At 59.7% G+C, this 57,100-nt stretch carries 54 protein-coding genes; 32 read left to right on the top strand and 22 right to left on the bottom strand.

Annotation, left to right across the window (positions count from 1 at the left end; genetic code table 11):
* The first annotated feature begins 81 nt into the window (after window positions 1–81).
* Both J1D76_RS17050 and J1D76_RS17045 read left to right on the top strand, forming a co-directional pair.
* A complete protein-coding gene (locus J1D76_RS17050) occupies window positions 82–987 on the top strand; it encodes a LysR family transcriptional regulator (RefSeq protein ID WP_421139411.1) in 906 nt (301 codons plus the stop codon).
* Between the two features lie 209 nt (window positions 988–1,196).
* Window positions 1,197–1,373: a hypothetical protein gene (locus J1D76_RS17045; protein WP_162837843.1), complete on the top strand. Its 177-nt coding sequence runs from the start codon at window positions 1,197–1,199 to the stop codon at window positions 1,371–1,373.
* Between the two features lie 9 nt (window positions 1,374–1,382).
* Here the strand turns inward: J1D76_RS17045 and J1D76_RS17040 are convergent, their stop codons facing one another.
* Entirely contained in the window at window positions 1,383–2,279 is an 897-nt protein-coding gene (locus tag J1D76_RS17040) for a helix-turn-helix domain-containing protein (protein WP_421139410.1), read from the bottom strand.
* Between the two features lie 181 nt (window positions 2,280–2,460).
* Between J1D76_RS17040 and pobA the strand changes: the two genes are divergently transcribed.
* Both pobA and J1D76_RS17030 read left to right on the top strand, forming a co-directional pair.
* On the top strand, window positions 2,461–3,654 hold the full coding sequence (pobA, locus tag J1D76_RS17035) for a 4-hydroxybenzoate 3-monooxygenase (RefSeq protein ID WP_421139408.1): 1,194 nt from the start codon (window positions 2,461–2,463) through the stop codon (window positions 3,652–3,654).
* Between the two features lie 78 nt (window positions 3,655–3,732).
* The gene (locus J1D76_RS17030; RefSeq protein ID WP_421139407.1) at window positions 3,733–5,250 is read left to right on the top strand and encodes an MDR family MFS transporter; all 1,518 of its coding nucleotides are present in this window, start codon (window positions 3,733–3,735) and stop codon (window positions 5,248–5,250) included.
* Window positions 5,251–5,354: 104 nt separating this feature from the next.
* On the opposite strand, the gene J1D76_RS17025 is transcribed toward J1D76_RS17030, so the two are convergent.
* From J1D76_RS17025 to J1D76_RS17010, 4 genes are all read right to left on the bottom strand, one after another.
* Entirely contained in the window at window positions 5,355–6,203 is an 849-nt protein-coding gene (locus J1D76_RS17025; RefSeq protein ID WP_421139406.1) for a cache domain-containing protein, read from the bottom strand.
* A 126-nt stretch (window positions 6,204–6,329) separates the two neighbouring features.
* Complete coding sequence (locus J1D76_RS17020) at window positions 6,330–7,193, bottom strand: ATPase (RefSeq protein WP_421139405.1); 864 nt, start codon at window positions 7,191–7,193, stop codon at window positions 6,330–6,332.
* Between the two features lie 116 nt (window positions 7,194–7,309).
* The gene (locus J1D76_RS17015) at window positions 7,310–8,302 is read right to left on the bottom strand and encodes an NAD-dependent epimerase/dehydratase family protein (RefSeq protein WP_421139404.1); all 993 of its coding nucleotides are present in this window, start codon (window positions 8,300–8,302) and stop codon (window positions 7,310–7,312) included.
* A gap of 55 nt (window positions 8,303–8,357) precedes the next feature.
* Entirely contained in the window at window positions 8,358–9,251 is an 894-nt protein-coding gene (locus J1D76_RS17010; RefSeq protein WP_421139403.1) for a LysR family transcriptional regulator ArgP, read from the bottom strand.
* A gap of 95 nt (window positions 9,252–9,346) precedes the next feature.
* Between J1D76_RS17010 and J1D76_RS17005 the strand changes: the two genes are divergently transcribed.
* From J1D76_RS17005 to J1D76_RS16960, 10 genes are all read left to right on the top strand, one after another.
* Window positions 9,347–9,748 (top strand): ACT domain-containing protein, encoded by a 402-nt coding sequence (locus tag J1D76_RS17005; protein ID WP_421139402.1) that lies wholly within the window; start codon window positions 9,347–9,349, stop codon window positions 9,746–9,748.
* A 6-nt stretch (window positions 9,749–9,754) separates the two neighbouring features.
* Complete coding sequence (locus tag J1D76_RS17000) at window positions 9,755–10,357, top strand: LysE/ArgO family amino acid transporter (protein ID WP_421139401.1); 603 nt, start codon at window positions 9,755–9,757, stop codon at window positions 10,355–10,357.
* 176 nt (window positions 10,358–10,533) lie between these two features.
* Entirely contained in the window at window positions 10,534–11,130 is a 597-nt protein-coding gene (locus J1D76_RS16995; RefSeq protein WP_421139400.1) for a superoxide dismutase, read from the top strand.
* Window positions 11,131–11,462: 332 nt separating this feature from the next.
* Window positions 11,463–13,514: a putative bifunctional diguanylate cyclase/phosphodiesterase gene (locus tag J1D76_RS16990; RefSeq protein WP_421139399.1), complete on the top strand. Its 2,052-nt coding sequence runs from the start codon at window positions 11,463–11,465 to the stop codon at window positions 13,512–13,514.
* 260 nt (window positions 13,515–13,774) lie between these two features.
* Complete coding sequence (locus J1D76_RS16985; protein ID WP_421139398.1) at window positions 13,775–15,118, top strand: imelysin family protein; 1,344 nt, start codon at window positions 13,775–13,777, stop codon at window positions 15,116–15,118.
* A 277-nt stretch (window positions 15,119–15,395) separates the two neighbouring features.
* Window positions 15,396–16,823 (top strand): di-heme oxidoredictase family protein, encoded by a 1,428-nt coding sequence (locus tag J1D76_RS16980; RefSeq protein ID WP_421139397.1) that lies wholly within the window; start codon window positions 15,396–15,398, stop codon window positions 16,821–16,823.
* A gap of 29 nt (window positions 16,824–16,852) precedes the next feature.
* Window positions 16,853–17,917, top strand: a complete 1,065-nt coding sequence (locus tag J1D76_RS16975; RefSeq protein WP_421139396.1) for an imelysin family protein — start codon at window positions 16,853–16,855, stop codon at window positions 17,915–17,917.
* A 14-nt stretch (window positions 17,918–17,931) separates the two neighbouring features.
* Window positions 17,932–19,032 carry a DUF1513 domain-containing protein gene (locus J1D76_RS16970; protein ID WP_421139395.1) on the top strand — a complete coding sequence of 367 codons (1,101 nt, stop codon included), beginning with the start codon at window positions 17,932–17,934 and terminating at the stop codon, window positions 19,030–19,032.
* 201 nt (window positions 19,033–19,233) lie between these two features.
* The gene (locus tag J1D76_RS16965; RefSeq protein WP_421139394.1) at window positions 19,234–20,382 is read left to right on the top strand and encodes an efflux RND transporter periplasmic adaptor subunit; all 1,149 of its coding nucleotides are present in this window, start codon (window positions 19,234–19,236) and stop codon (window positions 20,380–20,382) included.
* A 13-nt stretch (window positions 20,383–20,395) separates the two neighbouring features.
* The gene (locus J1D76_RS16960; RefSeq protein WP_421139393.1) at window positions 20,396–23,434 is read left to right on the top strand and encodes a multidrug efflux RND transporter permease subunit; all 3,039 of its coding nucleotides are present in this window, start codon (window positions 20,396–20,398) and stop codon (window positions 23,432–23,434) included.
* A gap of 160 nt (window positions 23,435–23,594) precedes the next feature.
* Here J1D76_RS16960 and J1D76_RS16955 read toward each other — a convergent pair whose 3' ends face one another.
* The 5 genes from J1D76_RS16955 to colR all read right to left on the bottom strand — a co-directional run bounded on the left by J1D76_RS16955 (window position 23,595) and on the right by colR (window position 27,308).
* A complete protein-coding gene (locus J1D76_RS16955) occupies window positions 23,595–23,822 on the bottom strand; it encodes a hypothetical protein (protein WP_421139392.1) in 228 nt (75 codons plus the stop codon).
* 2 nt (window positions 23,823–23,824) lie between these two features.
* On the bottom strand, window positions 23,825–24,538 hold the full coding sequence (locus J1D76_RS16950) for a lipopolysaccharide kinase InaA family protein (RefSeq protein WP_421139391.1): 714 nt from the start codon (window positions 24,536–24,538) through the stop codon (window positions 23,825–23,827).
* A 4-nt stretch (window positions 24,539–24,542) separates the two neighbouring features.
* The gene (locus tag J1D76_RS16945) at window positions 24,543–25,211 is read right to left on the bottom strand and encodes a class I SAM-dependent methyltransferase (RefSeq protein WP_421139486.1); all 669 of its coding nucleotides are present in this window, start codon (window positions 25,209–25,211) and stop codon (window positions 24,543–24,545) included.
* A gap of 146 nt (window positions 25,212–25,357) precedes the next feature.
* A complete protein-coding gene (locus J1D76_RS16940; RefSeq protein WP_421139390.1) occupies window positions 25,358–26,635 on the bottom strand; it encodes a sensor histidine kinase in 1,278 nt (425 codons plus the stop codon).
* Window positions 26,625–27,308, bottom strand: coding sequence for a two-component system response regulator ColR (colR, locus tag J1D76_RS16935; protein WP_007978572.1), 684 nt, complete (start codon window positions 27,306–27,308; stop codon window positions 26,625–26,627). The genes J1D76_RS16940 and colR overlap by 11 nt, the downstream gene beginning before the upstream one ends.
* Window positions 27,309–27,509: 201 nt before the next feature.
* On the opposite strand from colR, the gene J1D76_RS16930 reads away from it, so the two are divergent.
* A complete protein-coding gene (locus J1D76_RS16930; protein ID WP_421139389.1) occupies window positions 27,510–29,459 on the top strand; it encodes an LTA synthase family protein in 1,950 nt (649 codons plus the stop codon).
* 53 nt (window positions 29,460–29,512) lie between these two features.
* Window positions 29,513–30,256 (top strand): phosphatase PAP2 family protein, encoded by a 744-nt coding sequence (locus J1D76_RS16925; RefSeq protein WP_421139388.1) that lies wholly within the window; start codon window positions 29,513–29,515, stop codon window positions 30,254–30,256.
* 191 nt (window positions 30,257–30,447) lie between these two features.
* Here the strand turns inward: J1D76_RS16925 and groL are convergent, their stop codons facing one another.
* The 4 genes from groL to J1D76_RS16905 form a co-directional block, all read right to left on the bottom strand.
* A complete protein-coding gene (gene groL, locus J1D76_RS16920; RefSeq protein ID WP_421139387.1) occupies window positions 30,448–32,094 on the bottom strand; it encodes a chaperonin GroEL in 1,647 nt (548 codons plus the stop codon).
* 49 nt (window positions 32,095–32,143) lie between these two features.
* The gene (locus J1D76_RS16915) at window positions 32,144–32,437 is read right to left on the bottom strand and encodes a co-chaperone GroES (RefSeq protein ID WP_007985847.1); all 294 of its coding nucleotides are present in this window, start codon (window positions 32,435–32,437) and stop codon (window positions 32,144–32,146) included.
* Between the two features lie 244 nt (window positions 32,438–32,681).
* A complete protein-coding gene (locus tag J1D76_RS16910) occupies window positions 32,682–33,161 on the bottom strand; it encodes an FxsA family protein (RefSeq protein ID WP_421139386.1) in 480 nt (159 codons plus the stop codon).
* Window positions 33,162–33,227: 66 nt separating this feature from the next.
* Window positions 33,228–33,959 (bottom strand): HugZ family protein, encoded by a 732-nt coding sequence (locus tag J1D76_RS16905; RefSeq protein ID WP_421139385.1) that lies wholly within the window; start codon window positions 33,957–33,959, stop codon window positions 33,228–33,230.
* A 152-nt stretch (window positions 33,960–34,111) separates the two neighbouring features.
* On the opposite strand from J1D76_RS16905, the gene J1D76_RS16900 reads away from it, so the two are divergent.
* Window positions 34,112–34,870 carry an SDR family oxidoreductase gene (locus tag J1D76_RS16900; protein ID WP_421139384.1) on the top strand — a complete coding sequence of 253 codons (759 nt, stop codon included), beginning with the start codon at window positions 34,112–34,114 and terminating at the stop codon, window positions 34,868–34,870.
* A 120-nt stretch (window positions 34,871–34,990) separates the two neighbouring features.
* Here J1D76_RS16900 and apbC read toward each other — a convergent pair whose 3' ends face one another.
* Complete coding sequence (apbC, locus tag J1D76_RS16895) at window positions 34,991–36,085, bottom strand: iron-sulfur cluster carrier protein ApbC (RefSeq protein ID WP_421139383.1); 1,095 nt, start codon at window positions 36,083–36,085, stop codon at window positions 34,991–34,993.
* 220 nt (window positions 36,086–36,305) lie between these two features.
* Between apbC and metG the strand changes: the two genes are divergently transcribed.
* From metG to J1D76_RS16855, 8 genes are all read left to right on the top strand, one after another.
* Entirely contained in the window at window positions 36,306–38,357 is a 2,052-nt protein-coding gene (gene metG / locus J1D76_RS16890) for a methionine--tRNA ligase (protein ID WP_421139382.1), read from the top strand.
* 240 nt (window positions 38,358–38,597) lie between these two features.
* Window positions 38,598–39,167: an electron transport complex protein RnfA gene (locus J1D76_RS16885; RefSeq protein WP_421139381.1), complete on the top strand. Its 570-nt coding sequence runs from the start codon at window positions 38,598–38,600 to the stop codon at window positions 39,165–39,167.
* The gene (rsxB, locus tag J1D76_RS16880) at window positions 39,164–40,156 is read left to right on the top strand and encodes an electron transport complex subunit RsxB (protein WP_421139380.1); all 993 of its coding nucleotides are present in this window, start codon (window positions 39,164–39,166) and stop codon (window positions 40,154–40,156) included. The genes J1D76_RS16885 and rsxB overlap by 4 nt, the downstream gene beginning before the upstream one ends.
* On the top strand, window positions 40,143–41,129 hold the full coding sequence (locus J1D76_RS16875; RefSeq protein ID WP_421139379.1) for an RnfABCDGE type electron transport complex subunit D: 987 nt from the start codon (window positions 40,143–40,145) through the stop codon (window positions 41,127–41,129). The genes rsxB and J1D76_RS16875 overlap by 14 nt, the downstream gene beginning before the upstream one ends.
* Window positions 41,126–41,737, top strand: a complete 612-nt coding sequence (locus J1D76_RS16870) for an RnfABCDGE type electron transport complex subunit G (RefSeq protein WP_421139378.1) — start codon at window positions 41,126–41,128, stop codon at window positions 41,735–41,737. Before J1D76_RS16875 ends, J1D76_RS16870 begins: the two co-directional genes overlap by 4 nt.
* Entirely contained in the window at window positions 41,730–42,314 is a 585-nt protein-coding gene (locus J1D76_RS16865; RefSeq protein WP_421139377.1) for an Rnf-Nqr domain containing protein, read from the top strand. Before J1D76_RS16870 ends, J1D76_RS16865 begins: the two co-directional genes overlap by 8 nt.
* A gap of 25 nt (window positions 42,315–42,339) precedes the next feature.
* Window positions 42,340–42,978, top strand: coding sequence for an endonuclease III (nth, locus tag J1D76_RS16860; RefSeq protein ID WP_421139376.1), 639 nt, complete (start codon window positions 42,340–42,342; stop codon window positions 42,976–42,978).
* 106 nt (window positions 42,979–43,084) lie between these two features.
* Complete coding sequence (locus J1D76_RS16855; protein ID WP_421139375.1) at window positions 43,085–43,264, top strand: PA3496 family putative envelope integrity protein; 180 nt, start codon at window positions 43,085–43,087, stop codon at window positions 43,262–43,264.
* 81 nt (window positions 43,265–43,345) lie between these two features.
* On the opposite strand, the gene J1D76_RS16850 is transcribed toward J1D76_RS16855, so the two are convergent.
* Window positions 43,346–43,972 carry a response regulator gene (locus tag J1D76_RS16850; RefSeq protein WP_421139374.1) on the bottom strand — a complete coding sequence of 209 codons (627 nt, stop codon included), beginning with the start codon at window positions 43,970–43,972 and terminating at the stop codon, window positions 43,346–43,348.
* A 518-nt stretch (window positions 43,973–44,490) separates the two neighbouring features.
* Between J1D76_RS16850 and J1D76_RS16845 the strand changes: the two genes are divergently transcribed.
* Window positions 44,491–45,168 (top strand): hypothetical protein, encoded by a 678-nt coding sequence (locus J1D76_RS16845; RefSeq protein ID WP_421139373.1) that lies wholly within the window; start codon window positions 44,491–44,493, stop codon window positions 45,166–45,168.
* A 137-nt stretch (window positions 45,169–45,305) separates the two neighbouring features.
* Here J1D76_RS16845 and J1D76_RS16840 read toward each other — a convergent pair whose 3' ends face one another.
* The gene (locus tag J1D76_RS16840; protein ID WP_421139372.1) at window positions 45,306–46,523 is read right to left on the bottom strand and encodes an argininosuccinate synthase; all 1,218 of its coding nucleotides are present in this window, start codon (window positions 46,521–46,523) and stop codon (window positions 45,306–45,308) included.
* Window positions 46,524–46,652: 129 nt separating this feature from the next.
* Window positions 46,653–47,558: a flagellar protein MotY gene (locus J1D76_RS16835; protein WP_421139370.1), complete on the bottom strand. Its 906-nt coding sequence runs from the start codon at window positions 47,556–47,558 to the stop codon at window positions 46,653–46,655.
* 159 nt (window positions 47,559–47,717) lie between these two features.
* On the opposite strand from J1D76_RS16835, the gene pyrC reads away from it, so the two are divergent.
* A complete protein-coding gene (pyrC, locus tag J1D76_RS16830; protein ID WP_421139369.1) occupies window positions 47,718–48,764 on the top strand; it encodes a dihydroorotase in 1,047 nt (348 codons plus the stop codon).
* Window positions 48,761–49,438 (top strand): ribonuclease T, encoded by a 678-nt coding sequence (gene rnt / locus J1D76_RS16825; protein ID WP_421139368.1) that lies wholly within the window; start codon window positions 48,761–48,763, stop codon window positions 49,436–49,438. The genes pyrC and rnt overlap by 4 nt, the downstream gene beginning before the upstream one ends.
* A 181-nt stretch (window positions 49,439–49,619) precedes the next feature.
* On the opposite strand, the gene J1D76_RS16820 is transcribed toward rnt, so the two are convergent.
* Window positions 49,620–50,222 (bottom strand): peroxiredoxin, encoded by a 603-nt coding sequence (locus J1D76_RS16820; protein ID WP_007971324.1) that lies wholly within the window; start codon window positions 50,220–50,222, stop codon window positions 49,620–49,622.
* 310 nt (window positions 50,223–50,532) lie between these two features.
* Here J1D76_RS16820 and J1D76_RS16815 point away from each other — a divergent pair, with 310 nt between their 5' ends.
* Both J1D76_RS16815 and bfr read left to right on the top strand, forming a co-directional pair.
* On the top strand, window positions 50,533–50,751 hold the full coding sequence (locus tag J1D76_RS16815) for a bacterioferritin-associated ferredoxin (RefSeq protein WP_421139367.1): 219 nt from the start codon (window positions 50,533–50,535) through the stop codon (window positions 50,749–50,751).
* 198 nt (window positions 50,752–50,949) lie between these two features.
* Window positions 50,950–51,426 carry a bacterioferritin gene (bfr, locus tag J1D76_RS16810; RefSeq protein WP_421139366.1) on the top strand — a complete coding sequence of 159 codons (477 nt, stop codon included), beginning with the start codon at window positions 50,950–50,952 and terminating at the stop codon, window positions 51,424–51,426.
* A 193-nt stretch (window positions 51,427–51,619) separates the two neighbouring features.
* Here the strand turns inward: bfr and grxD are convergent, their stop codons facing one another.
* The 3 genes from grxD to J1D76_RS16795 form a co-directional block, all read right to left on the bottom strand.
* Window positions 51,620–51,961, bottom strand: coding sequence for a Grx4 family monothiol glutaredoxin (grxD, locus tag J1D76_RS16805; protein ID WP_016773402.1), 342 nt, complete (start codon window positions 51,959–51,961; stop codon window positions 51,620–51,622).
* Window positions 51,962–52,058: 97 nt separating this feature from the next.
* Window positions 52,059–54,167 (bottom strand): molybdopterin oxidoreductase family protein, encoded by a 2,109-nt coding sequence (locus tag J1D76_RS16800; RefSeq protein WP_421139365.1) that lies wholly within the window; start codon window positions 54,165–54,167, stop codon window positions 52,059–52,061.
* 134 nt (window positions 54,168–54,301) lie between these two features.
* Window positions 54,302–54,592, bottom strand: coding sequence for a hypothetical protein (locus J1D76_RS16795; protein WP_421139364.1), 291 nt, complete (start codon window positions 54,590–54,592; stop codon window positions 54,302–54,304).
* Window positions 54,593–54,998: 406 nt separating this feature from the next.
* Here J1D76_RS16795 and argF point away from each other — a divergent pair, with 406 nt between their 5' ends.
* Together argF and J1D76_RS16785 are read left to right on the top strand one after the other, a co-directional pair.
* Window positions 54,999–55,919: an ornithine carbamoyltransferase gene (gene argF / locus J1D76_RS16790; RefSeq protein ID WP_421139363.1), complete on the top strand. Its 921-nt coding sequence runs from the start codon at window positions 54,999–55,001 to the stop codon at window positions 55,917–55,919.
* Window positions 55,916–57,025 (top strand): ABC transporter ATP-binding protein, encoded by a 1,110-nt coding sequence (locus tag J1D76_RS16785; protein ID WP_421139362.1) that lies wholly within the window; start codon window positions 55,916–55,918, stop codon window positions 57,023–57,025. The genes argF and J1D76_RS16785 overlap by 4 nt, the downstream gene beginning before the upstream one ends.
* The last annotated feature ends 75 nt before the right edge of the window (window positions 57,026–57,100 follow it).

Genomic DNA, 57,100 nt, shown 5'->3' with positions numbered 1-57,100 from the left:
AGTGGGACAGAGCTTAGTTGCCTGACTCAGTACAAAAAATGCGATGCTGGGACATAGTTTGTTTCTGAAAGCGGGCAAATCATGGATCGTCTTCAAGCAATGCGTGTGTTCGTCACCGTGGTCGACCTCGGCAGCCAGTCGGCTGCCGCCGATCATCTGGAGCTGTCACGGCCGGTGGTGTCGCGCTATCTGGCAGAACTGGAAGACTGGATCGGCGCACGCCTGATGCACCGCACCACGCGCAAATTGAGCTTGACCGCCGCCGGCAACGAAATCCTGCCGCGCTGCCGGCAGATGCTCGACCTGTCCAGCGACATGCAAGCCGCCGTCAGCGAACCGCAGGACGCACCGCGCGGCCTGCTGCGGATCAGCGTCAGCACCTCGTTCGGCCAGGCGCAACTGGCCGATGCCATGGCCGCGTACGTCAAGCGCTACCCCGGTGTCAGCATCGATATGCAGATGCTCGACCGCACCGTGAACCTGGTGGACGAACGCATCGATTTGGCGATCCGCACCAGCAACGACCTGGACCCGAACCTGATCGCCCGGCGCCTGACGGTTTGCCGCTCGGTGATCTGCGCGTCCCCCGCTTACTTGCGCCAATACCCCGCGCCGCAGCGGGTCGAGGACCTGAGCCGGCACAATTGCCTGACCCATTCCTACTTTGGCAAGAGCCTCTGGCATTTCGAGCAGGACGGCGAGCAGGTTTCGGTGCCGGTGCAGGGCAACATCAGCGCTAACGAGGCCAGCACACTGTTGCGCGTAACGATGGCCGGCGCTGGCGTGGCGATGCTGCCCACGTACCAGGCAGGCGTACACATTCACAGCGGCGAATTGATCCGCCTGCTGCCCGCGGCCGAACCCCGGCAGATGAACGTGTATGCGGTGTATGCCTCACGCAAGCACATGCCGGCTGCGTTGCGCAGCCTGCTGGATTTCCTGGTGGAGAGGTTCGCGCACGAACCGGCGTGGGACGCCGGCCTGTAAACACCGACCGTGTAGGAGCTGGCTTGCCAGCGAAGGCGTCATCACATCCAACAACGATGTTGATGGGTCTACCGTATTCGCTGGCAAGCCAGCTCCTACAGGTATTCCGGGGTATTCGTGTTCTGAATGGGGCGTTATGGCTGGTATCTCACCGGCGCTGACCTATGCTCAAAGTAATACCCGAGGGTATTCGTTCAGAGGTCAACGCCATGAACATCAAAACAAGAAGATACCTCGCGATTTTCATCACCTGTGCGGTCACGCTCGGGCTTTACGGCGCGGCTGCCTGGCGCGTCGAGCAATTGCGTAACCTGCCCCGTGAATACGCGAGCTGCAACTTCGAACGCTGCATTCCCCACAACGCCACCCTGAACGCCCTCCGGTAAAAAAGGGGGTCAGGCCTCGTTGCCCTGATCGGCCTTCAAGCGGTCGCGAAAAGCCTTGGGCGAAATCCCCACGCGACGCCGGAACAGGCGCGTGAAGTTGGTTGGATCGGAAAACCCCAACACGTCGGACATTTCATAAATGGTCATGCTGGTGTAGGTCAGCAAGCGCTTGGCCTCCAGCAATTGCCGCTCGTGCATGATTTGCAATGCCGGCTGCCCTGCCAGCTCACGACACGTACCGTTGAGGTGCGACACGGAGATCCCCAGCCGATGCGCCAGGTCTTCGACCTTGACGTGCTGGCGATAGGTTTCTTCCACCAGTTGAATGAAGCCGTTGAGGTATTCCCGGGCCCGCTGCGGTCGCGCCAGGGCAGTGCGCCGCTGGAGCACCTGGCGGCTGACCCATACCACAATCACGCTGACCAGCGAATGCATGAGCATTTCCCGCGCCGGTTGATGGCCGGTGTATTCGCTCTGCAAGGCGCTGAACAGGCTATTGAGATATTGCGCGTCTTTGCCTGCCGGGTAACTTTCGGCCTGGGCCAGGGCATTGACCGATTGTCCTAACTGCATTTGCAGGTGGGCGACCAGCGGCGCGGCCAGGGTCACGACGAAGCCTTGCACGTCTTCGCTGAAGCGAAACCCGTGCACCGACAGCGGTGGCAAAATCTGGATCGCCGGTTCAACCAGTTGCGTACGTTTGCCTTCGATTTCCAGCTCTGCCTGACCTGTGAAAACGAAAAGCAACTGGCACAAATCAGCGTGGCGGTGGGGTTTGATTTCCCAATGATGTTCGCGGCTGCGTTTGGAAATGGTTTCACAGTGCAGCAAGTCCGGGGTCGGCCAATCCAGGCTTTCACCGTAGAGCTTGAACACCGGAATAGAAGGCAGGGCAGGCTTGTTCATCACTTCAATCCAGGCCTCGGAGTGGATGACGGGCGATAATCGCACCGATTGGCAGAATGTCCAGCTATCGGCTCAGTTTTCACCTTCAATTGACAGACTCGCAAGTGAAAAATGCAAGCACTCGATCCATAAAAATCATTCACCGGCCCTGGTCGCGTGAAGCTTGCGAGTCATAAAAACAATGAAAACGCTAAAAACCCAAGTCGCCATCATTGGTGCTGGCCCTTCCGGCCTGCTGCTCGGTCAACTGCTGCACAACGCCGGCATCGACACCCTCATTCTCGAACGCCAGGACCCGGATTATGTGCTCGGCCGAATCCGCGCCGGTGTGCTCGAACAAGGCATGGTAGAGCTGTTGCGCCAGGCCGGTGTGAGCCAGCGCATGGACGCCGAAGGACTGGTCCACGACGGCTTCGAACTGGCCCTCGACGGGCGCCGGGTGCACATCGATCTCAAGGCCCTGACCGGTGGCAAAACGGTGATGATCTACGGGCAAACCGAAGTCACCCGCGACCTGATGGCCGCTCGTCGGGAGGCCGGCGCGCAGACGATTTATCAAGCCAGCAACGTCGTTCCTCACGGCATGAAAACCGATGAAGCGTTTGTCACTTTTGAGAAAGACGGCGAGGAGTATCGCCTCGATTGCGACTACATCGCCGGTTGCGACGGCTTCCATGGCGTGGCGCGGCAATCGATTCCCGCCGACAGCCTGAAAGTCTTCGAAAGGATCTATCCCTTCGGCTGGCTCGGGATTCTGGCCGACACCCCGCCCGTCCACGAAGAACTGGTCTACGCCCGCCATGAGCGCGGTTTTGCCCTGTGCAGCATGCGCTCGCCGACCCGCACCCGTTATTACTTGCAAGTGCCGACCAGCGATCATGTGGATAACTGGTCGGATCAACGTTTCTGGGACGAGCTCAAGTCGCGATTACCGCAAGACCTGGCGGACAAGCTGGTGACCGGTCCGTCCATCGAGAAAAGCATCGCGCCGTTGCGCAGCTTCGTGGTCGAGCCGATGCAATACGGGCGCCTGTTCCTGGTCGGCGACGCCGCGCATATCGTCCCGCCCACCGGCGCCAAGGGTTTGAACCTGGCGGCCAGCGATGTCAGTACCTTGTTCAACATCCTTCGCAAGGTGTACCGCGAAGATCGCACCGACTTGCTGGAGAAATATTCGCAAATCTGCCTGCGCCGGGTATGGAAAGCCGAACGGTTTTCCTGGTGGATGACCTCGATGCTGCACCGTTTCGAGGATCACGATGCCTTCAGCCAGCGCATCGCCGAGTCGGAACTGGACTACTTCGTCGACTCCGAAGCAGGGCGAAAAACCATCGCGGAAAACTACGTCGGGCTTGCATATGAGACTATCGAATAGCTTGCTATCGACTTACACTGGCGAGCATTCCCGCTCGCCGTGCCTCGCGCGGGTCAATCACTGCCCGCAGGTTTTCCCGTGACCAATCTCCACCAGCCTGAAACGCCCAAACCCGCCATCCGTAGCGTGCTGTTCGCCCTGATGCTGGCGATTTTTCTCGGCGCGCTGGACCAGACCATCGTCGCCGTGTCGATGCCGGCCATTTCCGCGCAATTCAAGGACGTCAGCCTGCTGGCCTGGGTGATTTCCGGCTACATGGTGGCGATGACGGTGGCGGTGCCGATCTACGGCAAATTGGGCGACCTGTACGGGCGCCGCAAACTGATGCTGTTCGGCATGGGCTTGTTCACCCTGGCGTCGGTATTCTGCGGCATGGCCCAGAGCATGGAGCAACTGGTGCTGGCGCGGATTATCCAGGGCATCGGTGCCGGCGGGATGATTTCGGTGAGCCAGGCGATCATCGGCGACATCGTGCCGCCACGCGAGCGCGGTCGCTATCAGGGTTATTTCAGCAGCATGTACGCCGTGGCCAGCGTCGCCGGTCCGGTGCTCGGCGGCTACATGACCGAATATTTGTCCTGGCGCTGGGTGTTCCTAATCAACCTGCCGCTGGGCCTGGGTGCCTGGCTGGTAGCCAACCGCACGCTGGTCGGCCTGCCGATTCCGCAACGCAAACCGGTCATCGACTACCTCGGCACCGTGCTGATGATCATCGGGCTCACGGCGTTGTTGCTGGGCATCACGCAAGTCGGCCAGGGTCATTCGTGGCGCAGCGCCGAAGTGTTGGCGCTGCTCGCGTGTGCCGTGCTGGTGCTGGGGTTGTTCGTCGTCCACGAGCGGCGGGCAAGGGAGCCGTTGCTGCCTATGCACCTGTTTGCCAACCGCAATGCGATCCTGTGCTGGTGCACGATTTACTTTACCAGTTTCCAGTCGATCTCACTGATCGTACTGATGCCGCTGCGCTTTCAGAGCGTGACCGGCGCCGGTGCCGATGCCGCCGCCCTGCATCTGTTACCGCTAGCGATGGGCCTGCCGATTGGCGCCTATTTCGCCGGGCGTAGGACCTCGGTCACCGGACGCTATAAACCGATGATCCTGACTGGTGCGGCGCTGATGCCCATCGCGATCCTGGGCATGGCGTTCAGCCCGCCGCAGGCCTTTGTCGTGACCAGCCTGTTCATGCTGCTCTGCGGGATCTCTTCCGGTATGCAATTCCCGACATCATTGGTGGGTACGCAGAACTCGGTGGACCAGCGCGACATCGGCGTCGCCACCAGCACCACCAACCTCTTTCGCTCCCTGGGCGGTGCGGTCGGCGTGGCGTTGATGTCGGCGCTGCTGTTGGCGTTGTTGCAGGATTCGAGTTTCGCCCACCTGGCCGGTTCGTCGCTGATTGCCGAGGGCAGTTCGGGAAATGTGTTGCTGGACGGCTTGAACGCTGCACCGGGGGATGCGCAGAATGCCTTGCGGGCTGAACTGCTGCTGACGTTCCGGCATTTGTTGTTGGTCAGTGCCGGGGTGTCACTGCTGGGGTTGGCGGCGGCGATTGCCATGCCGAACATGTTGTTGCGGGGGCGCGAGGACAAGGTCCGCTAGGTCGACCGAGGCGCCTTCTTCGCTGGCAAGCCAGCTCCTACAGGATTGTGTACCCCATGTAGGAGCTGGCTTGCCAGCGAAAGCGCCCGCCCAATCATCTTAATTCAAGGGCTGTAATACCCGACAGCCACCAGAAAATGCCCGACCTTCTTCAGGTAGGCATGCTTGCTCTCTACCTTGCCGGTCACCGGGTTTTTCCAGCGGTATTCGTAATCGCCGTAATCCTGCTTGGCCATCAACGCGAGGATTGGCTCACCCACCGGTTTGCCTTCGGGGTCCACGATTTTGCTGAAGTCGGTGTTGACCAGCCGCAGGTTGGTGCCGTGGGCCACATAACGCTTGGTGTCCAGGTCGACGACAAACACATACAAGTCATCCTGCAGATAGCCGCCCTTTAGCGAGTTGATCGCCGTCAGGGTGCCCTTCTCGTCCTTGGCCAGGTCGGCGGCCGCTTTGTTGAGCAAGGCCATGGCCTGCTCGGCGGAGGCACGGGGCAGGTAATAACCCACCGCCAGAATCCGCTGGCCGATTCGCTGGTAGTAGACATGCTTGAGTTCGACCTTGCCGTCGTTCCAGTTCTGCCAGCGATATTCCGCCTGCTGGATGCCGTTGCCTTCCGGCACTTTCAGGGCGTCCTTGAAGGTTTTCTGCAAATCCGGCCCGAGCACTTCCGACACGTCCCGACCAATCAGCGCCGACGACGGTCCGCCGCTGGCGAGCATCACACCCTTGGTGTCGAGCACGAAGACATAACGGTCCTTGTCGACAAACTCCCCCTGGCGACTGAACGCCGCCAGGGCCTTGTCGCCATTCTGGTGGTAGTAGGCCAGGGCCTTTTCCAGCAGGGCGATGGCCGCCTTGCTGTCATCCTTTTCCGTGCCGGCGGCGTGCGCCTGGCCCAGGCACAACAAAACCATGCCGCACAGCCAGGCGAACCTTTGCAGAAACCCCATTGCGCATCCCCTCGTTCTTGGTGGTGTTTCAAGAGCGTAGACGGGATGGGGATATGTACGAATTTTCGTCAAACCGCCGCCACGGCCCCCCCCTCACCATGGCAACACTGGCCGTAAATGCCCGGCTTACTGCCGCGTGCGCAGTTGCTGTTGCAGGTTCTGAACCTGCGCCTGAAGGGTATTGAGGTTACGGCTGACCTGGCTGCGAAATGCATCGAACTCAGCGGTGTTGGTCGAACCCTGTGGGCGATTGTCATGCTCGCTCTTGAGCACAATCATTTCCTGCTCAAGGCGTTCGATGGCAGCGCTCGGGTTGCCTTGTTTCTTCAGCGCGACGATGTCGGCACCAATGCTCTTGAGCTGGGCATCGAGCTTTTCCGACTCCGACGGGGCGTTTTTCAATGTCGCGACTTCGCCGCTCAAGGTTTTTACCTGCGCCTGCAACTGCGCATTGGCCGCCTGGTGCTCGGAGTCCTGGGCCGTCATCTGCGCCAGGCGTTTATCCAGTTCGGTGGTTTGCGCGGTCATCTGAGCCAGGCGTTTGTCCAAGTCTGAAGCCTGGCCGGCAACACCTTGCTGCTGGGCGCTCTGGTCCTGGAGCTTGCTTTCCAGTTGGCGAATTTGCAGCTTAAGGGCTTCGCTGTCAGAGGTGACGTTGGTCTGGCTGGCGACCACCTTGCCGGAGATATCCTGCAAGCGCCCCGCCGCTTCCTCACTGATGCGCGCGAAACTTTCCTGGGTGGCCACCAGTTGTTGTTCCATCAGGGAAATCTGCTGGAAGCTCCACCAGGCCAGGCCCGCAAACGCGAAGAACAGCGCGCCGACCAAGGCCCACAACGGCCCGGTGCTCGCCGCCCTGACCTTCACCACCGGCGCTGTGCGCGAGTGCACGACCGTTCGGGCGGTCGGCGCAAAGTCATCGTCTAAAACGTCTGCACGCAGGCTCGGTACATCGTCAAAGTCGTCGTTGGCATCGTTACGCATGGACATTGAATCAACCTTAGTGGAACCACATGATGGCTTTATGCCGCGCAGTATAAACCCCACAGCCGCAACCATTGACCCCAAAGCCCCGATTTCGGTTCAGTGACCGGCTCAGCACCGCATCAACGGATGTCCTGCGCCTTCCACCAGCCACAGAACTCATCGAGGGCCGCCCAGAGGCTGACCTTGGGATCGTAATCCAGATAATGCCGGGCGCGGCTGATGTCCAGGGTGAAATTTTTGTTCATGACCTGCATGCCCAGGCGTGACAAGGTCGGTTCGGGACGCCCCGGCCACAACTTGCACGCGCCCTCGTTAAGCGCCGCCACGCTGTAGGCCAGGCCGTAGGAACGGTGGCGTGTGACTTGTGGGACTTCCATTTTGCGCATGACGTAATTGACCACGTCCCACAAGGGGATCGGCGTGCCATTGCTGATGTTGTAGGCCTTGCCCAACGCCGAACCGCTGGTCAGCAAACTGCTGAGCAAGGCTTCATTGAGGTTTTGCACGCTGGTGAAGTCAACTTTGTTCAAACCGTTGCCGATAATTGCCAGGCGTCCCTTGCGTTGCATGTTCAGCAGACGTGGAAAGATGCTCATATCGCCGGCCCCGGTCACGAAGCGCGGGCGCAGGGCCAGGGTTTCCAGGCCAAACTCCTGGGCACCGAAGACTTTTTGCTCGGCCAGGTACTTGGTCGCGGCGTAATGATGTTTGAAACGCTTGGGCACTTGTTCTTCGGTCAGGCCCAGGTGATCGCGCCCATCGAAGTAAATCGACGGCGACGACAAATGCACCAGTCGTCGAACCCGCTGCTTGAGACAAGCTTCGACCACATTCTCGGTGACCTGAACGTTGCCCTGGTGGAAGTCCTGATAGCGTCCCCACAGACCGACGGCGCCAGCGCAATGCACCACGGCCTCGACGTCGGAACACAATTCGCGCGCCAGTTCCGGGTCGCTCAGGTCACCCGGGATGAACTCGGCTCCCCGGCGCACCAGATGCTCCACGCTTTCGGCCCGGCGACCGTTGACCCGTACGTCCAGGCCCTGCTCCAGGGCGAAGCGCGCAAAGCGCCCACCGATGAAGCCGCTTGCGCCGGTAACCAGAATCTTCATGCATTGCTCCGAAATATTTCGTTTTGCGTATGACGTGAGGTCTTGACGCTGCGCGTCAGTCCAAGGGCACCAGCCATTGCTTCGACGCGCTGACCAATTGATCGGTGAGTAAACCCAAGAGCTGGCCGCCATTGCGCCAATGATGCCAGTACAGCGGCACATCGATCGGTTTATCTGGCAACAGTTCCTGCAAAACGCCTCTTTCCAGTTGCTCGCGCACCTGCAGTTCCGGCACCAGTCCCCAACCTAGGCCCGCTTCGGTGAGACGGATAAATCCTTCGGACGACGGGCACAAATGGTGTTCGAAACCGCCCTCGACGCCCAAGGACGCCAGGTAACGATGCTGCAGGAAATCGTCCGGGCCGAACACCAGCGCCGGCGTCCGGGCCAACTGATCGGCACGCACGCCTTGGGGAAAATGCCGGGCAATAAAAGCTGGGCTGGCCAGCGCACGGTAACGCATCGCCCCCAGCAACACGCTGCGCGCGCCGGCCACCGGACGCTCGCTCGCGCAGAGACAGGCTGCCACCTCACCGGCGCGCATGCGCTTGAGGCCGACGGTCTGGTCTTCGACCACCAGGTCCATCAACAGGTGCTGCTCGGCGCAAAAATCGCCCACCGCCTGCGCCCACCAGGTCGCCAGGCTGTCGGCGTTGAGGGCGATCCGCAGGCGTTCCGGCAAACCTTCTTCATCCAGCGCCGGCACCAGGCCTTGCAGGTCGCGCTCAAGCAAACGCACCTGCTGCACATGGTTAAGCAAGCGCCGGCCGATTTCCGTTGGCGTCGGTGGCGTGGCCCGCACCAGCACAGGTTGGCCGACGCGTGCTTCCAGCAACTTGATGCGCTGGGATATCGCCGATTGCGACAGCCCCAATACCTGGGCGGCGCGTTCAAAACCGGCTTGCTCGACCACGGCGGCCAGGGCAGAAAGCAATTTATAGTCGAACATCAGTTTTCCTAATGAGCGATCAGCAAGATTGGTTTTTCTTATACAGCCTGCACAAGGACAATGACCAGCAAGAACTCATCAACAAGGAAACACCCATGGCTGGCGAAACTTCATTGGCAACGCTGCTGCGCAGCATGAGCCCGCAACTCAACGCCGGCGAATACGTGTTCTGCACCTTGCCCGACGGCAAACTGCCGACAGGCCTGGAAACTGTCGGCAGCTTTCGCGAGCAAGAAGGGCTGACGGTGATACTCGAACGCGCCCACGCCGAGCGGGCTGGATTGTGCTTCGACTACATCGCCGCGTGGATCACCTTGAACGTGCATTCGGCCCTCGAGGCTGTCGGCCTGACCGCCGCATTCGCCACCGCGTTGGGCAAGGCCGGTATCAGCTGCAACGTGATTGCTGGCTACTATCACGACCATTTGTTTGTCGGCCTGGCCGACGCCGACCGTGCCCTGTACGTGCTGCGCAATCTGGCAGCCAACGCGGAGTAAACAATCATGTGGCAAAGTTATGTGAACGGCCTGCTGGTGGCCTTCGGCCTGATCATGGCGATCGGCACCCAGAACGCGTTTGTCCTGGCGCAAAGCCTGCGGCGTGAACATCACCTGCCGGTCGCGGCACTCTGCGTGGCTTGCGATGCGCTGTTGGTGGCTGCCGGAGTCTTCGGACTGGCGACAGTGCTGGCGCAGAACCCGACGTTGCTGGCGGTGGCTCGCTGGGGTGGTGCGGTCTTTCTGATCTGGTACGGCAGCCAGGCGCTGCGCCGGGCCTTTTCCAGACAAAGCCTGCAACAAGGTGAAAACCAGACCGTGCGCTCGTTGCGGGCGGTCATGCTCAGCGCGCTGGCGGTGACGCTGCTCAATCCGCATGTGTATCTGGACACGGTGCTGCTGATTGGCTCTCTCGGTGCCCAACAAACCGAGCCCGGCGCGTATGTGGTGGGCGCCGCCAGTGCGTCGTTGCTGTGGTTTTTCACCCTGGCACTGGGCGCGGCGTGGCTGGCCCCTTGGCTTGCTCGCCCCAGTACCTGGCGAATTCTCGATCTGTTGGTGGCGGTGATGATGTTCGCGGTTGCGTTCCAGTTAATTACCGCCGGTTGATTATTCCAAACAGCTCTGGAACCTCTATTCCACACAGTTGTTGCGTGGTTATGGCGCCACCCCGGTGCTATGATCCGAATCCCTGCGCCGCAAAGAGTACAAACTCCCCGGCGCTTGTTTGGCCGCCCGTGATCGGCCTTGCGCTCACCGCAACTGACCTGATTAGGAGAATCATCATGGCTTTCGAATTGCCGCCGCTGCCGTACCCACACGATGCCCTGCAGCCGCACATCTCCAAGGAAACCCTGGAGTTCCACCACGACAAGCACCACAACACCTACGTCGTGAACCTGAACAACCTGGTGCCAGGCACCGAGTTCGAAGGCAAGACCCTGGAAGAAATCGTCAAGACCTCCTCGGGCGGTATCTTCAACAACGCCGCTCAGGTCTGGAATCACACTTTCTACTGGAACTGCCTGGCGCCAAACGCCGGCGGTCAACCAACCGGCGCCTTGGCTGATGCCATCAACGCGGCTTTCGGTTCGTTCGACAAGTTCAAGGAAGAGTTCAGCAAAACCTCCATCGGCACCTTCGGTTCCGGTTGGGGCTGGCTGGTGAAGAAAGCTGACGGTTCCCTGGGCCTGGCCAGCACCATCGGCGCCGGCAACCCGCTGACCAACGGCGACACCCCGCTGCTGACTTGCGACGTCTGGGAACACGCCTACTACATCGACTACCGCAACGTTCGTCCTAAGTACGTCGAAGCGTTCTGGAACCTGGTCAACTGGACATTCGTGGCTGAGCAGTTCGAAGGCAAGACCTTCACCGCTTAAGCTCGACGCCAGTCAAAAAACCCGGCTCAGGCCGGGTTTTTTTCGTCGGTAACCCAGGCCAATTTCCCACGATGAAACAAGCCTTGCGCCCCTTGCTCCGTCGCCACAGGCGACTAACATCAAACAAAAGGAAAATATCAGCACCCTTGCCCCTCAAGTTGAAGGACTCGACAACCGAAACAGTGCTAATGGGCTAACTCGTCAGGACAACTGCAAATCGGCCAAGCTGCAGGCAAAATCCCCCGAAGATGATTGTCCCTTTGACTGCCATCACGGGATTGCCAATACTCATGGCAACTTGATGCTACCCGCACGGAACAAGGAATAACCCTTTGAAGCTGGAACTCAAGAACAGCTTGTCGGTGAAGTTGCTCCGGGTCGTGCTGCTGTCGGCATTGATCGTCGGCGTGGTCTTGAGCTGCGCGCAGATTGTTTTCGATGCCTATAAAACACGCCAGGCCGTCGCCAACGATGCCGAGCGCATCCTCGACATGTTTCGCGACCCTTCGACCCAGGCCGTCTACAGCCTGGACCGGGAAATGGGCATGCAGGTCATCGAAGGCCTGTTCCAGGACGACGCCGTGCGCCAGGCCTCCATCGGCCATCCCAATGAAGCGATGCTCGCGCAAAAATCCCGTGAGTTGCAGCAATCGAGCAGTCGCTGGCTGACCGACCTGATTCTTGGCCAGGAACGCACTTTCACTACCCAACTGGTCGGTCGCGGGCCGTACAGCGAATATTACGGCGACCTGAGCATTACCCTCGACACCGCCACTTACGGGCAAGGGTTCATTGTCAGCTCGGTGATCATCTTCATCTCCGGCGTGCTGCGCGCCCTGGCCATGGGGCTGGTGTTGTACCTGGTTTATCACTGGTTGCTGACCAAGCCGCTGTCGCGGATCATCGAGCATCTGACGGAAATCAATCCGGATCGCCCTAGCGAACACAAGATTCCGCAGCTCAAAGGGCATGAGAAAAACGAGCTGGGGATCTGGATCAACACCGCCAACCAGTTGCTCGAATCCATCGAGCGCAATACGCACCTGCGCCACGAAGCGGAAAACAGCCTGCTGCGCATGTCGCAATACGACTTTCTGACCGGCCTGCCGAACCGCCAGCAATTGCAGCAACAACTGGACAAGATCCTCACCGACGCCGGCAAATTGCAGCGCCGGGTCGCGGTGCTGTGTGTCGGCCTCGACGACTTCAAGGGCATCAACGAGCAATTCAGCTACCAGACCGGCGACCAGTTGCTGCTGGCGCTGGCCGATCGTTTGCGCGGTCATAGCGGGCGCCTGGGCGCCCTCGCCCGCCTCGGGGGCGATCAGTTCGCCCTGGTCCAGGCCGATATCGAACAACCCTACGAAGCCGCCGAACTGGCGCAAAGCATTCTTGATGACCTGGAAGCGGCGTTTGCCCTCGACCATCAGGAAATCCGCTTGCGCGCCACCATCGGCATCACCCTGTTCCCCGAGGACGGCGACAGCACCGAGAAGCTGCTGCAAAAGGCCGAGCAAACCATGACGCTGGCCAAGACCCGATCGCGCAACCGCTATCAGTTCTATATCGCCAGTGTCGACACAGAGATGCGCCGTCGTCGCGAGTTGGAAAAAGACTTGCGCGATGCTCTGCTGCGCAATCAGTTCTACCTCGTCTACCAGCCGCAGATCAGCTACCGCGACCACCGCGTGGTCGGCGTCGAAGCGCTGATTCGCTGGCAACACCCCGAGCACGGGCTGGTGCCGCCCGACCTGTTCATCCCGTTGGCCGAACAGAACGGCACCATCATCGCCATCGGCGAATGGGTGCTGGACCAGGCCTGCAAACAGTTACGCGAATGGCATGACCAGGGTTTCAGCGACCTGCGCATGGCGGTGAACCTCTCCACGGTGCAACTGCACCACGCCGAGTTGCCACGGGTGGTCAACAACCTGCTGCAGATGTACCGCCTGCCGCCGCGCAGCCTGGAACTGGAAGTCACCGAAACCGGCCTGATGGAAGACATCAGCACCGCCGCCCAGCATTTGCTCAGCCTGCGCCGCTCCGGCGCGCTGATCGCCATCGACGACTTCGGTACCGGCTATTCGTCGTTGAGCTACCTCAAAAGCCTGCCGCTGGACAAGATCAAGATCGACAAGAGCTTCGTCCAGGACCTGCTCGATGACGACGACGACGCAACCATCGTTCGCGCCATCATCCAGTTGGGCAAGAGCCTGGGCATGCAGGTAATTGCCGAAGGCGTGGAAACCGCCGAGCAAGAGGCCTACATCATTTCCGAAGGCTGCCACGAAGGTCAGGGCTATCACTACAGCAAGCCGTTGCCGGCCAGGGAGCTGAGCGCTTACTTGAAGCAGGCCCAGCGCAGCAACGCCGTCATTCTCTGACCCCTGTGGGAGCGAGCTTGCTCCGGGCGGCGATCTGACGATGGTCGTTAACGATAACGCGTTCATTCTGGGTGAACGTGTTGCCCTCAGGTTCTTCGCGAGCAGGCTCGCTCCCACAAGGAAGCAGCCACCCGCACTTCGCAAATAAGAAATATTTCCAGGTACAGCCCTTTACACATAATGCGAAAGATTTGCATTATGTCGCAGTTTTGCGTGCGCACAGCGCCACTCCACCCCCCTTTCGAAGCAGGATGTTCGCCATGATTCGTATGCCTCTGGCTACCGCCAGTCTGTTGGCCATCGCTATTTCCCTCGCCGGTTGCGGCGAAGGCAAAGACAAAGAAAAAGCGGCCGCGCCTGCGCCAGCTGCCACCCAGGCTGCTCCAGCCGCCGCACCTGCCGCGGCTGGCAAAGTCGATGAAGCCGCTGCCAAAGCCGTTGTCGCCCACTATGCCGACATGGTTTTCGCCGTCTACAGCGATGCCGAATCCACTGCGAAGACCCTGCAAACTGCCGTAGACGCGTTCCTGGCCAAGCCGAACGCCGACACCCTCAAGGCCGCCCGCGCTGCCTGGGTTGCCGCTCGCGTGCCGTACCTGCAGAGCGAAGTGTTCCGCTTCGGCAACACCATCATCGACGACTGGGAAGGTCAGGTGAACTCCTGGCCGCTGGACGAGGGCCTGATCGACTACGTCGACAAGTCCTACGAACACGCCTTGGGCAATCCGGGCGCCACCGCCAACATCATCGCCAACACTGAAGTGCAGATCGGCGAAGACAAGGTTGACGTCAAGGACATCACCCCGGAAAAACTCGCCAGCCTGAACGAGCTGGGCGGTTCCGAGGCCAACGTCGCCACCGGCTACCACGCCATCGAATTCCTGCTCTGGGGCCAGGACCTGAACGGCACCGGCCCGGGCGCCGGCAACCGTCCGGCCTCGGACTACCTGGAAGGCAAAGGCGCTACCGGCGGTCACAACGATCGTCGTCGTGCCTACCTGAAGGCCGTGACCCAACTGCTGGTCAGCGACCTGGAAGAAATGGTCGGCAACTGGAAGCCGAACGTGGCCGACAACTACCGCGCTACCCTGGAAGCCGAACCAGCTGAATCCGGCCTGCGCAAAATGATGTTCGGCATGGGCAGCCTGTCGCTGGGCGAACTGGCGGGCGAGCGCATGAAGGTTTCCCTGGAAGCCAACTCCCCGGAAGACGAACAGGATTGCTTCAGCGACAACACCCACAACTCGCACTTCTACGATGCCAAGGGCATTCGTAACGTGTACCTGGGCGAGTACACCCGTGTCGATGGCACCAAAATGACCGGCGCCAGCCTGTCGTCCCTGGTGGCCAAGGCCGACCCGGCTGCCGACACCGCGCTGAAAAACGACCTGGCCGCCACCGAAGCCAAGATCCAGCTGATGGTCGATCACGCCAACAAGGGTGAGCACTACGACCAACTGATCGCTGCCGGCAACACCGCGGGCAACCAGATCGTCCGCGACGCGATCGCCTCCCTGGTCAAGCAGACCGGTTCGATCGAAGCTGCCGCTGGCAAACTGGGCATCAACGACCTGAACCCGGACAACGCTGATCACGAGTTCTGATCAACGCTGGCTGAATGAAAAAGGCGACCTTCGGGTCGCCTTTTTTTGTACCTGCGCAGCACATTCCCTTGTAGGAGCGAGCCTGCTCGCGATTGCGGTATGTCATCCGAATTTAATGTCGACTGACACGACCCCATCGCGAGCAGGCTCGCTCCTACAGGGTTTCGGTTAGCCGTAGCAATTGCCCCACATCAAGCAAACGATAATTCCTCTTATTCAAATTCCCATCCCCTGTTAGACTTTGCGCCCTTGTTTTGCTCGTCCTGCAGGATCTCTGATGCCCCCGCTGCCTCTTCGCTTGTCCGCACTGTTTCTGGCCCTGGGCCTGAGTGCCTGCGATGACGCCCCGAAATTCACCCAGGCCGAGCCCGGTGAAGCTCGCTCCGGTGGCAGTGCGACGGTGCGCAAGACCGATCAAAACGCGTTTTCCATGCCCTCCGCCAACCTGCCACCGTCCCGGCGCGTGGACTTCAGCGTCGGCAACAGTTTCTTCCGCAGCCCCTGGGTGATCGCCCCGTCGACCACGACCGCGCGCGATGGCCTTGGCCCGTTGTTCAACACTAATGCCTGCCAGGGCTGCCACATCAAGGACGGTCGCGGGCATCCGCCGGGGCCCGACGATGTGAACGCCGTGTCGATGCTGGTGCGCCTGTCGATACCCGACGCCCCCGCGTACGCCAGGGTCATCGAAACACTCGGCGTGGTGCCGGAACCTGTCTACGGCGGCCAGTTCCAGGACATGGCCGTGCCCGGCGTGGCGCCTGAAGGCAAAGTACGGATCGACTACACGCCAGTGCCAGTGCGCTTCAAGGACGGTACCGAAGTCGCGTTACGCCAACCGAGCCTGAACATCACCCAACTGGGCTACGGCCCGATGCACCCCGACACCCGTTTCTCGGCCCGCGTGGCGCCGCCGATGATTGGCCTGGGACTGCTCGAAGCGATCCCCGACGAGGCGATCCTGGCCAACGCCGACGCACAGGCCAAGGCCGGCAAAGGCATCAGCGGACGACCGAACCGGGTTTGGGATGACGCCCAGCAAAAAACGGTTCTAGGCAAATTTGGCTGGAAAGCCGGGCAACCGAACCTCAATCAACAAAATGTTCACGCGTTTTCCGGTGATATGGGCCTCACGACCAGCCTGAGACCCTTTGATGACTGCACGGACGCGCAAACTGACTGCAAGCAGGCGCCCAGCGGCAACGGCCCCAATGGCGAGCCGGAAGTCAGCGACAACATCCTGCGCCTGGTGCTGTTCTACAGCCGCAACCTCGCCGTACCGGCCCGTCGCGACGTCACCGCCCCTGAGGTGCTGGCCGGCAAGAGCCTGTTTTATCAGGCCGGTTGCCAGTCCTGTCACACGCCCAAATACACCACCGCCGCCAACGCGGCCGAACCTGAATTGGCCAATCAAGTGATTCGCCCGTACAGCGATCTGCTGCTGCACGACATGGGCGATGGCCTGGCCGACAACCGTAGCGAATTCCAGGCCAGTGGTCGCGAATGGCGCACCCCGCCCTTGTGGGGCATCGGCCTGACTCAGGCGGTGAGCGGTCACACCCAGTTTTTACATGACGGACGTGCCCGCAATCTACTCGAAGCCGTGCTCTGGCATGGCGGCGAAGCGACAGCGGCGCAGCAACAGGTTTTGTCTTTCAATGCCGAGCAGCGCACTGCGTTGCTGGCGTTCTTGAATTCCCTTTAACACCCCCAATCCTTGCGCGGGAGCCCGAGATGTTTCGTCCCAAATTGTTGTTCACCAGCCTTGCCGCCCTTGCCCTTGGCGCCTGTTCGCCGCAGGACCCGCAAGCCGTCACTTCGGCAGCCATCGCCAAATCGGTAATCCTGCCGACCTACACCCGCTGGGTTGAAGCCGACCGTCAACTGGCGGTCAGCGCCCTCGCCTACTGCCAAGGCAAGGAAACCCTGGAAACCGCCCGTGCCGACTTCCTGCACGCGCAAAAAGCCTGGGCCGAACTGCAGCCGTTGTTGATCGGGCCATTGGCCGAAGGCAACCGTGCGTGGCAAGTGCAGTTCTGGCCGGACAAGAAAAACCTGGTCGGCCGTCAGGTCGAGCAACTGGTCACCGCGCAGCCGCAGATCGATGCCGCAGCCCTGGCCAAGTCCAGTGTCGTGGTCCAGGGTCTGTCGGCCTACGAATACATTCTGTTCGACAGCAAGCCTGACGTGGCGAACACCGAACAGAAAGCCAAGTACTGCCCACTGCTGGTCGCCATCGGCGAACGCCAGAAGCAACTGGCCGAAGACATCCTGCAAACCTGGAACAACACCGACGGCATGCTCGCGCAGATGAGCAAGTTCCCGAACCAGCGTTACGCCGATTCTCACGAAGCCATCGCCGACCTGCTGCGCGTGCAAGTCACCGCCCTCGACACCCTGAAGAAAAAACTCGGCACGCCGATGGGCCGCCAGACCAAGGGTGTGCCACAACCGTTCCAGGCCGACGCATGGCGTAGCCAATCTTCCCTGACCAGCCTTGAAGCCAGCCTCGCCGCCGCGAAAACGGTGTGGGAAGGTGTCGACAACAAAGGCCTGCGTAGCTTGCTGCCGAGCGATCAAAAGCCGTTGGCCGACAAGATCGACGCCGCCTATGCCGCCTCGTTGAAACTGTTCGCCGGCAATAAGCACTCGCTGACCGAAATGCTCGGTGACGATGCCGGCCGCCAGCAACTCAATGACTTGTATGAAAGCCTCAACGTTGTCCATCGCCTGCACGAGGCCGACCTGGCCAAGGCGCTGGGCATCCAACTGGGCTTCAACGCCAACGACGGTGACTGATGAGGGCGAGTTCCATGCTGCGACGCCAGGCTCTGACCTTAGGTAGCGTGTTACTGGGAGCGGTGACGCTGGGCGGCTGGAAGCTGTTCAGGCAAAAGGACAAGAGTCCATTGCTGCTGTCGGCACGCGACGATACCGACGGCCAGCATTACGCGGTCGGTTACCGGTTCGATGGCACCCAGGTGTTCGCCACCCGGGTCGACCAGCGCTGCCATGACATCGTCAATCATCCGACCTTGCCGATGGCGCTGTTTGTCGCGCGTCGTCCGGGTACCGAGAGCTACCTGATCGACCTGCGCGACGGCACGCTCCTGCAAACCGTGGTGTCGCGGCCGAACCGGCACTTCTACGGTCACGCGGTGATTCACCACAGCGGCGACTGGCTGTACGCCACCGAAAACGACACCACCGATCCGGGCCGCGGCCTGCTCGGAGTGTACACATTCGAAGGCGAGCGGCTGGTGCACAGCGGCGAAATTTCCACCCATGGCCTCGGTCCGCATCAGGTGTCGTGGATGCCCGATGGCGAAACCCTGGTGGTGGCCAACGGCGGGATTCGCACCGAGGCCGAAAGCCGGGTGGAGATGAACCTCAACGCCATGGAGCCGAGCCTGGTGCTGATGCAGCGCAATGGCACCCTGCTGAGCAAGGAGACCCTCGCCCAGCAGATGAACAGCGTGCGCCACCTGGGTATCGCCAGTGACGGCACCATCGTCGCCAGCCAGCAGTTCATGGGCGCGGCCCACGAATCATCGGAGCTGTTGGCGATCAAGCGTCCCGGTCAGCCTTTCGTCGCGTTCCCGGTACCCGAGCACCAGTTGCAAGCCATGGGACACTACACCGCCAGCGTCGCGGTACACAGCGACTTGCGTCTGGTGGCGTTGACTGCGCCGCGGGGCAACCGCTTTTTCATCTGGGACCTGGACAGCGGTGAAGTGCGCCTGGATGCACCACTGCCCGATTGCGCCGGGGTCGGTGCGGTGGCCGATGGTTTTGTCGTGACCTCCGGTCAAGGCCGCTGCCGTTACTACGATTGCCGCGAGACAAACCTCGTCGCAAAACCACTGGAGCTACCGGCAGGGCTCTGGGACAACCATCTGCACCTGATGGCATAAACAGCCGCTCCTGCGCGATACCCGCGTAGGAGCTGGCTTGCCAGCGAAAGCATTCTCAAGCTCTCCGAAAATATTACGACCCCTTCGCCGGCAAGCCGGCGCCTACAGGTGGGGCTCCAATGAACAGCCATTGGAATCCCGCTCCCACTCGCGGTAATGTGCCTCACTGTCTCACCTGATTTTCTCCAAGGAACTGGAAATATGCTGCGTCGCCGCATGCTGATCATGTTGGGTGTTGTACTGCTGATTGTGTTGCTGCTGGCTGCCTACAAAGCCTTCTCCGTCTACACGATGATCCAGGGCTTTTCAAAGCCGAAGCCGCCCATCAGCGTCGCCGTGGCCACGGCCACCGAACGTCCGTGGCAAACCCGGCTGCCCACGGTCGGCACCCTCAAGGCACTGCAAGGTGTCGACCTGAGCCTGGAGATCGCGGGCACCGTGACCGACGTTCAGTTCCAGTCAGGGCAGAAGGTCAAGGCTGGCCAGCCGATCGTGCAACTCGACAGTGCCGTTGAGACTGCCCTGCTGGAAACTGCCCAGGCCGACCTCGGGCTGGCCCAGGTGGATTACACCCGTGGCAGTCAGCTGGTGGGCAGCCAGGCCATCTCCAAAGGCGAATTCGACCGACTCTCGGCGGTCCTGAAAAAGAGCAAGGCCACGGTCAACCAGCTCAAGGCCGCGCTGGAGAAAAAACGCATCGTCGCCCCGTTCAGCGGCACCATCGGCATTCGTCAGGTCGACGTCGGCGACTACGTCGCCAGCGGCACCATGATCGCCACCCTGCAAGACCTCAGCAGCCTCTATGTCGACTTCTTCGTGCCGGAACAATCGGTGCCGAAAATCGCCCTCGGCCAGCCGGTGCAGATCATCGTCTCGGCCTACCCGACCCAGACGTTCCCCGGCACCATCAGTGCCATCAACCCGAAAGTCGAGAACAGCACCCGCAACGTGCAGGTGCGCGCCACGCTGGCCAACCCCGAGGGCAAGTTGCTGCCAGGCATGTTCGCCAGCCTTGAGGTTTTGCTGCCCAACCCGCAACCGCGCATCGTGGTGCCGGAAAGCGCGATCAGCTACACGCTCTATGGCAATTCTGTGTACGTCGCCGCACAAAAGAAGGCCGAAGACGGCAGCCCGGAACAGGACGACAAGGGCCAGCCGGTGCTGATCGCCGAACGGCGGTTTGTCGAAACCGGCGAACGCCGCGAGGGCCAGGTGATGATCACCAAGGGTGTGCAGAACGGCGAGAAAGTGGTGACCGCCGGCCAGCTCAAACTGGACAACGGCGCACACATTGCAATCAGCGACGACAAGACCCTGGCCGAGCAGAACAGGCCGCCCCGCGCGGACTGATCAAGGAACCCTCATGGCATTTACCGACCCGTTCATCCGCCGCCCGGTCCTCGCCACCGTGGTCAGCCTGCTGATTGTGCTGCTGGGTTTCCAGGCCTGGAGCAAGCTGCCGCTGCGCCAGTATCCGCAAATGGAAAACGCCCTGATCACGGTCACTACCGCCTACCCCGGGGCCAACGCCGAGACCATCCAGGGCTACATCACCCAGCCGATGCAGCAAAGCCTGGCCAGCGCCGAAGGCATCGATTACATGACCTCGGTGAGTCGCCAGAACTTTTCGGTGATCTCGGTCTACGCGCGTGTCGGCTCCAACAGCGACCGCCTGTTTACCGAACTGCTGGCCAAGGCCAACGAAGTCAAGAACAAGCTGCCCCAGGACGCCGAAGACCCGGTGCTGAGCAAGGAGTCGGCCGATGCCTCGGCGCTGATGTACATCAGCTACTTCAGCAAGGAATTGAGCAACCCGCAGATTACCGATTACCTGTCGCGGGTGATCCAGCCGAAACTGGCGACCCTGCCCGGCATGGCCGAAGCCGAGATCCTCGGCAACCAGGTGTTTGCCATGCGCCTGTGGATCGACCCGGTGAAGCTCGCCGGTTTCGGCCTCAGTGCCAGCGATGTGACCAACGCGGTGCGCCAGTACAACTTTCTTTCAGCCGCTGGCGAGGTGAAAGGCGAATACGTGGTCACCAGCATCAACGCCAACACCGAACTCAAGTCCGCTGAAGCCTTCGGGGCGATTCCACTCAAGATCAGTGGCGACAGCCGTGTGCTACTGCGGGATGTGGCACGGGTGGAGATGGGCGCGGAAAACTACGACACCATCAGCTCCTTCGGCGGCACCCCGTCGGTGTACATCGGCATCAAGTCGACGCCCGGCGCCAACCCGCTGGAAGTGATCAAGGAAGTGCGCAAGATCATGCCCGATCTCGATGCCCAGCTTCCGCCGAACCTCAAGGGTGAAATCGCCTACGACGCCACCCTGTTCATCCAGGCCTCGATCGACGAAGTGGTGAAAACCCTGTTCGAAGCGGTGCTGATCGTGATCGTGGTGGTGTTCTTGTTTCTCGGAGCATTGCGGTCGGTGGTGATCCCGGTGGTGACCATCCCACTGTCGATGATCGGCGTGATGTTCTTCATGCAGATGATGGGCTACTCGATCAATCTGCTGACGCTGCTGGCGATGGTCCTGGCCATCGGCCTGGTGGTGGATGACGCTATTGTGGTGGTCGAGAACATTCACCGCCACATCGAGGAAGGCAAGACACCGTTCGATGCCGCCATTGAAGGGGCGCGGGAAATCGCCATGCCCGTGGTCTCGATGACCATTACCCTGGCGGCGGTGTATGCGCCGATCGGCTTCCTGACCGGCCTGACCGGGGCGCTGTTCAAGGAGTTCGCCCTGACCCTGGCCGGTGCGGTGGTGATATCGGGCATCGTCGCCCTGACCCTGTCGCCGATGATGTGTGCGTTCCTGCTGCGCCACGACGAGAACCCCAGCGGCCTCGCCCATCGCCTGGACACGATTTTCGAAAGCCTCAAGCGTCGCTACCAGCGCGTGCTCCATGGCACCCTCAATACCCGCCCCGTCGTGCTGGTGTTCGCCGTGATCGTGTTGTGCCTGATCCCGGTGTTTCTCAAGTTCACCAAGTCGGAACTGGCACCGGATGAGGACCAGGGCATCATTTTCATGCTGGCCAATGCCCCGCAACCGACCAACCTCGACTACCTGAATACCTACACCGACGAGTTCATCTCGATCTTCAAGGCGTTCCCCGAATACTACGCATCGTTCCAGATCAACGGTTTCAACGGTGTGCAATCGGGCATCGGCGGCTTCCTGCTCAAGCCATGGAACGAGCGCAGTCGCTCGCAAATGGCGATCCTTCCCGAGGTCCAGGCGAAGCTCGAAACCATCCCCGGCCTGCAGATTTTCGGCTTCAACCTGCCGTCCCTGCCGGGCACCGGTGAAGGCTTGCCGTTTCAGTTCGTCATCAACTCCGCCAACGATTACGAGCTGTTGCTGCAGGTGGTCGACCGGGTCAAGAAACGTGTAATGGAGTCCGGCAAGTTTGCCTTTGCCGACGTCGACCTGGCTTTCGACAAGCCAGAAGTAGTGGTCGATATCGACCGCGCCAAAGCCGCACAGATGGGCGTTTCGATGCAGGACCTGGGGGGAACCCTGGCAACCCTGCTCGGCGAAGCCGAGATCAACCGTTTCACCATTGACGGTCGCAGCTACAAGGTCATTGCCCAGGTCGAGCGGCCATTTCGCGATAACCCCGACTGGCTGAATAACTATTACGTAAAAAACGCCAAGGGCGAGCTGTTGGCCCTGTCGACCCTGATCACCGTCACCGACCGCGCGCGACCGAGGCAGCTGAACCAGTTCCAACAACTCAACTCGGCCATCCTCTCCGGCGTGCCATTGGTGAGCATGGGTGAAGCCATCGACCTCGTGCATCAGATCGCCCGGGAAGAGGCACCCGCCGGTTTTGCCTTCGACTACGCTGGCGCCTCGCGGCAATACGTTCAGGAAGGCAGTGCCCTGTGGGTAACGTTTGCCCTGGCACTGGCGATCATTTTCCTGGTGCTGGCAGCGCAGTTCGAAAGTTTTCGCGACCCGTTGGTGATCCTGGTCACCGTGCCACTGTCGATCTGCGGTGCCTTGATTCCGCTGTTCCTCGGCTGGTCGAGCATGAACATCTATACCCAGGTCGGGCTGGTGACGCTGATCGGGCTGATCAGCAAGCACGGCATCCTGGTCGTCGAATTCGCCAATCAACTGCGCAAGGACAAGGGTTTGTCGGTGCGCGAAGCCGTGGAGGAAGCGGCGGCCATCCGCTTGCGCCCGGTCTTGATGACCACGGCGGCGATGGTGTTTGGCATGGTGCCCCTGATCATTGCCACCGGTGCCGGCGCCGTCAGCCGGTTCGACATCGGCATGGTGATCGCGACGGGCATGTCGATCGGCACCTTATTCACCTTGTTTGTGTTGCCCTGCGTCTACACGCTGCTGGCCAAACCCGACAAACCTGAAGTTCAGCCCTAACTCTGTAGGAGCGAGCCTGCTCGCGAAGGCGCAGGCACATTTTAATAGTGACGGCACAGACACACCGCCTTCGCTGGCAAGCCAGCGCCTACAGGTGCCAGGGGCGGATAATGAAAAAGGCCTCGCATCAGCGAGGCCTTTTATTTGGGCTTCAATCGGTTCAACTCTGCGGCCTCAATCCTTGAGAAAGCCCGAACATGAACAGCAACAGATCATGATCGGGTTGAGTCACCTCGGATGCCTTGGCTACCCGTGGCATTGGACAATGTTCTTCTGCGTTGATCGAGCTGAGAACCTGAGGGCGCGGTTGCTCCCAGGCTGCCAACGCGATTGATGCAACTGCCAAGGCTCCTACCAGAAACAAACCTCGTGCAATTTCGAGTTTCATCGCTATAAACCCTTGATAGCGCTGCCAAACGCCGTCTCATAAAAATAGACCAGCTTTTTCCAGTCTGCGTCGCTGAACGACGAGTGGCGGCGCAATTGCTTCATATCGTGGGAGGCGGCGCGATAGGCGGTCAGACGCTGTCGGCACTTCTCCAGATCGATCAAGGCAATCTCGACCTTGGCCGATTCACCTTCACCCGTCACTCGCAAAAAGACGTGCTTGATGTAGATGCAGCTGTGCTGCCAACGGCCCTTGTGCATGCGGGCGAGGTTTTCAGCCAGGTCCTTGAGCACGCGCTCGTGCACCGCCTCACCATGACGCTCGCGGCCGCCACCAGCGTACCAATGCTCGATTTCCTCGAAGCCGTCCAGCGACTTGGTGACCAGCAACGCGCGCCATTTGTGCACAGGGTCGCGCTGTGCGCCGCAGAAAACGATTTGCGGAACCCGTACGCCGAGCGCGGTCACCCCGGTAAGCGCAGCTTGCTCGCGCAACACCGTCGGCCGACCGAAAGGGTGCAGCCAGCTACGATGGATGTGCCCGGTCTGACGCTTCACGTAAAGCAGCTGACCATCGCTGCCCATCAGCCGCTGGACGCCACTTTCCCCGCCGCGACGGAGGTTGGGCTCTTCTACCCATTCACCGCGTTGGTTCCAAAAATAATCGAAGCGATCCTGGGGAGCGACTTCCGTTTCTGCTGCGAACTGCACTGCCATCCTGTTACCTCTTGCGTAATACGTAAACTCGCCACATGGCATAGAGCGGCAAAAAGTCCAGTTGTTCCTGAATTCGGAAACCGGCCTGCTCAAATTCCTTCTCTACCGTAGCAGCGGGCAACACAAAGCGGTTTTGGTAACCTTCCTGCCCACGGCTTTTCTCCGAACGCTTGCGCTTCCAGGCCTTGAAGTTGCCATCGACCCACAGCGAAAGAATCACGCTATCGCGGGAAACACGCTGGAACTCGCGCAAGATTGCCATGCGGTGCTCGGCTTCACCGATGTGGTGAAGCAGGCGCATGCAAAAAATGCTGTCGACGGCGTTGTCCGGCAAGGCGATATCGAATGCAGAGGTGTGCAAGGGTTGTACCCGTTTCACGACATCGGCCGGTTGTGCCTGGGTGGCGATCTTCAGCATGGACTCCGAGTTGTCCGCGCCAATAATCACGCGATTGGATTTTTCCGCCAGCAACGGCCAGAAACGCCCGGCACCGCACGGCAGGTCGAGCACCAGGCCAGGTTCGCCGACCAGGGCCAGTGCCTTGCGCGCCAATTGTTCGTCACGCCAGTGGGACAACCGGCGGCCGAGGCCATCCTGATGTTTGCGCAGATAGCGTTGCGCGTGTTGATCGTCGTACTTTTCGGAAAAATCGAGTTTGATCGGGCCGTCCATCATCAGGTCTCCTGAACTTCTGATAACAACTACCTTAGGTTTGGGGGTGTCGGCGTCAGGTGATCCGTTTGTGAAAATTTCGTTGCAGCTAACCGAGAAGTATTACAGGGTTTTACAGAATTGGTAGAACTGCCAAACGCCCCGGCTCACGCTGGCTTGGACAACTCCACCTGAAATCGACAGCCATTGGGTTCGACCGTGGTGAGGCTGACGCTCCAGCCCTGGTTTTCACAGATCCGTTGCACCAGGGACAACCCCAGGCCCAGGCCTTCCCCACGTTTTTCGCTGCCGCGAACGAACGGCTCGAACATCGCCTCGCGCTTCTCTTCGGGAATGCCCACGCCACTGTCTTCGACCAGGAAGCCCGTGCCCGTCAGGGTCAGGCGGATGAAGCCCTGTTCGGTGTAATGCAGGGCATTGCGCAGCAAGTTGCCCATCACCGCATGCAGGAATGTCGCGTTGTAGCCTTTGGAATCCGGGTTGCCCGGCTCGAAAATCAGTTTCAATCCTTTATGTTCGATGGGTTCGCGCCACAGCCCAAGCAAACCTTCAGCCACTTGGCTGAGGGACTGTTGTGGCGACATGCTGGCGTCTTCGCGCTGGGCACGGGCCAGCATCAGAAAGGTTTGCACCAGTTCGCGCATTTCTTCGCAGGCCCGGGCGATACGCTCGACCTGGGCGCGCCCGCGCTGATCGATGCCGGGGTTTTCCAGCAACAACTCGCAGGAGCTGGCCAGGACCATCAGCGGTGTGCGCAATTCATGGCTGACGTCGCTGGTGAACAAGCGCTCGCGGGTCAGGGCCTGGCGCAAGCGCCCGAGGGTGGCGTCAAAGGCCACGGCCAGTTCGCCCACTTCGTCGGCGGCGTAATCCGGTGCCAGCGGTGGGGCCAGGCCGAGCAGTTGATCGCGATGACGCACTTGCCGGGCCAAGCGTACGACCGGCGCCATTACCTTGCGCGCCAACACCCAGCCGAGAAATACCGCCAGCGCCAGGCTCAGGACGAACCCCACCAGCACCACGGCAAACAGCACGCGCTCACGCTCTTCGAAGTCGCTCTGGTCCTGCAACAACACGTAACGCCGGCCGTCGACGATTTCGGCCATGGCGTGGTACGACAGGTTTTCACGGAATACTTCATGGAAACCCGGCTCCAGGTGCCGCAAATCCTTGGGCAGCCTGAAATCGCCCGGCCCGCTGCTGAAGTAGAACAATTGGTCGGGCTCTGGACGATGGCTCCAGTCGGCGACATTGTCCATCAGCAACAGGCGCTGCAAATCACCGCCCAGGCCCGCGGAAATCAGTTTTTCTTCAACCAGGTGCACAGTCGCGACGATGCCCATGGCAAAGGCGCCCGCCACCAGTGCGCTCATCAGCGCAAAGGCAATGATGATGCGTTGGGCAAGGCTCTGCTTAAACTCCATCACGGCCCTCGGCCAGGCGATACCCCACACCGTGCACGGTTTGCAGCAATGGCTTGGCGAAGGGTTTGTCGATCACCTGGCGCAGTTGGTGGACATGGCTGCGCAGGCTGTCGCTGTCCGGGCAGTCGTCGCCCCACAGGGCTTCTTCGAGAATTTCACGGCGCAATACATGGGGGCTTTTCTGCATCAACACGGCCAGCAATTTGAGGCCGACCGGGTTGAGTTTCAGCAAGCGACCTTCACGGGTGACTTCCAGGGTGTCGAGGTCATAGTTCAAGTCGCCGACTTGCAAGGTCCGTCGCCCACCGCCCTGGGTACGGCGCATGACCGCTTCGATACGCGCCGCCAGTTCCGACAGGGCGAAGGGTTTGATCAGGTAGTCATCGGCACCGGACTTGAAGCCTTGCAGCCGGTCATCCAGTTGATCACGGGCCGTGAGCATGATCACCGGCGTTTCGCGGCGGGCATCCTCGCGCAGGCGTTTGCACAAGGTGTAGCCATCGATGCCGGGCAACATGATATCGAGCACGATCAAGTCGTAGTGCTCGGTGGCCGCCAGATGCAGCCCCGACAGACCATCCTGCGCGCAATCGACGGTATAGCCTTTGAGCCCCAGGTAGTCGGCCAGGTTGGCCAGGATATCGCGGTTGTCTTCAACCAATAGAATTCGCATGGGTCTCTCTCCGTCCACAGTAACGGCCATCATGGCCCGCGCAGCTTAAGGCCAAGTGTGGCTCACGGCTAGGGGAAGGCCATAGGTGAATCAATCTGTTCAACCAAAAGGTATGATTGACAGGTTTTTCACTATCGATTCACGCACCGACGACAGTCGTCGGGCGAGACTCGCACGCGATGATAATAAGGAATATCAAAAATGGATTATTTGAAAACGGCCCCCATGCGCTTGCTGCTATTGGTCGCCGGCGCGTGGCTTGCGATTTTTTTTCTAACCCGAACGGTTCTGCTCGTCACCCACCTGAACGAGGCCGGTAGCGGGTTCCTGTCGGTTTTCGGAATCGGTCTGCTGTACGACCTGGGCTTCATCACCTATGCGGCATTGCCCATGGGGCTGTACCTGTTGCTGTGCCCGCCAGCCTTGTGGCGCACTCGCGGCCATCGCTGGTTCCTGCAAGGCCTGCTGACCGTCAGCCTGTTCGCCATGCTGTTCACTGCGGTGGCTGAATGGCTGTTCTGGGATGAGTTCGGCGTGCGCTTCAACTTCATCGCCGTCGACTACCTGGTGTACTCCGACGAAGTGTTGAACAACCTGCTGGAGTCGTATCCGATCGGCACGCTGCTGAGCGTCCTCGCCGTGCTCGCCGTGGTCCTGAGCCTGGTTTTGCGCAAAGCGTTCAACGCCGCGCTGGCAGCGCCGTTGCCGCCGCTGCGTGGCCGCCTGATCAATGCGCTCGGCTTGTTGGTCATCGCTGGCCTGAGCATGCAACTGCTCAGCCAGGATGCGCCGCGTGCCCAAGGTGGCAACGCCTATCAGAATGAATTGGCGAGCAACGGCCCGTATCAATTCTTCGCCGCGTTCCGCAATAACGAACTGGACTACGCGCAGTTCTACAGCACGCTGCCGTCAGCCGTGGTTGCCCAGCAGATCCGCAGCGAACTGGCAGAACCCAATGCCCGTTTCGTCGGCCAGGACCCACAGGACATCCGTCGCGACATCGATAACCCGGGCACCCTGCGCAAGCCCAACATCGTGCTGGTGACCATTGAAAGCTTCAGCGCCAAGTACATGGGCAGCAACGGCGATACCCGCAACCTGACCCCCAACCTGGATGCGTTGCGCAAGCAGAGCCTGTATTTCAACAATTTCTACGCCACCGGCACCCGCACCGACCGCGGGCTGGAAGCCATCACCCTGGCCATCCCGCCAACGCCCGGGCGCTCGATCGTCAAGCGCGTGGGTCGTGAAAGCGGCTTTGCCAGCCTGGGCCAACAACTCAACGCCGTGGGTTACGACAGCGTGTTTGTCTATGGAGGGCGCGGTTACTTCGACAACATGAACGCGTTCTTCAGTGGCAACGGCTACCGTGTCGTAGACCAGAGCAGCGTCGAGGAGTCGGAGATCCACTTCAAGAATGCCTGGGGCATGGCCGACGAAGACCTGTATAAACAGGCGCTGAAACTGGCCGATGCCGATTATGCCAAGCAGCAACCGTTCCTCCTGCAATTGATGACGACGTCCAACCACCGTCCGTACACCTATCCGGACAACCGGATCGACATCAAGTCCGGCAACGGTCGTGATGGCGCGGTGAAATACACCGACTATGCCATTGGTCAGTTTCTCGATCAGGCGCGTGAAAAGCCGTGGTTTGACAATACAATCTTCATTTTTGTCGCCGACCACACCGCAGGCAGCGCCGGTAAGGAGGACTTGCCCATCGCCAACTATCAGATTCCGCTCTTCATCTATGCGCCGAAGTTGATTGAAGCGCGGGAAACTGCACAATTGGCCAGCCAGATCGACCTGGCCCCGACGTTGCTCGGCTTGCTCAACCTGGATTATGAATCGACGTTCTTTGGCCGTAACCTGTTGCAGGACAACCCATTGCCACCGCGCGTGGTGCTCGGCAACTATCAGCACCTGGGGTTGTTCGACGGCAAGGACCTGGCGATCTTGAGTCCACGCCAAGGGTTGCGTCGTCACGATGACGCGCTGACCGAGAGCCGCGAGTCGCGGTCAAACGCCAATGACCCATTGATTACACGCGCAATCACCTATTACCAAACGGCCAGTTATGGCTTCAAGCAACAGCTGCTTGGCTGGAAGGCGCCCAAGGAGGGTGCCGGTCAAGTCGGCGAACGTTAACCGAATCGCCCCAGGCTGATGCCCGGGGCTTTTTCCTTTGTTCAGGATTCACCATGTCATCCACCGCTGTCCGCCCTGCCCCTCGCCCGCTCAACTTCTGGGTGTGCTTGGGCGTCCCCGCCATTGCGGCGATCATTCTGATGTTGCTCGAACTGACCTCGCTGGACATGGACCTTGCCAAGCTGTTCTACGACCCGGTCGCAGGTGACTTCATCGGACGGCACAGTTACTTCCTGGAGGACATCCTCCATAATCGCGCCAAGGAGTTGGTCATCGCCTTCTCGGTGTTCGCGATCATTGCCTACGCCGCTTCGTTTTTCATGGCCAGGCTCAAGCCGTTCAAACGCGAACTGGGTTGCCTGGTGCTGTCCCTGGGCCTGGCGACATCTTTTGTCACGCCGATGAAAGCAGTAACTGCGGTGCAGTGCCCGTGGAGCCTTGAGCAATTCGGCGGTCACGAGACTTACAGCGAATTACTGAGTCCTCGCCCGCACACCGACAAACCGGGCCGCTGCTGGCCTGGCGGCCATGCGGCCACCGGCTTTACCCTGTTTGCGCTGTTTTTCGTGCTGCGTGACCGTCGCCCGCGCATGGCCCGCGCAGCGTTTATCTTTGCCTTCACCCTCGGCTCGGTGTTCTCCATCGGGCGGATGATGCAGGGCGCGCACTTCTTTTCGCACAACGTGTGGACGGCGGTGTTCTGCTGGCTGATTTGCCTGGGGTCGTACTACTACGTGCTGTATCGACCGGCGTTGAAGGCTGGTCGCGAGGTCAATGCACAACCGGTCAGCGCCTGAGAGACAGTTCAAATGTAGGAGCGAGCCTGCTCGCGAAGCGGTTCAACATTCAACGATGATGTTGACCGATAGATCGCTTTCGCGAGCAGGCTCGCTGCCACATTGGACAGTGGTGGTCCTTGAAGACCGGGCAATAAAAAACCCCGCCTGCTTTCGCAGACGGGGTTTTTGCTTACTGGGGTAAGGCTGGCTTACATCATGCCGCCCATGCCGCCCATACCGCCCATGTCTGGCATGCCGCCACCGGCACCGCCGTCTTTCTTCGGTGCATCAGCAACAGCAGCTTCGGTGGTCAGGATCAGACCGCCGATCGACGATGCAGCTTGCAGCGCGGAACGGGTGACCTTGGTTGGATCCAGGATGCCCATTTCGATCATGTCTCCGTATTCGCCAGTCGCAGCGTTGTAACCGAAGTTACCTTTGCCGTTCTTGACTTCGTTGACCACAACGCTCGGCTCGTCACCGCTGTTGGCAGCGATCTGGCGCAGCGGTGCTTCAACGGCACGGCGCAGAACAGCGATACCGACGTCCTGATCAGCGTTGTCGCCTTTCAGATCGTGCAGGGTTTGCAGAGCGCGGATCAGCGCAACGCCACCGCCAGGTACCACGCCTTCTTCAACGGCTGCACGGGTCGCGTGCAGGGCGTCTTCAACGCGGGCTTTCTTCTCTTTCATTTCAACTTCGGAACCAGCGCCAACCTTGATCACTGCAACGCCGCCGGACAGCTTGGCCAGACGCTCTTGCAGTTTTTCACGGTCGTAGTCCGAGGAGGTCTCGGCAACCTGGGCACGGATCTGGTTGATGCGTGCTTCGATGTCGCCTTGAACGCCAGCACCGTCAACGATGATGGTGTTTTCCTTGGACAGTGTGACGCGCTTGGCGTTACCCAGGTGCTCCAGGGTGGTGCTTTCCAGGCTCAGGCCGATCTCTTCGGAGATAACGGTACCGCCGGTCAGAACAGCGATGTCCTGCAGCATGGCCTTGCGACGGTCGCCGAAGCCTGGAGCCTTGACGGCTGCGACTTTAACGATACCGCGCATGTTGTTCACAACCAGAGTCGCCAGGGCTTCGCCTTCAACGTCTTCGGCCACGATCAGCAATGGACGGCCGGCTTTGGCAACGGCTTCCAGCACTGGCAGCATTTCGCGGATGTTCGAGATCTTTTTGTCGACCAGCAGGATCAGCGGGCCGTCCAGCTCAGCGACCATGGTCTCTGGCTTGTTGACGAAGTACGGGGACAGGTAGCCACGGTCGAACTGCATGCCTTCAACAACCGACAGTTCGTTTTCCAGGCCCGAGCCTTCTTCAACGGTGATCACGCCTTCTTTACCGACTTTTTCCATGGCTTCGGCAATGATGTCGCCGATGGAGTTGTCGGAGTTGGCGGAGATGGTGCCTACCTGAGCGATAGCCTTGGTGTCAGCGCATGGCTTGGACAGGGCTTTGAGCTCTTTAACAATAGCGATGGTCGCTTTGTCGATACCGCGCTTGAGGTCCATCGGGTTCATGCCGGCAGCGACGGCTTTCAGGCCTTCGTTGACGATCGACTGAGCCAGAACGGTAGCGGTGGTGGTGCCGTCGCCTGCGTCATCGTTGGCACGGGAGGCAACGTCTTTGACCAGCTGCGCGCCCATGTTTTCGAAACGGTCTTCGAGTTCGATTTCTTTGGCGACGGAAACGCCGTCCTTGGTGATGGTCGGAGCGCCGAAGCTCTTCTCGATGATCACGTTACGGCCTTTCGGGCCCAAGGTCGCTTTTACTGCGTCAGCCAGGACGTTGACGCCCTTGAGCATTTTTTTACGGGCGGAATCGCCAAACAGAACTTCTTTAGCAGCCATGATCGATATTCCTTAAATACTTTGTAGTAGTGGAAAATGAACGGGGGTATCAGCCTTCGATAACAGCGAGGATTTCGTTCTCGCTCATTACCAGCAGGTCTTCGCCGTCGACTTTCACAGTGTTGCTGCCGGAGTACGGACCGAACACAACCTTGTCGCCCACTTTTACGGACAGTGCACGCACTTCACCGTTTTCCAGTACGCGGCCGGTGCCGACAGCGAGGATTTCGCCGCTGTTGGCTTTTTCAGCAGCCGAACCTGGCAGGACGATACCGCCAGCGGTTTTCTTTTCTTCTTCGCTGCGACGGATGACGACGCGGTCATGCAGAGGACGAAGCTTCATTGTCGATCTCTCCTAATTGTGGTTTTCATCGGCCGGTGTAGTCCCGGCGGGTTTAACAAAATCCGGCGGAGCCGGGTGCGGTTCGTCAAGCGAACCGCGAAATCTGTCTGGCGTAATCACCAGAAACCTTGCGGTGACCGTTACATAAGGGCGCATAAGCTTATTACAAGGGCGGGGATCGAAAAATTTTCGTATCGATCCCCCAAAAACGAACACGGCACCCGAAGGTGCCGTGTGCAGAGCGTTATGGCTTGGGGTCGCGGTGTTCGAACTCGCCTTCGATCACAGTCGGTTCACGGCCCACCGATTCGCGGGGTGCGGGACCGCCGCGTGCCTGCAAGTCGTCGGCGAACGCGCGCTGACGCATGGCCTGCGCCTCGGCGCGCTCACGCATTTTATTGGCCAGCAGGCGTCGAGTGAACGGCAACAGCATGAACAGGCCGATCACGTCGCTGATGAAACCCGGAAGAATCAGCAGGCCACCGGCCAATGCCAGCATCAGCCCTTCGAGCATGGTCTGCGCCGGCAACTCGCCGCGGTTCAGGCTTTCACGGGCACGCAGGGCCGTGGCCAGGCCGGCGATGCGCAGCACGAACACGCCGAACATCGAGCCGAGAATGATCAGCAGCAGGGCCGGGAAAAACCCGATGGACCCGGCCACCTTGACGAATACAAACAGCTCCAACACCGGGAACAGCAGAAAGAGCAACAAAAAAGGGCGCATCAAATGGTTCCTCAACGCAAGAATGCCTTGCCAGTTCACCTTAGATGACGTCGCTGTTTCGTGATTTCAAGCATCGGCCACTTCATTTTTCGGCCAATGTTGCGCGTGAGCCAGAGAAACCAAGGCTTCGCGCACTTGTGTCGGCGTATTACAGGGCGCTTGAAACGGCAACCAATACACACCTTGGCCAATGCGCAGGTGCATGCCTTCGGTATCGATTCCGACCATCTGCGCCGGTGCGGTTTTCGGCAGTCCCGCCAGGGCGACGTAATGGGCGATGGCCTTGGCGTGATCGGCATTCATGTGCTCGACCATGCTCACTTCGGCCTTGCCGGCGAACGGGTTGGCCAGGGTCAGGTCGTTGACCCAGTGAATCGCACCGAAGCCGCCGATGTAGCGGTGGCGCACCGGCGTGAGGACCCAGAAATCGAAATCGTGGGCCTTGTGGTAGTTCTGGGAGTCCGGGAAGTAGCGGTAGTAACGTTCGGCGGCGGCTTCGATGGCGGACTCGTCAACGATTTGTTGCGCCTCGGCCAGATAGGTCAGGCGGCCCACCGCTTGCGCGTCTTCGGCACCACGTTCACCGACGAACAGCGAGCATTTCGGGTCTTTTTGCAAGTTGTGCGTGTGTTGGGCGATCCGGCTGATCAGGATCAACGGCCGGCCCTGCTCGTCCAGGCAATATGGAACGACGGAGCCAAACGGAAAACCCGGCATTGCTTTGGAATGCGTGGAGAGTACGCCGCGGTATTCCTTGAGGAGCAATTCTCGTGCATGCTTGGCCGTTTCAACGCTCAATTTATGACTCCTTAATAAGAATCCGTCAAAAAAACGGATCGGCCGCTGGTAACAGTACCAGCACGCCATTGGGGGCAATTCTCAGGTGCCAAGGTAGGCGTGAAAGAGAAGATGCCTAGTAAGAAAACACCCAGACCTACCGGGGCATGCGAATGCAACTCACTGACAAAGTAATCATTATCACTGGCGGTTGCCAGGGTTTAGGCCGCTCCATGGCCGAGTATTTCGCGGATAAAGGCGCGAAACTCGCACTGGTCGACTTGAACCAGGAAAAACTCGACGACGCCGTTGCCGCTTGCAAAGCCAAGGGCGTCGAAGCTCGCGCCTACCTGTGCAACGTCGCCAATGAAGAGCAAGTGACGCACATGGTTGCTCAGGTCGCCGAAGATTTCGGCGCGATCCATGGCCTGATCAACAATGCGGGGATCCTGCGCGACGGGCTGCTGCTCAAGGTCAAGGATGGCGAGATGACCAAGATGAGCCTGGCCCAGTGGCAGGCCGTCATCGACGTCAACCTGACCGGCGTGTTCCTGTGCACCCGTGAAGTGGCGGCAAAAATGGTCGAGCTCAACAACAGCGGTGCGATCATCAATATCTCGTCGATTTCCCGCGCCGGCAACGTCGGTCAGACCAACTACTCGGCCGCCAAGGCCGGTGTGGCGGCGGCAACCGTGACCTGGGCCAAGGAACTGGCGCGCTACGGCATTCGTGTCGCCGGCATTGCACCGGGCTTCATCGAAACCGAAATGACCCTGGGCATGAAGCCTGAGGCGCTGGAAAAGATGACCGCCGGCATTCCTCTCAAGCGCATGGGCAAGCCAGAAGAAATCGCCCATTCGGCCGCCTACATCTTCGAGAACGACTACTACACCGGCCGGATTCTGGAGATGGATGGCGGGTTGCGCATCTAAACCACCTCAATAACAACTGTAGGAGCGAGCCTGCTCGCGATGGTGTGTCAGACAACACGGTGTCGACTGATGCACCTTCGCGAGCAAGCTCGCTCCTACAGGGGATAGCATTTGCGCGAATTAGTCGTCGCTGATGCTGATGTTGGGCATCGCCGGCGTCAGCGCTTCCTGCAACACGATCCGCGCGCCGACGTGGCGGGCCAGTTCCTGGTAGACCAGGGCGACCGGGCTGTCCGGCTCGGCGATCACCGTTGGCCTGCCGCCATCGGCCTGCTCGCGAATGGCCATCGACAATGGCAATGAAGCCAGCAGCTCGACGCCGTACTGGTTGGCCAGCTTCACCCCGCCACCTTCACCGAACAGATGCTCGGCATGCCCGCAGTTCGAGCAGATGTGCACCGCCATGTTTTCCACCACGCCCAGCACCGGAATGTTGACCTTGCGGAACATTTCCACGCCCTTGCGCGCGTCCAGCAACGCCAGGTCCTGCGGGGTGGTAACGATCACCGCACCGGCCACCGGCACTTTCTGCGCCAGGGTCAACTGGATGTCGCCGGTGCCTGGCGGCATGTCGATGACCAGGTAATCCAGATCACCCCACGCGGTTTGGGTGACCAGTTGCAGCAGGGCACCGGAGACCATCGGACCGCGCCAGACCATCGGCGTGTTGTCGTCGGTCAGGAACGCCATGGACATCACTTCGACGCCGTGGGACTTGAGCGGTACGAACCATTTCTGATCCTTGACCTCGGGGCGGGTACGCTCCGGGATGCCGAACATGATGCCCTGGCTCGGACCATAGATGTCCGCGTCGAGGATCCCGACCTTGGCGCCTTCACGCGCCAACGCCAGGGCCAGGTTGGCGGCGGTGGTGGATTTACCCACGCCGCCCTTGCCGGACGCCACGGCGACGACGTTCTTGACGTTCGCCAACCCCGGTACCTGCGCCTGGGCCTTGTGCGCGGCGATCACGCTGGTGATCTCGACCTTGGCACTCGCCACGCCATCCAGCCCCTGGATGGCCATTTCCAGCATCTGCGACCAGCCACTCTTGAACAGGCCCGCGGCGTAGCCCAGCTCAAGCTGGACGCTGACGCGGTCGCCCTGGATCTCGATGTTGCGCACGCACCCGGCGCTGACCGGGTCCTGGTTCAGGTAAGGGTCGGTGTATTGGCGAAGGACGGCTTCCACCGCTGCGCGATTGACGGCGCTCATGGGCAACTCCGAAAACGGGACTTGGAAAAGATGACGGGTATCGTACCTGTTCCGGGTCCGAGGCGGCATATTCGACGTTCATTTGTTGCTGTGGCGAGGGGGCAAGCCCCCTCGCCACAGGTTTCAGCAGCGATGCATCCGGAAACAGGCCCGAAGGGTGAAAAATATGCGCCGGCGCTTTATAGTGACCGACCTCCGTTTCATCAAGTAGCCGAGCCCCATGTCCGAGCCACGCAAGATCCTCGTCACCAGCGCCCTGCCCTATGCCAATGGTTCGATTCACCTCGGCCATATGCTGGAATATATCCAGACCGATATGTGGGTGCGCTTCCAGAAGCACCGCGGCAATCAATGCATCTATGTCTGCGCCGACGACGCCCACGGTTCGGCGATCATGCTTCGCGCGGAAAAGGAAGGCATCACCCCGGAACAACTGATCGCCAACGTCCAGGCTGAACACAGCGCCGACTTTGCCGACTTCCTCGTCGACTTCGATAATTTCCACTCCACTCACGCCGAAGAAAACCGTGAGCTGTCGAGCCAGATCTACCTGAAACTGCGTGACGCCGGGCACATTGCCCAACGTTCGATCACCCAGTATTTCGACCCGGAAAAGAAAATGTTCCTGGCCGACCGCTTCATCAAGGGCACCTGCCCGAAATGCGGCACCGAAGACCAGTACGGGGACAACTGCGAAAAATGCGGCGCGACCTATGCGCCGACCGACCTGAAGGATCCGAAGTCGGCCATCTCCGGCGCCACCCCGGTGCTCAAGGATTCCCAGCACTTCTTCTTCAAGCTGCCGGATTTCCAGCAAATGCTGCAAACCTGGACCCGCAGCGGCACCCTGCAGGACGCCGTGGCCAACAAGATCGCCGAATGGCTCGACGCCGGCCTGCAACAGTGGGACATCTCCCGCGATGCGCCGTACTTCGGTTTTGAAATCCCTGACGAGCCGGGCAAGTATTTCTACGTGTGGCTGGACGCGCCGATCGGCTACATGGCCAGCTTCAAGAACCTGTGCAACCGCACGCCGGAACTGGACTTCGATGCGTTCTGGGGCAAGAACTCCACCGCCGAGCTGTACCATTTCATCGGCAAGGACATCGTCAACTTCCACGCCCTGTTCTGGCCAGCGATGCTCGAAGGCGCCGGCTACCGCAAGCCGACCGGGATCAACGTGCACGGCTACCTGACCGTCAACGGCCAGAAAATGTCCAAGTCCCGCGGCACGTTCATCAAGGCCCGCACCTACCTGGATCACCTGTCACCGGAATACCTGCGCTACTACTACGCCTCCAAGCTGGGCCGTGGCGTCGATGACCTCGACCTGAACCTCGAGGACTTCGTGCAGAAGGTCAACTCCGACTTGGTGGGCAAGGTCGTCAACATCGCCAGCCGTTGTGCCGGGTTCATCCAGAAAGGCAATGCTGGCGTGATGGTCGACACCAACGCCGCGCCCGAGTTGACCGACGCGTTCCTGGCCGCTACCCCGAGCATTGCCGACGCCTATGAAGCCCGTGACTTCGCCCGCGCCATGCGCGAGATCATGGGCCTGGCCGACCGCGCCAACGCCTGGATCGCCGACAAGGCACCATGGTCGCTGAACAAACAGGAAGGCAAGCAGGAAGAGGTCCAGGCGATCTGCGCCACCGGCGTCAACCTGTTCCGCCAACTGGTGATCTTCCTCAAGCCCGTGCTGCCACTGCTGGCCGCCGACGCCGAGGCGTTCCTGAACGTCGCGCCGCTGACCTGGAACGACCACACGACCTTGCTCGCCAACCATCAGTTGAACGAGTTCAAGGCGTTGATGACCCGCATCGACCCGGTCAAGGTGCAAGCCATGAGCGACGCGTCGAAGGAAGACCTGACCGCCAGCCAGACGGACACCGGCGACGCACTGCCAGCCGGCAATGGCGAACTGGCCAAGGACCCGCTGTCGCCGGAAATCGAGTTCGACGCCTTTGCCGCCGTCGACCTGCGTGTGGCCCTGATCGTCAAGGCCGAACACGTGGAAGGTGCCGACAAGCTGTTGCGCCTGACCCTGGACATCGGTGACGAGACGCGCAACGTGTTCTCCGGGATCAAGAGTGCATACCCGGACCCGTCCAAGCTCGACGGTCGCCTGACCATGATGATCGCCAACCTCAAGCCACGGAAAATGAAGTTCGGCATCTCCGAAGGCATGGTGATGGCGGCAGGTCCCGGCGGCGAAGAAATCTACTTGCTCAGCCCTGACAGCGGTGCCAAGCCAGGCCAGCGCATCAAGTAAATTCTTGCGGTCAACCGATCCCACAGTCGTGCCTGGCGCGGCTGTGGGATTTTCATGTCTGGCCCACCCTTCGTCCTTGCCGGATAATGCCTACTCTTTTGAAACCATCTCCTGTAGGAGCGAGCTTGCTCACGATGGTCGTTAACGATAATACGTGCCCACGGGTTGAACGCGGCGCTCTTGAATCCATCGCGAGCAGGCTCGCTCCTACGAAAACTACTGTTCCTGCCGGCACGAATGATGACCGAAATCCTGCCTACGCTTATCAGCGTCGCCCTGATCAACAATGTCGTGTTGCACTGGCCGCTGGGCGTCGATCCGTTGTTGGCCGGCCAGCGTCGTCAGGTTCATGCGCTGGGTATTGCGACGATGTGCCTGATGCTGATCGTAAGCCTGCTCGGCTACACGCTCTATCAATGGCTGCTGGTGCCACTGCAATTGACGGCGCTGCGCCTGTTTGTGTACCTGCCATTGAGCGTGCTGCTGATCGGTCCGTTGCTGAAGCTGCTGGCGCGGGCCTTTTCAACGCTGCCGTTCGAAGGCCTCTGGCCACTGCTGCTGGGCAATGCCGGCGTGCTCGGCGTGGGGCTGCTCAACGCCCAAGAGGACAAAGGCCTGTTTTACGCCACGGCCCTGGCCCTCGGTGCCGGGCTGGGCTTCTGGCTGGTATTGAGCCTGTTTACCGATTTGCGTGAACGCACGGCCGACAACGATGTTCCCCTGCCCTTTCGCGGCTTGCCGATCGACCTGATTGGCGCCGGCCTGATTGCAGTGGCTTTTCTCGGATTCAGCGGACTGATCAAAACATGAGTCTGATTCAAAGCATCGACGCCCTCCTGCCGCAAACCCAATGCGGCAAGTGCGGCCACCCCGGTTGCAAGCCCTACGCCGAAGGCATCGCCAGCGGAGAGCCGATCAACAAGTGCCCACCCGGCGGCAACGAAACCATCGCCGCCCTGGCCGAGCTGCTGAACGTACCGGTTCTTGAACTGGACATCACTCGTGGCTCGGCACCTGCACAGATCGCCTACATCCGCGAAGCCGAGTGTATTGGCTGTACCAAGTGCATTCAGGCTTGCCCGGTCGATGCCATTGTTGGTGCCGCCAAACTGATGCACACGGTGATCATCGACGAATGCACTGGCTGTGATCTGTGCGTGGCGCCGTGCCCAGTGGACTGCATTGAAATGCGCCCGCTGCCGCTGGAGGTGGTCGTGCCGGTTGTCGGCGGCCTGGCGCTTACCGCAGAGGCGCGGCAAGCCCGTAACCTCAAACGCGATCACGCACGGCGGCGCTTCGAACAGCGCAACGCCCGCTTGCAACGCGAAGAGCTGCAGAAAATCGCCGAGCGTCAGGCACGCCAGCGTGCCGCCCAGCCCACCGAAACGGCGGCCGACCCGGTGCAAGCCGCCCTTGAGCGCGTGCGTGCGCAGAAAGCTGCGAATGCCGATGCTGCGCTGAAAAAAGCCAAGATCGATGTGGCCATGAGCCGTGCGCAATTGCACAAATCGCTGAAAGCTTTCGGGCATCCGCCGACGCTCGAACAGCAATCACAATTGATCGTCCTGCAACAGCAGTTCGAAGCCGCCGAACAAGCCCTTGGGCAACTGGAAATCACCACCACCACGCCCGCACCGGCACCGGATGCCGAGCTGAAACGGGCGAAGATCCAGTTGGCCATGCGCCGCGCCGAACTCAAGAAGGCCCAAGCCAGCCAAGCGCCGGCAGAGCACATCGAAGCCCTGGAGCGCGCAGTCGGGGAAGCCGAACATCAGGTAGACAGCCATGCCCACCCTTGAGCCGGTCGACGATCGCCTGCAACAGGCGATGAAACTGGTGTTGTTGGCGCTGTTGCCGGGATTATTGGCGGCGTTCTGGGTGAATGGCTGGGGCGTGCTGATTAACCTGGTGCTGGCGGCGACCGCCGCGCTGGCGGCTGAAGCCGCCATGGTGCAGTGGCGCAAACGGCCGCTCATGCCGACCTTGAGTGACGGTAGCGCGCTGGTCAGCGCCACGTTGCTGGCGCTAGCCCTGCCGCCCTATTGCCCGTGGTGGCTGCCCCTCAGTGCGGCTGCCTCGGCGATGGTGTTGGGCAAACATTTGTATGGCGGCGTTGGCTCCAATCCCTTCAACCCGGCGATGCTCGGTTTCGCCTTGGTACTGGTGACCTTTCCCCAACCCATGACCCATTGGCCGTCATCCCATGGCATGGACCTGCTCAGCGGCCTGCAGCAAGTGTTCGGTACCGGCCAGGCGCCGGATGCGTGGGTGCAGGCCACGGCACTGGACAGTCTGCGGATCAACAAAAGCCTGACCATGGATGAGCTGTTTGCCAGCAATCCAGCCTTTGGCCACTTCGGCGGCCGCGGGGTGGAATGGCTGAACCTGGCGTTTCTGGCGGGCGGGTTGTTTTTACTGCAGCGGCGTGTGATCAGCTGGCATGCCCCGGTCGGCATGCTCGCCAGCCTGTTTGTCATCAGCCTGTTGTGCTGGAACGGTTCGGGTTCCGACTCCCATGGCTCGCCGCTGTTTCATTTGCTCAGCGGTGCGACGATGCTGGGCGCCTTTTTTATCATCACTGAACCGGTGTCCGGCGCCAGGAGTCCGGGCGCGAAGGCGTTGTTCGGCGTCGGCGTCGGGCTGCTGACCTATCTGATTCGTACCTGGGGCGGTTATCCGGACGGCATCGCCTTTAGTGTTCTGTTGATGAACCTGTGTGTGCCGGCCTTGGAGCGGTTCGTGGCAGGTAGACAACAGATGGAGTGGCCATGAGCCGGGTATCGAGCATTGCGCTTGTAGTGTGCCTGGCTGCGGTTGGGCTGGGTATGACGTACTGGGTGCAATGGGGCAGCGCGCCGCGTATTGCCGCCGAACAGCGCCTGATCGATACCCGTCGCCTGCTGGACCTGATCGCGTCTGACAGCTACGACAACCAACCGCTCGAACACCCCGTCAGGATCGAAGCGGCTTTCCTGACCAACAGCACCTTGCTTGGCGGTTATCTGGCAACCAGGGCCAATCAACCCGTCGCCGTGTTGCTGCGCAGCCAAACCCTCGGCTACGCAGGTGCCATCGAGTTGTTGATCGTCATCGACGTGAATGGCAGGTTGCTCGGCGTCAAAACGCTCAAACAATCGGAAACCCCAGGCTTGGGTGCGCGGATCGCCGATTGGCCAAATACCTGGCTCCAGATGTTTCACGGCAAGTCCCGTGGGCAGCCCGAGGACAGTGGCTGGGCACTGAAAAAGGATCAGGGTCAGTTCGATCAGATTGCCGGCGCGACCATCACCTCAAGGGCGGTGATCAATGCCACCCACGACGCCTTGCGTTACTTCGATGAACACCGCCAGCAACTGCTCGGGAACCCAGGCCATGAATGACTCATCAACCCTCCGCAACAGCTTGATGCTGGCCCCACTGATCGGCGCTACCCACTCACTGGTGACCGCCCTTGGCGTGTGCCTGATGTTCCTGGTGGTGTCCGGGTTATTCAGCCTGGTCATGGGTGCCTTGCGAACCCGGCTGGTCCCGGCTACCCGTTTGCTGGCCAGTGTCCTGCTGGCAGCCACGCTTACCAGTTGCGCGGAACTCATGGCGCAGGCCTGGTCGCTGCAATGGCAGCAGCAGTTGGGTATCTACGCAGCCTTGATCGCCTTGCAATGTGTCGTGCTGGAACACACGGGGTTCTATCAACAAAACTGGCAACGACGTCTGCGACTCAATGGCGCGTTCATCGCCCTGATGATTACGCTGGGCCTGCTGCGCGAACTCATCGGCAACGGGACACTGGGGAGCCACCCTGTGTGGCTGCCCGGCGCAATGCCCATCGACTGGCAAGGCTGGGTGCTGACGGCGGATGGCGGCCTGCGCCTGGTCACCTTGACGCCGGGTGGTTTCATCCTGCTCGGACTGCTGATCGCTGCCTGGCAAGCCGGGCGCCCCACGCCTACACAATGACTGTCCTCGAGGAAACGCACTGCCCATGAATGCCGCAAAACGCCTGGAAATTTTCCGCCGGCTGCACGAGGACAACCCGGAACCGAAGACCGAGTTGGCCTACTCGTCACCGTTCGAGTTGCTGATCGCCGTTATTCTCTCGGCGCAATCGACCGACGTCGGCGTCAATAAAGCCACCGCCAAGCTGTACCCGGTTGCCAACACCCCGGCAGCGATCCATGCCCTGGGTGTCGAAGGGTTGTCGGAGTACATCAAGACCATCGGCCTGTACAACAGCAAAGCGAAAAACGTGATCGAAACCTGCCGCCTGCTGGTAGAGCGCCACGCAGGCGAAGTGCCAAAAACCCGCGAAGAGCTGGAGGCGCTGCCCGGCGTCGGGCGCAAAACTGCCAACGTGGTGCTCAACACGGCATTCCGCCAGCTGACGATGGCAGTCGACACACATATCTTCCGAGTCAGCAACCGAACCGGCATTGCGCCTGGCAAGAATGTGGTGGAAGTCGAGAAGAAGCTGATGAAATTCGTGCCCAAGGAGTTCCTGCTCGACTCCCACCACTGGCTGATTCTGCATGGTCGTTATGTGTGCCTGGCCCGCAAGCCCCGCTGCGGTAGCTGCCGAATCGAGGACTTGTGCGAATACAAGCACAAAACCTCCGACGATTGAGAGGCCGGTAGGTTTATTGAACAGTCGATTGAAAAAATCTTTTTTACCCGCCGGGAGATTGTCGATATAAGGGGCGCCAAAGGCCTTCTTAGCCTGGAGCAGCTAAATGAGTACTGGCAAAGAGCAATTGGACGTAGAAGACGACTTCACCACCACCGAAACCGAAGACGCTGAGCCGGTGGTTGAAGTAGCGAAAACTAATCTGAGCAAACGCCGCACCATCGACAACCTGCTGGAGGAGCGCCGACTGCAAAAGCAATTGGCCGATTACGATTTTGACTTATGACACCTGAAAGCCTCCCGAAACGGAGGCTTTTTTATGAGGTGCCGCTCCCCGACAGGCACCCTTTGGCTCGCCGCTATCTGATCACACCAAGCCATTTCGTTGAGCCAACTCGATCAGGTCGACCAACGAGCGCGCATTCAGTTTCAGCAACAGCCGGGTCTTGTAGGTGCTCACGGTTTTATTGCTGAGAAACATGCCATCGGCAATTTCCTTGTTGGTCTTGCCTCGGGCCAACTGTTGCAAGACCATCATTTCACGCCCCGACAATCGATCGACCATATCGGCCTCACTGGCATTGCCCAAACTGGAGCGCACGGTATGCAAGGCTTGATTCGGAAAGTAACTGTAGCCAGACAACACGGCTTTTATTGCACTAAGCAACTCCGTCAGGTCTTGTTGCTTGCAGACATAACCGGCTGCTCCAGACTGCATGCAACGCATGGAAAAATGCCCGGGCGCCTGCGAAGTCAATATCAGCACTTTCATCGGCATTGGGGTCGTGGACAAACGCGCGATGACTTCCAGCCCATCCAGCTTCGGAATCCCGATATCCAGAATGACAATGTCCGGCATAAGTTCACGAGCTAGTTGCAGTGCGTCCACACCATTATCGGTTTCAGCAATAACTTCGTAACCATGCCGCTCCATTAGCATACGTACCGCAAGACGAATGACGGGGTGATCATCCACGATCAGCACTTTATTCATGGGCAAGTCCAATTTTCGCTGTTCGAATTTTTAGAGCCCGCACAATAGCCTAGTCGTTTCACCCATGGCATGCCGTCCCTTCCTGACACCCACAGCGAAAGACATACCCTACAAACATCAAGGATTCCTCCTACAAAAATCCGTCGAACGGAATGAATTGAAAACGGTATCAGCGGCATCATGTCGCACTTTCCAGCCAGTGCCTGTTTCAATTTACGACCATTATTTTCTGAAAATTCGCTCTCCCCCGCCGAATACCCGTATTAACCTCATCAAAACACGCCAGACATTAACGCACTGGACACCCACGCCAGAAATATCACACAAACAGTATCCGACTACTCTTACAGCAAATAATATTTTTTGAGCAATGATTATAAAATCATCAACTTACTCAAAGAACAGCACAACGACAAACAAATTAAAACAACTACCAAAACGAACAAACAATAAAACCCCTACAATGATATTCATCCCACACTAAAAATCGAGTGCATAAATCAAGATGAGAACAACACATGATAAAAAAACGAATTGCCAACCCTATGACTATTATCGCCATATTCGCAACGCTCTCGGAAACGTCCGCTGCGATTTCCCTGCCCTTCCTTGATCAAGAGGAGAGAGAACTCTATGTGTGGTTCCTGATCAGCTTTCCGTTTTACTTGCTTCTGCTATTTTTCGCGACACTCAACTTCAACTACAAGTCGCTGTACGCGCCTTCTGACTTTGAAAAGGGAAAGCACTTCATGAAGGTCATGGATGATGCCGGGCGCATGGACAAAAAAACCTCCGGCAAGGGATTGGAAAACCCAGCTATGGAGACCTCAACCCATGACAGGCAGACAACCGAGACACCCTGTGGTGCGCAGGACCCACCTAATCTGCACCCTATCGTCTCGGTTCAGCACCAATTGCAATTGCCGGAGCTTGTAAAGGACCTGCACATCATCGATGCACGCTGGATGGACAAGGAGATCGAATTTGCAGCGCTGCTGGAAAAAATCCACAGGCCAGGGGAAAAGTCGGCGTGCGTGATCCTGTTTGTCACGTGTGCCGCTTCAGAAATTTTGCTGAAAGCCAGTGCGCTTGAGCATTCAAGACGGGCCATGAAGCGCAAGGACGCCTTCCATGTTGCCTACAATCTCGATTCGCACCGGTTGTCGGTCATTGACCAGGCCGGTGACAAGCCGTAGCACAGGACAGCACATTGGAAGGAGAAAACAGGACATCCTCGATGCGAACGGCAACACAGTACTCGCGTTCCGCCCGCTTTCGAGTTGCCTGACCCCGTCCAGGACGAGGTCAGGCAGCCATCACGATGACAAAGGTATCAGAACAGTTTCCGGCCTTTGTTCGCCGCAATGCGCATGCGCAGGGCATTGAGCTTGATGAAGCCCGCGGCATCCGCCTGGTTGTACGCACCGCCATCTTCTTCGAAGGTCGCGATATTGGCGTCGAACAGCGAGTCGTCGGACTTGCGGCCAGTGACGATCACGTTGCCCTTGTACAGCTTCAGGCGCACGACGCCGTTCACATTGACCTGGGACGCATCGATCATCTGTTGCAGCATCAGACGCTCAGGGCTCCACCAGTAACCGGTGTAGATCAGACTGGCGTACTTGGGCATCAGCTCGTCTTTGAGGTGAGCCACTTCGCGGTCCAGGGTGATCGACTCGATCGCACGGTGGGCGCGCAGCATGATGGTGCCACCCGGGGTTTCGTAGCAGCCACGGGACTTCATGCCCACGTAGCGGTTCTCGACGATGTCGAGACGGCCGATACCGTGTTCACCACCGATACGGTTCAGGGTCGCCAGCACGGTGGCCGGGGTCATTTCGACGCCGTCCAGCGCGACAATGTCACCGTTGCGGTAGGTCAGTTCCAGGTACTGCGCCTTGTCAGGAGCGTTTTCCGGGGAAACGGTCCAGCGCCACATGTCTTCTTCGTGCTCGGTCCAGGTATCTTCCAGCACGCCGCCTTCATAGGAGATGTGCAGCAGGTTGGCATCCATGGAGTACGGGGATTTTTTCTTGCCGTGACGCTCGATCGGGATCGCGTGCTTTTCAGCGTAATCCATCAGCTTTTCACGGGACAGCAGGTCCCATTCGCGCCATGGAGCAATCACTTTCACGCCAGGCTTCAACGCGTAAGCGCCGAGTTCGAAGCGAACCTGGTCGTTACCCTTGCCGGTGGCGCCATGGGAAATGGCGTCAGCGCCGGTTTCGTTGGCGATTTCGATCAGGCGCTTGGCGATCAGCGGACGAGCGATGGAAGTACCCAGCAGGTACTCGCCTTCGTAAACGGTGTTGGCGCGGAACATCGGGAAAACGAAATCGCGCACGAACTCTTCGCGCAAGTCGTCGATGTAGATCTCTTTGACGCCCATGGCCTGAGCCTTGGCGCGTGCAGGTTCGACCTCTTCGCCCTGACCCAGGTCAGCGGTGAAGGTCACGACTTCACAGTTATAAGTATCCTGCAGCCACTTGAGGATCACCGAAGTGTCCAGGCCGCCGGAATACGCCAGAACGACCTTGTTTACGTCCGCCATGCCATCACTCCACGGGGTTCTACGGAAAGCCGGGAAGTCTACCGCTCATGCAGAATAATTTACAGTGGCGCGACAGCTTATGACGACGAAGCGACAGTTTATATCGAGAGGGCGACAATGACCGGAGGGTCAGGAAGTTGTCGAATTGCCTGGCTTCGTCGCCTGCGGGGCGACTTGTTCGGCCGGTGCGCCACGCTCCAGGCGTACCGCGACACGACGGTTCCTGGAGCGGTTGGCGTTGTTGGTGTTCGGCGCCAATGGATAGCTCTCGCCGTGAAAACGCATGGTTATCTGCGACTCCTGGATGCCATTGGCCTTGAAGAAGTCCATCACCGCCAGGGCCCTGCGCCGTGACAAATCACGGTTGGTCAGGCGATTGCCGCTGTTGTCGGAGTGACCGTCCAGTTCGATGTGATTGACCGTCGGATCGGCCTTCATGTACTCCAGCATCACCTGCAGCTTGGCCTTCGCCGCACTGTCGAGTTCGATTCCGCCACCGGGAAAACCGATCTGCGACTGCTTCACCTGTTCGAAATTCTGAGGCAACAGCTTGGCCACACAGCCTTGATAATCGGCAAACGCCTGGGTGAACTTCACCGGCAACAAACGCACCTCCGACACCCGGCCATCGCCCGAAGCGTGGCGGATCACCGGGCTGCGCCCATCTATCAGGCCGCTGATCAGGCGCCCGGCCTGCACTTGCGTACTGTTGAACAACACATTGCCGCTGCCGATTCGCACCGAACCCAGGTTGATGTCTTCACGTCCCGGTTGCCACGGTGCCGCCGCCGCCAGCAAGGTCGCCGAGCCGCCGCCCATCATCGGGTTGTAGGCCTTGAGACGAAAGGTGGCCTGCTCACCGGCCTTGCGCACGAATTCGCCCGAACCGAAATCGGTGATCGGCTGGGTCAGGCGGCATTCGAACTTGTCACCTTCGACCGTCCACTCAATGTTCTCCAGTCGGGTCTGGAACGTGAGTGCCATCGCGGGAAGGCTGGCAAACACACTGAGCAAGGCTAAATAACGCTGGCGCACGGGAGGCTCCACTGGCTTCTACAACAAAAAGACCGACACACAGATGTTTACGGCATACCTGTTGGATATCGGAAGCTTCCCGCAAAACTTGATAGCGAGTGCCTGCAAGAGTCTTTTCCGGTAGCATTCCCTTCAGTTTGACCCGCCTGGAATCCCCTCATGTCCGACCGCCTGACCCTGCTGCGTCCCGACGACTGGCACATTCATCTTCGCGATGGTGCCGTGCTGACCAATACTGTCGCGGATGTTGCGCGCACCTTTGGCCGCGCCATCATCATGCCCAACCTGGTTCCACCCGTGCGCAACGCGGCCGAAGCCGATGGCTATCGCCAGCGGATCCTCGCCGCTCGCCCAGCCGGCAGCCAGTTCCAGCCGCTGATGGTCCTGTACCTCACCGATCGCACCCAGCCTGAAGAAATTCGCGAGGCCAAGGCCAGCGGCTTCGTGTACGCCGCCAAGTTGTACCCGGCCGGCGCGACCACCAACTCGGATTCTGGCGTTACCAGCATCGACAAAATCTTCCCGGCGCTGGAGGCCATGGCCGAAGTCGGGATGCCGTTGCTGATTCACGGTGAAGTCACCCGTGGCGATGTCGACGTGTTCGACCGCGAAAAAATCTTCATCGATGAGCACATGCGCCGTGTAGTCGAGCGTTTCCCGACCCTCAAAGTGGTCTTCGAACACATCACCACCGCGGATGCCGTGCAGTTCGTCAACTCGGCTTCGGCCAACGTCGGCGCGACCATCACCGCGCACCACCTGCTGTACAACCGCAACCACATGCTGGTGGGCGGGATTCGGCCGCACTTCTACTGCCTGCCGATCCTCAAGCGCAATACCCACCAGGAAGCCCTGCTCGACGCCGCCACCAGCGGCAGCGAGAAGTTCTTCCTCGGCACGGACTCGGCGCCCCACGCCCAGCACGCCAAGGAAGCCGCTTGCGGTTGCGCCGGCTGCTACACCGCCTATGCAGCTATCGAGATGTATGCCGAAGCCTTCGAACAGCGCAACGCGCTGGACAAGCTCGAAGCCTTCGCCAGCCTCAATGGCCCGCGGTTCTATGGCCTGCCGGCCAACACCGATCGCATCACCCTGGTCCGCGAAGAATGGACCGCCCCGACCAGCCTGCCGTTTGGCGAGCTGACCGTTATCCCGCTGCGCGCCGGTGAAAAACTGCGCTGGCGCCTGCTGGAGGAACACGCGTGAGTGAAGACCATTTCGACGACGAACTGGAAGGCAATGGCGGCGCAGGCGGCCCTCGTCATCCAATGGCAGCCAGGTTCCGTGGTTACCTGCCGGTGGTCGTCGACGTAGAAACCGGTGGTTTCAACTCGGCCACCGACGCCCTGCTGGAGATCGCCGCGACCACCATCGCCATGGATGAAAAGGGATTTGTGTATCCCGATCACACCTACTTCTTCCGGGTCGAACCGTTTGAAGGCGCGAACATCGAAGCGGCGGCCCTGGAGTTCACCGGGATCAAGCTCGATCACCCGTTGCGCATGGCCGTAAGCGAAGAGTCTGCTCTGAACGATATCTTCCGTGGCGTGCGCAAGGCCCTCAAGGCCAATGGCTGCAAACGGGCAATCCTGGTCGGGCATAACAGCAGCTTCGACCTGGGCTTCCTCAATGCAGCGGTTGCGCGGATGGACATGAAGCGCAACCCGTTCCATCCGTTCTCCAGCTTCGACACCGCAACGCTCGCGGGCCTGGCTTACGGCCAGACCGTGCTGGCCAAGGCGTGCCAGGCGGCAGACATCGACTTCGACGGTCGTGAGGCTCACTCGGCCCGCTATGACACCGAGAAGACGGCGGAGCTGTTCTGCGGCATCGTCAATCGCTGGAAGCAGATGGGTGGCTGGGAAGACTTCGACGACTGATGCTGTTGGCTCTTTTGTAGGAGCGAGCCTGCTCGCGATGGACTAGAGAGCGCTGCGGAGTATCAGGCTTCCCGCGTTATCGTTAACGACCATCGCGAGCAGGCTCGCTCCTACAGGGTCTAAGTCCCGTGCATAAAAAAACCGGCCCTCAAGGCCGGTTTTTTTGTACCTGCAACGCGCCTTACAGAGCGGCAGCGTGCTCGGTCAGGTAAGCCGCAACGCCTTCTGGCGAAGCGTTCATGCCTTTGTCGCCTTTCTTCCAGTTGGCAGGGCAAACTTCGCCGTGCTCTTCGTGGAATTGCAGAGCGTCGACCAGACGCAGCAGCTCTTCCATGTTACGACCCAGCGGCAGGTCGTTGATGATCTGCGAGCGGACAACGCCTTTGTCGTCGATCAGGAATGCGCCACGGAACGCCACGCCGTCAGCGGACTGAACGTCGTAGGCCTTCATGATTTCCTGCTTGATGTCGGCAGCCATGGTGTAGCGAACTTCGCCGATGCCACCGTTGTTGACCGGGGTGTTGCGCCATGCGTTGTGGGTGAAGTGCGAGTCGATCGACACAGCGACCACTTCCACGTTGCGGGCCTTGAATTCCGACATGCGGTTATCCAGAGCGATCAGCTCGGACGGGCAAACGAAGGTGAAGTCCAGTGGGTAGAAGAACACCAGGCCGTATTTGCCTTTGATCGCCGAAGACAGGGTGAAGCTGTCAACGATCTCGCCATTGCCGAGTACGGCCGGTACGGTGAAGTCAGGGGCTTGTTTGCCTACGAGTACGCTCATTGGATATCTCCTGGTGTAATAGCGTGAGAAACAGGGTTCGTATCAGCCTGCCACCCTGAGGCGACAGCCCTGTGACACGACCCCCGGTCGCAAAAGACCGGTCATCATACACCGCGTATTTGAGCTGGCTTAGCTGTTTTTTCCCGCGGCGATGAAATCCCCGCGAGTTCTGCCCAGCGGATTGGCCGGACAGACCGTTCGTCAGCCGCGCTCTTTTATGGCGAAAAGTGCCGTGAAACCACTTTGACAATCATTCTCGTTAACATTAAGATCCATCGCAATTGAGTCACAATCAGCGACGGTCTTCTTTATGTATGTTTGCCTCTGCACTGGCGTCACCGACGGTCAAATCCGCGATGCGATCTATGAAGGATGCTGCAGCTACAAGGAAGTCCGCGTGGCCACTGGCGTTGCCAGCCAATGCGGCAAATGTGCCTGCCTTGCCAAGGAAGTGGTCCGCGAGACCCTGACAAAACTGCAAACGGCCCAGGCTGCCATTCCCTATCCAGTAGAATTCACAGCCGCGTAACTATCGATTTTCAAAGAACCGGACATATGTCCGGTTTTTTTATGCCTCAAAATCAACTGGTTAGGCTCTAGACGCGGAACACAAACATTCTTATTCAGATTAATTTTCATTTAAGTTTCAATAACTTAGGTTTGACACTATTAAATACGCGGCTCAAACTCAGCTTTATTGAAGGCTAATACAGGGCAGGACCCCATCATGAAAGGCGACGTTACAGTCATCCAGCATCTCAACAAGATCCTTGCCAATGAGCTGGTCGCGATCAATCAATATTTCCTGCATGCGCGCATGTACGAAGATTGGGGCCTGAACAAGCTCGGTAAGCACGAGTACCACGAATCCATCGACGAGATGAAGCACGCGGACAAGCTGATCAAGCGCATCCTGTTCCTTGAAGGCCTGCCGAACGTCCAGGACCTGGGCAAGCTGCACATCGGCGAACACACCAAGGAAATGCTGGAGTGCGACCTGCGTATCGAACGCACCGGCCATGCCGATCTTAAAGTGGCCATCGCGCATTGCGAAAAAGTCGGTGACTTCGGTAGCCGCGAACTGCTTGAAGATATCCTGGAGTCCGAAGAAGAACATATCGACTGGCTCGAAACCCAGTTGGGCCTGATCGATAAAGTCGGTCTAGATAACTACCTGCAATCGCAGATGGGCGACGACGAGTAAGTTCTACGCCTTAATCTCGATGCAATAAAAAGCCCCGCACTCTGCATTAGAGGCGGGGCTTTTTAATGCCCGCATTTCAATGTGGGCATTAACTCCTGTGGGAGCGACTCTGCGCACGAAAGCGCTTGTCAGTCAGCTTTACAGTAACTGACAGACTGCATTCGCTAGCAGGCTCGCTCCTACAAGAAGCGGATCAGGCTTCGGATTTGTTGGCAGCGGCGGCTTCGACAGCAGCCTTGATGGTGCTTTGCAGCGAACCATCAGCAGCCATCTCAGTCATGATGTCGCTACCGCCTACCAGCTCACCACCGACCCACAGTTGCGGGAAGGTTGGCCAGTTGGCGTACTTAGGCAGGTTGGCGCGGATTTCCGGGTTCTGCAGGATGTCCACGTACGCAAACTTTTCGCCACATGCCATCACGGCCTGCGCGGCTTTGGCGGAGAAGCCGCACTGCGGGGCATTCGGCGAGCCTTTCATGTAAAGCAGAATGGTGTTGTTGGCAATCTGCTCTTTAATCGTTTCGATGATATCCATGGAGCACCTCGGCTGAACTTTCCGACTCATGGGTCGGCACGGTGGCGCATTGTAACGGAAAGCCGAGCCCCCTGCTCGGTCTCTCCGTCAGACTGTTTCAAGCCGCTGCCACGGTCACCGGCACGCCGTTGAGCGCGGCGTTGCCCGACAACTCGTCGAGCTGGCATTCGTCAGTCAGGTCGTTGGCACTGGAACCCGGCTGGCTGCTGGCAATGCTCATCTGCACGCCGGGCCGTGCATGACCCCAACCGTGGGGCAGGCTGACTACGCCTTGCATCATGTCCAGGCTGCCCTGCACTTCGACTTCAATCACCCCCACCCGTGAGCTGACCCGCACGCGCTGCCCGTCGCTGAGCCCGCGGCTGGCCAGGTCGTCCGGGTGCATCAGCAATTGGTGGCGCGGCTTGCCCTTCACCAACCGATGGTAGTTGTGCATCCACGAATTATTGCTGCGCACATGACGGCGGCCGATCATCAGCAACTCATCGGCGGCCGGCGCCTGCAAGGCTGCAAAACGCGCCAGGTCAGCCAGGATCACTGAGGGAGCGGCCTGGATTCGCTGGTTGGTGGTTTTCAGCCGCGAGGCCAGGTTAGGCTTGAGCGGTCCGAGGTCGACGCCATGGGGATGATCGAACAGTGTCGCCAACGACAGTTTGTATTCTGACGTGTCGCCATACATCCCCATGCGCAGGCCGCGATCGATCATCTGCGCCGGAGCGATGGTCGGCTTCAACTCTTTGCCCGTTTTCGCTGCAAACGCCTTGGCCAGCCCGACAAAGATCTCCCAGTCGTGCAAGGCCCCCTCGGGTTTGGCGAGGATCGCGCGGTTGAAGCGGCTGACATTGCGCACCGCGAACAGATTGAAGGTGGTGTCGTAATGATCGTTTTCCAGCGCCGACGTCGAAGGCAGGATCAGATCGGCATAACGCGTGGTTTCATTGATGTACAGGTCGATGCTGACCATGAACGCCAACCCGTCCAGCGCCTGCTCGAGCTTGCGCCCATTGGGCGTGGACAACACCGGGTTGCCCGCCACGGTGATCAGTGCCCGGACCTGCCCTTCCCCTTCGGTCAGCATCTCTTCAGCCAGCGCCGACACCGGCAATTCGCCGGCGTATTCCGGGCGCCCCGACACCCGGCTCTGCCACAGGTTGAAATGCCCGCCGGAGGTCGTCGCCACCAGGTCCACGGCCGGTTCGGTGCACAGCGCACCGCCCACGCGGTCGAGGTTGCCGGTGACCAGGTTGATCAACTGCACCACCCAATGGCACAGCGTGCCGAATGCCTGGGTCGACACGCCCATTCGCCCATAGCAAACCGCCGACGGCGCTGCGGCGAAGTCGCGTGCCAGCTGACGAATCTGCTCGGCCGGCACCGCACACAAAGGGCTCATGGCGTCGGCGGTGAACGGTGTGACCGCCTCGCGCACGTCCTCCAGACCGTCCACCGGTAGCTGGTTGTCGCGCGTCAGGCCTTCGGCAAACAACGTATTGAGCAAGCCGAACAACAGCGCGGCATCACCGCCAGGGCGCACGAACACATGCTGGTCGGCCATGGCCGCCGTTTCACTGCGACGCGGATCGACCACCACCACCTTGCCGCCGCGAGCCTGAATCGCCTTCAGGCGTTTTTCCACGTCCGGCACGGTCATGATGCTGCCATTCGACGCCAGGGGGTTACCGCCCAGGATCAGCATGAAATCGGTGTGATCGATGTCCGGGATCGGCAGCAGCAAACCGTGGCCGTACATCAAGTGACTGGTCAGGTGATGGGGCAGTTGGTCGACCGAGGTGGCGGAAAACCGGTTACGGGTTTTCAACAGGCCCAGGAAGTAATTGCTGTGGGTCATCAGCCCGTAGTTGTGCACGCTCGGGTTGCCTTGATAAACCGCCACGGCGTTTTGCCCGTGTTTTTCCTGGATCGCCGCCAGGCGTTCGGCGACCAGATCGAACGCAGCCTGCCATTCGATGGGTTGCCATTGATTGCCCACCCGCTGCATCGGCTGACGCAGGCGATCCGGATCGTTCTGGATGTCTTGCAACGCCACAGCCTTGGGGCAGATATGGCCGCGGCTGAACGTATCCTGGGCGTCACCCTTGATCGAAGTGATCTGGACGGCTGCGCCCTCGACCTCGGTGGTTTCGATGGTCAGGCCGCAGATGGCTTCGCACAAATGGCACGCGCGGTGATGGAGAGTCTTGGTCATGGCCAGTCTCTGTCTTGTTATGGGCGGACAACGTTGGCCGCGGAAGCAAAACTATGGCGCCGTACCCGTCGCCGCGCCAGCGACGTTCGTCTTGTGAATCGAGGGTCATCAGGCCAGCCGATGGCTGCCTGGTATCAGTTCGGGGGCAGCCTGGGTGGCGCCTGATGCTGGATTTCCTGAAGGTTTTCGAACGCCCCATGGCCAACGTCGACGCCGGTCAGTTCGCCGATCAGGCGCCAGTGTTCATCGAGCCCGGCGCTGATCGTGGCCATACGATCGACCATGTGCCGACCGGCAGCCCGGGTCATCTGGTCGTCACTGCGCAGCAGCTCGAAGGACATCGTCGTCACCGAGGCGGTGAGGTGCGTCAGCGAGCGTGCCGTCAGGCCCAGTAGTTCCAATAACAGCTGTTCTTTCGATTCCATCGGGAGGCTTCCTGCGTCGCTCGAGATTTATTTATAACCCAGCACTTTGCATTAGCAAACATTTCAGGCTGGCGGCATACCCGCCCAAGACCTCGAATGACAGGTCAGAAACCGACTGGCAGCGCGCCTTCGCCGTCTCGCCCGATTGCCAAGCCCCGTGAGGCCAGTGTACAAATGAACCGCTGCTGTCAGGAATCAAGCTTCAAAAGCGCTACCTCGGTCACCCCGTAGCACCTCTGAAATTCCCTAAAAACTGTAGCCCTATTGGTAAGACGCGACATTTAATTATAAGATCGCGCCTTCCCCTATTTCGTCGCCCCGTGCGGCTTACGCCGCAGGTCTCGCCCATTGTTCCGTTAAACAAGGCTTTGAGCATCTGCGGTTTGTAGCAAAAAGGTAGTCAATGATGAGCGCAAGGCACTTTCTCTCCCTGATGGATTGCACGCCCGAAGAGCTGGTCAGCGTGATCCGTCGAGGCGTTGAGCTCAAGGACCTGCGTAACCGCGGCGTACTGTTCGAGCCTCTGAAAAACCGCGTCCTGGGGATGATCTTCGAGAAGGCCTCGACCCGCACCCGGATCTCCTTTGAAGCCGGCATGATCCAGCTCGGCGGCCAGGCCATTTTCCTGTCACCGCGTGACACTCAACTGGGCCGAGGCGAGCCGATCAGCGACTGCGCGATTGTCATGTCGAGCATGCTCGACGCGGTGATGATCCGTACCTTTGCCCACAGCAACCTGACCGAATTCGCCGCCAACTCCCGTGTGCCGGTGATCAACGGCCTGTCCGATGACCTGCACCCGTGCCAGCTACTGGCAGACATGCAGACCTTCCTTGAACACCGCGGCGCGATCCAGGGCAAGACCGTGGCCTGGATCGGCGATGGCAACAACATGTGCAACAGCTATATAGAAGCGGCGATCCAGTTCGACTTCCAGTTGCGCGTAGCTTGCCCGGAAGGTTACGAGCCCAACCCTGAGTTCGTGGCCAAGGCCGGCGACCGGGTCACCATCGTTCGCGACCCGAAAGAAGCCGTGCGCGGCGCCCACCTGGTGAGCACCGACGTCTGGACCTCCATGGGCCAGGAAGAAGAAACCGCCAAACGCCTGAAACTGTTCGCGCCGTACCAGGTCAATCGCGCCCTGCTCGACCTGGCCGCTGACGACGTGCTGTTTATGCATTGCCTGCCGGCGCACCGTGGCGAGGAAATCAGCGTCGACCTGCTTGACGACAAACGCTCGGTGGCCTGGGATCAAGCCGAAAACCGTCTGCATGCCCAAAAGGCTCTGCTGGAGTTCCTCGTCGAACCGGCGTATCACCACGCATGAGCCAGCCATTACTGCTTAACCTGCGCAACCTCGCCTGTGGCTATCAAGACCAGCGAGTGGTTCAAAACCTCAACCTGCACCTTAACGCGGGCGACATCGGTTGCCTGCTGGGCTCCTCGGGCTGCGGCAAGACCACCACCCTGCGGGCGATTGCCGGTTTCGAGCCGGTGCACGAAGGTGAAATCCAGCTGGCCGGCGAGACCATCTCGAGTGCCGGTTTCACCCTGGCCCCGGAAAAACGCCGCATCGGCATGGTGTTCCAGGACTACGCACTGTTCCCGCACTTGAGCGTGGCTGAGAACATCGCTTTCGGTATTCGCAAGCACCCGCAGCAAGGCCGGGTCATCGAAGAGCTGCTGGAACTGGTCAACCTGAAGAACCTCGGCAAGCGTTATCCCCACGAGCTGTCCGGTGGACAGCAGCAACGTGTCGCCCTGGCCCGCGCCTTGGCGCCAGAACCGCAATTGCTGCTGCTCGACGAACCATTCTCCAACCTCGATGGTGAACTGCGCCGCAAGCTCAGCCATGAAGTGCGCGACATCCTCAAGGCCCGTGGCACCAGCGCGATTCTGGTGACCCACGACCAGGAAGAAGCCTTCGCCGTCAGCGATCACGTCGGCGTGTTCAAGGAAGGTCGCCTGGAACAGTGGGATACGCCCTACAACCTCTATCACGAACCGCTGACGCCCTTTGTCGCCAGCTTCATCGGCCAGGGCTATTTCATTCGTGGTCAGTTGAGCAGTCCGGAATCGGTGCAAACCGAGCTGGGTGAGCTGCGCGGCAACCGCGCCTATACCTGGCCGGTCGGTGGCGCGGTGGATGTGTTGCTGCGCCCGGACGATATCGTCTACGCACCGGACAGCACCTTGAAAGCGCGCATTGCCGGCAAGACCTTCCTCGGCGCATCGACCCTGTATCGACTGCAATTGCCGACAGGCGCGCAACTGGAATCGATCTTCCCGAGTCATGTCGATCGTCAGGTCGGCGCGGACGTGGGCATTCGTGTCGCGGCCGAGCACCTGGTGTTGTTCCAGGCATCCGGCAGCACGGCGGCGCAGATTCCCGCGGTTGAATCAGGGGTTCGGCGTTTCAGCACAGCGAACTGAGACACACAAAACCCTGTAGGAGCGAGCCTGCTCGCGATGGGGTGTCAGACACGTTGATATCGACTGACACGCCAT

It is taken from the genome of Pseudomonas sp. NFX15 (assembly GCF_049132105.1).
Taxonomy (GTDB): domain Bacteria; phylum Pseudomonadota; class Gammaproteobacteria; order Pseudomonadales; family Pseudomonadaceae; genus Aquipseudomonas.
Note: the sequence above shows the minus strand (reverse complement) of the source record. Positions and strands in the feature narration are given on the sequence as shown.

Bases quoted from the DNA above. Each gene is read 5' to 3' on its own strand.
- J1D76_RS17015 (WP_421139404.1), bottom strand. From the start codon at position 8,302: ATGAAGATTCTGGTTACCGGCGCAAGCGGCTTCATCGGTGGGCGCTTT.
- J1D76_RS16915 (WP_007985847.1), bottom strand. From the start codon at position 32,437: ATGAAGCTTCGTCCTCTGCATGACCGCGTCGTCATCCGTCGCAGCGAA.
- J1D76_RS16850 (WP_421139374.1), bottom strand. From the start codon at position 43,972: ATGAATAAAGTGCTGATCGTGGATGATCACCCCGTCATTCGTCTTGCG.
- pyrC (WP_421139369.1), top strand. From the start codon at position 47,718: ATGTCCGACCGCCTGACCCTGCTGCGTCCCGACGACTGGCACATTCAT.
- J1D76_RS16800 (WP_421139365.1), bottom strand. From the start codon at position 54,167: ATGACCAAGACTCTCCATCACCGCGCGTGCCATTTGTGCGAAGCCATC.
- J1D76_RS16815 (WP_421139367.1), top strand. From the start codon at position 50,533: ATGTATGTTTGCCTCTGCACTGGCGTCACCGACGGTCAAATCCGCGAT.
- J1D76_RS16925 (WP_421139388.1), top strand. From the start codon at position 29,513: ATGTCATCCACCGCTGTCCGCCCTGCCCCTCGCCCGCTCAACTTCTGG.
- J1D76_RS16855 (WP_421139375.1), top strand. From the start codon at position 43,085: ATGAGTACTGGCAAAGAGCAATTGGACGTAGAAGACGACTTCACCACC.
- bfr (WP_421139366.1), top strand. From the start codon at position 50,950: ATGAAAGGCGACGTTACAGTCATCCAGCATCTCAACAAGATCCTTGCC.
- J1D76_RS16845 (WP_421139373.1), top strand. From the start codon at position 44,491: ATGATAAAAAAACGAATTGCCAACCCTATGACTATTATCGCCATATTC.
- J1D76_RS16940 (WP_421139390.1), bottom strand. From the start codon at position 26,635: ATGGAGTTTAAGCAGAGCCTTGCCCAACGCATCATCATTGCCTTTGCG.
- J1D76_RS16865 (WP_421139377.1), top strand. From the start codon at position 41,730: ATGAATGACTCATCAACCCTCCGCAACAGCTTGATGCTGGCCCCACTG.
- J1D76_RS16795 (WP_421139364.1), bottom strand. From the start codon at position 54,592: ATGGAATCGAAAGAACAGCTGTTATTGGAACTACTGGGCCTGACGGCA.
- J1D76_RS16785 (WP_421139362.1), top strand. From the start codon at position 55,916: ATGAGCCAGCCATTACTGCTTAACCTGCGCAACCTCGCCTGTGGCTAT.
- J1D76_RS17005 (WP_421139402.1), top strand. From the start codon at position 9,347: ATGGCTGGCGAAACTTCATTGGCAACGCTGCTGCGCAGCATGAGCCCG.
- J1D76_RS16875 (WP_421139379.1), top strand. From the start codon at position 40,143: ATGCCCACCCTTGAGCCGGTCGACGATCGCCTGCAACAGGCGATGAAA.
- J1D76_RS17040 (WP_421139410.1), bottom strand. From the start codon at position 2,279: ATGAACAAGCCTGCCCTGCCTTCTATTCCGGTGTTCAAGCTCTACGGT.
- J1D76_RS16885 (WP_421139381.1), top strand. From the start codon at position 38,598: ATGACCGAAATCCTGCCTACGCTTATCAGCGTCGCCCTGATCAACAAT.
- J1D76_RS16930 (WP_421139389.1), top strand. From the start codon at position 27,510: ATGGATTATTTGAAAACGGCCCCCATGCGCTTGCTGCTATTGGTCGCC.
- argF (WP_421139363.1), top strand. From the start codon at position 54,999: ATGAGCGCAAGGCACTTTCTCTCCCTGATGGATTGCACGCCCGAAGAG.
- J1D76_RS16995 (WP_421139400.1), top strand. From the start codon at position 10,534: ATGGCTTTCGAATTGCCGCCGCTGCCGTACCCACACGATGCCCTGCAG.
- grxD (WP_016773402.1), bottom strand. From the start codon at position 51,961: ATGGATATCATCGAAACGATTAAAGAGCAGATTGCCAACAACACCATT.
- J1D76_RS16970 (WP_421139395.1), top strand. From the start codon at position 17,932: ATGCTGCGACGCCAGGCTCTGACCTTAGGTAGCGTGTTACTGGGAGCG.
- J1D76_RS16975 (WP_421139396.1), top strand. From the start codon at position 16,853: ATGTTTCGTCCCAAATTGTTGTTCACCAGCCTTGCCGCCCTTGCCCTT.
- metG (WP_421139382.1), top strand. From the start codon at position 36,306: ATGTCCGAGCCACGCAAGATCCTCGTCACCAGCGCCCTGCCCTATGCC.
- J1D76_RS17045 (WP_162837843.1), top strand. From the start codon at position 1,197: ATGAACATCAAAACAAGAAGATACCTCGCGATTTTCATCACCTGTGCG.
- J1D76_RS16980 (WP_421139397.1), top strand. From the start codon at position 15,396: ATGCCCCCGCTGCCTCTTCGCTTGTCCGCACTGTTTCTGGCCCTGGGC.
- pobA (WP_421139408.1), top strand. From the start codon at position 2,461: ATGAAAACGCTAAAAACCCAAGTCGCCATCATTGGTGCTGGCCCTTCC.
- J1D76_RS17050 (WP_421139411.1), top strand. From the start codon at position 82: ATGGATCGTCTTCAAGCAATGCGTGTGTTCGTCACCGTGGTCGACCTC.
- colR (WP_007978572.1), bottom strand. From the start codon at position 27,308: ATGCGAATTCTATTGGTTGAAGACAACCGCGATATCCTGGCCAACCTG.
- groL (WP_421139387.1), bottom strand. From the start codon at position 32,094: ATGGCTGCTAAAGAAGTTCTGTTTGGCGATTCCGCCCGTAAAAAAATG.
- J1D76_RS17020 (WP_421139405.1), bottom strand. From the start codon at position 7,193: ATGTCCATGCGTAACGATGCCAACGACGACTTTGACGATGTACCGAGC.
- J1D76_RS16985 (WP_421139398.1), top strand. From the start codon at position 13,775: ATGATTCGTATGCCTCTGGCTACCGCCAGTCTGTTGGCCATCGCTATT.
- J1D76_RS16900 (WP_421139384.1), top strand. From the start codon at position 34,112: ATGCAACTCACTGACAAAGTAATCATTATCACTGGCGGTTGCCAGGGT.
- J1D76_RS16960 (WP_421139393.1), top strand. From the start codon at position 20,396: ATGGCATTTACCGACCCGTTCATCCGCCGCCCGGTCCTCGCCACCGTG.
- J1D76_RS16945 (WP_421139486.1), bottom strand. From the start codon at position 25,211: ATGGACGGCCCGATCAAACTCGATTTTTCCGAAAAGTACGACGATCAA.
- J1D76_RS16955 (WP_421139392.1), bottom strand. From the start codon at position 23,822: ATGAAACTCGAAATTGCACGAGGTTTGTTTCTGGTAGGAGCCTTGGCA.
- J1D76_RS17000 (WP_421139401.1), top strand. From the start codon at position 9,755: ATGTGGCAAAGTTATGTGAACGGCCTGCTGGTGGCCTTCGGCCTGATC.
- J1D76_RS16820 (WP_007971324.1), bottom strand. From the start codon at position 50,222: ATGAGCGTACTCGTAGGCAAACAAGCCCCTGACTTCACCGTACCGGCC.
- J1D76_RS16965 (WP_421139394.1), top strand. From the start codon at position 19,234: ATGCTGCGTCGCCGCATGCTGATCATGTTGGGTGTTGTACTGCTGATT.
- J1D76_RS16950 (WP_421139391.1), bottom strand. From the start codon at position 24,538: ATGGCAGTGCAGTTCGCAGCAGAAACGGAAGTCGCTCCCCAGGATCGC.
- rsxB (WP_421139380.1), top strand. From the start codon at position 39,164: ATGAGTCTGATTCAAAGCATCGACGCCCTCCTGCCGCAAACCCAATGC.
- nth (WP_421139376.1), top strand. From the start codon at position 42,340: ATGAATGCCGCAAAACGCCTGGAAATTTTCCGCCGGCTGCACGAGGAC.
- J1D76_RS16840 (WP_421139372.1), bottom strand. From the start codon at position 46,523: ATGGCGGACGTAAACAAGGTCGTTCTGGCGTATTCCGGCGGCCTGGAC.
- apbC (WP_421139383.1), bottom strand. From the start codon at position 36,085: ATGAGCGCCGTCAATCGCGCAGCGGTGGAAGCCGTCCTTCGCCAATAC.
- J1D76_RS17025 (WP_421139406.1), bottom strand. From the start codon at position 6,203: ATGGGGTTTCTGCAAAGGTTCGCCTGGCTGTGCGGCATGGTTTTGTTG.
- J1D76_RS16910 (WP_421139386.1), bottom strand. From the start codon at position 33,161: ATGCGCCCTTTTTTGTTGCTCTTTCTGCTGTTCCCGGTGTTGGAGCTG.
- J1D76_RS16870 (WP_421139378.1), top strand. From the start codon at position 41,126: ATGAGCCGGGTATCGAGCATTGCGCTTGTAGTGTGCCTGGCTGCGGTT.
- J1D76_RS17010 (WP_421139403.1), bottom strand. From the start codon at position 9,251: ATGTTCGACTATAAATTGCTTTCTGCCCTGGCCGCCGTGGTCGAGCAA.